This window comes from Xenorhabdus sp. SGI246 (genome assembly GCF_040838225.1).
Classification (GTDB): Bacteria; Pseudomonadota; Gammaproteobacteria; order Enterobacterales; family Enterobacteriaceae; genus Xenorhabdus; species Xenorhabdus indica.
The window spans coordinates 1-57,073 of the sequence record NZ_JBFPEZ010000041.1 but is presented as its reverse complement, the minus strand read 5'-3'; the positions used below and the strand labels follow the sequence as shown (position 1 = coordinate 57,073).

At 40.1% G+C, this 57,073-nt stretch carries 65 protein-coding genes and 3 pseudogenes (1 of these 68 cut by a window edge); 50 read left to right on the top strand and 18 right to left on the bottom strand.

Annotated elements, in window-relative coordinates:
* The 4 genes from ABLA85_RS10720 to ABLA85_RS10705 form a co-directional block, all read left to right on the top strand.
* Positions 1–293: the 3' portion of a hypothetical protein gene (locus tag ABLA85_RS10720; RefSeq protein WP_367963928.1), read on the top strand. It extends 52 nt beyond the left edge of the window; only the last 293 of its 345 coding nucleotides appear in the window; the start codon falls outside the window, past its left edge; it ends in the stop codon at positions 291–293.
* Positions 294–387: 94 nt separating this feature from the next.
* On the top strand, positions 388–636 hold the full coding sequence (locus tag ABLA85_RS10715; RefSeq protein ID WP_367963942.1) for a hypothetical protein: 249 nt from the start codon (positions 388–390) through the stop codon (positions 634–636).
* Between the two features lie 48 nt (positions 637–684).
* Complete coding sequence (locus tag ABLA85_RS10710) at positions 685–831, top strand: hypothetical protein (RefSeq protein ID WP_367963926.1); 147 nt, start codon at positions 685–687, stop codon at positions 829–831.
* Positions 832–952: 121 nt separating this feature from the next.
* Positions 953–1,366 (top strand): hypothetical protein, encoded by a 414-nt coding sequence (locus ABLA85_RS10705; protein ID WP_367963924.1) that lies wholly within the window; start codon positions 953–955, stop codon positions 1,364–1,366.
* Positions 1,367–2,047: 681 nt separating this feature from the next.
* On the opposite strand, the pseudogene ABLA85_RS10700 reads toward ABLA85_RS10705, so the two are convergent.
* Positions 2,048–2,284, bottom strand: a pseudogene (locus tag ABLA85_RS10700) (helix-turn-helix domain-containing protein); the annotation flags it as partial.
* 456 nt (positions 2,285–2,740) lie between these two features.
* Here ABLA85_RS10700 and ABLA85_RS10695 point away from each other — a divergent pair.
* From ABLA85_RS10695 to ABLA85_RS10545, 31 genes are all read left to right on the top strand, one after another.
* On the top strand, positions 2,741–3,238 hold the full coding sequence (locus ABLA85_RS10695) for a transcription termination/antitermination NusG family protein (RefSeq protein ID WP_367963922.1): 498 nt from the start codon (positions 2,741–2,743) through the stop codon (positions 3,236–3,238).
* On the top strand, positions 3,201–3,407 hold the full coding sequence (locus tag ABLA85_RS10690; protein WP_367963920.1) for a hypothetical protein: 207 nt from the start codon (positions 3,201–3,203) through the stop codon (positions 3,405–3,407). Before ABLA85_RS10695 ends, ABLA85_RS10690 begins: the two co-directional genes overlap by 38 nt.
* A 5-nt stretch (positions 3,408–3,412) precedes the next feature.
* The gene (locus tag ABLA85_RS10685; protein WP_367963918.1) at positions 3,413–4,009 is read left to right on the top strand and encodes a lytic transglycosylase domain-containing protein; all 597 of its coding nucleotides are present in this window, start codon (positions 3,413–3,415) and stop codon (positions 4,007–4,009) included.
* Positions 3,996–4,343 carry a hypothetical protein gene (locus ABLA85_RS10680; RefSeq protein ID WP_367963916.1) on the top strand — a complete coding sequence of 116 codons (348 nt, stop codon included), beginning with the start codon at positions 3,996–3,998 and terminating at the stop codon, positions 4,341–4,343. The genes ABLA85_RS10685 and ABLA85_RS10680 overlap by 14 nt, the downstream gene beginning before the upstream one ends.
* A 17-nt stretch (positions 4,344–4,360) precedes the next feature.
* On the top strand, positions 4,361–4,726 hold the full coding sequence (locus ABLA85_RS10675; protein ID WP_367963914.1) for a hypothetical protein: 366 nt from the start codon (positions 4,361–4,363) through the stop codon (positions 4,724–4,726).
* A complete protein-coding gene (locus ABLA85_RS10670) occupies positions 4,683–7,082 on the top strand; it encodes a VirB4 family type IV secretion system protein (RefSeq protein ID WP_367963911.1) in 2,400 nt (799 codons plus the stop codon). Before ABLA85_RS10675 ends, ABLA85_RS10670 begins: the two co-directional genes overlap by 44 nt.
* A gap of 8 nt (positions 7,083–7,090) precedes the next feature.
* Positions 7,091–7,768: a P-type DNA transfer protein VirB5 gene (virB5, locus tag ABLA85_RS10665; protein ID WP_367963909.1), complete on the top strand. Its 678-nt coding sequence runs from the start codon at positions 7,091–7,093 to the stop codon at positions 7,766–7,768.
* Between the two features lie 57 nt (positions 7,769–7,825).
* Complete coding sequence (locus tag ABLA85_RS10660; protein WP_367963907.1) at positions 7,826–8,170, top strand: hypothetical protein; 345 nt, start codon at positions 7,826–7,828, stop codon at positions 8,168–8,170.
* Between the two features lie 2 nt (positions 8,171–8,172).
* A complete protein-coding gene (locus ABLA85_RS10655; RefSeq protein WP_367963905.1) occupies positions 8,173–9,087 on the top strand; it encodes a type IV secretion system protein in 915 nt (304 codons plus the stop codon).
* A gap of 187 nt (positions 9,088–9,274) precedes the next feature.
* The gene (locus tag ABLA85_RS10650; protein ID WP_367963903.1) at positions 9,275–10,051 is read left to right on the top strand and encodes a virB8 family protein; all 777 of its coding nucleotides are present in this window, start codon (positions 9,275–9,277) and stop codon (positions 10,049–10,051) included.
* Between the two features lie 2 nt (positions 10,052–10,053).
* On the top strand, positions 10,054–10,854 hold the full coding sequence (locus ABLA85_RS10645) for a TrbG/VirB9 family P-type conjugative transfer protein (RefSeq protein WP_367963901.1): 801 nt from the start codon (positions 10,054–10,056) through the stop codon (positions 10,852–10,854).
* Entirely contained in the window at positions 10,838–12,055 is a 1,218-nt protein-coding gene (locus tag ABLA85_RS10640) for a TrbI/VirB10 family protein (protein WP_367963900.1), read from the top strand. Before ABLA85_RS10645 ends, ABLA85_RS10640 begins: the two co-directional genes overlap by 17 nt.
* 5 nt (positions 12,056–12,060) lie before the next feature.
* Entirely contained in the window at positions 12,061–12,201 is a 141-nt protein-coding gene (locus tag ABLA85_RS10635) for a hypothetical protein (protein WP_367963898.1), read from the top strand.
* Positions 12,191–13,204 (top strand): P-type DNA transfer ATPase VirB11, encoded by a 1,014-nt coding sequence (virB11, locus tag ABLA85_RS10630; RefSeq protein ID WP_367963897.1) that lies wholly within the window; start codon positions 12,191–12,193, stop codon positions 13,202–13,204. The genes ABLA85_RS10635 and virB11 overlap by 11 nt, the downstream gene beginning before the upstream one ends.
* A gap of 2 nt (positions 13,205–13,206) precedes the next feature.
* The gene (locus ABLA85_RS10625; protein WP_367963895.1) at positions 13,207–13,560 is read left to right on the top strand and encodes a hypothetical protein; all 354 of its coding nucleotides are present in this window, start codon (positions 13,207–13,209) and stop codon (positions 13,558–13,560) included.
* Between the two features lie 26 nt (positions 13,561–13,586).
* Entirely contained in the window at positions 13,587–15,101 is a 1,515-nt protein-coding gene (locus tag ABLA85_RS10620; protein WP_367963893.1) for a type IV secretory system conjugative DNA transfer family protein, read from the top strand.
* On the top strand, positions 15,079–16,014 hold the full coding sequence (locus ABLA85_RS10615) for a TcpQ domain-containing protein (RefSeq protein WP_367963890.1): 936 nt from the start codon (positions 15,079–15,081) through the stop codon (positions 16,012–16,014). Before ABLA85_RS10620 ends, ABLA85_RS10615 begins: the two co-directional genes overlap by 23 nt.
* Positions 16,015–16,018: 4 nt before the next feature.
* On the top strand, positions 16,019–17,707 hold the full coding sequence (locus tag ABLA85_RS10610) for a PilN family type IVB pilus formation outer membrane protein (RefSeq protein ID WP_367963888.1): 1,689 nt from the start codon (positions 16,019–16,021) through the stop codon (positions 17,705–17,707).
* On the top strand, positions 17,697–19,070 hold the full coding sequence (gene pilO2, locus ABLA85_RS10605) for a type 4b pilus protein PilO2 (RefSeq protein ID WP_367963885.1): 1,374 nt from the start codon (positions 17,697–17,699) through the stop codon (positions 19,068–19,070). The genes ABLA85_RS10610 and pilO2 overlap by 11 nt, the downstream gene beginning before the upstream one ends.
* A complete protein-coding gene (pilP, locus tag ABLA85_RS10600) occupies positions 19,057–19,485 on the top strand; it encodes a type IV pilus biogenesis protein PilP (RefSeq protein ID WP_367963883.1) in 429 nt (142 codons plus the stop codon). Before pilO2 ends, pilP begins: the two co-directional genes overlap by 14 nt.
* 10 nt (positions 19,486–19,495) lie before the next feature.
* Positions 19,496–21,040, top strand: a complete 1,545-nt coding sequence (locus tag ABLA85_RS10595) for a GspE/PulE family protein (RefSeq protein ID WP_367963881.1) — start codon at positions 19,496–19,498, stop codon at positions 21,038–21,040.
* Entirely contained in the window at positions 21,033–22,097 is a 1,065-nt protein-coding gene (locus ABLA85_RS10590; RefSeq protein WP_367963879.1) for a type II secretion system F family protein, read from the top strand. Before ABLA85_RS10595 ends, ABLA85_RS10590 begins: the two co-directional genes overlap by 8 nt.
* Before the next feature lie 266 nt (positions 22,098–22,363).
* Positions 22,364–22,858: a type 4 pilus major pilin gene (locus ABLA85_RS10585; RefSeq protein ID WP_340621928.1), complete on the top strand. Its 495-nt coding sequence runs from the start codon at positions 22,364–22,366 to the stop codon at positions 22,856–22,858.
* A gap of 53 nt (positions 22,859–22,911) precedes the next feature.
* Positions 22,912–23,850 (top strand): ATPase, T2SS/T4P/T4SS family, encoded by a 939-nt coding sequence (locus ABLA85_RS10580; protein WP_367963876.1) that lies wholly within the window; start codon positions 22,912–22,914, stop codon positions 23,848–23,850.
* Positions 23,851–23,862: 12 nt separating this feature from the next.
* Entirely contained in the window at positions 23,863–25,071 is a 1,209-nt protein-coding gene (gene pilV / locus ABLA85_RS10575) for a shufflon system plasmid conjugative transfer pilus tip adhesin PilV (RefSeq protein WP_367963874.1), read from the top strand.
* Between the two features lie 58 nt (positions 25,072–25,129).
* Positions 25,130–25,549 (top strand): type IV pilus biogenesis protein PilM, encoded by a 420-nt coding sequence (pilM, locus tag ABLA85_RS10570; protein ID WP_367963871.1) that lies wholly within the window; start codon positions 25,130–25,132, stop codon positions 25,547–25,549.
* A gap of 2 nt (positions 25,550–25,551) precedes the next feature.
* A complete protein-coding gene (locus ABLA85_RS10565) occupies positions 25,552–26,166 on the top strand; it encodes a prepilin peptidase (protein ID WP_367963869.1) in 615 nt (204 codons plus the stop codon).
* Positions 26,142–26,627: a lytic transglycosylase domain-containing protein gene (locus tag ABLA85_RS10560; protein WP_367963866.1), complete on the top strand. Its 486-nt coding sequence runs from the start codon at positions 26,142–26,144 to the stop codon at positions 26,625–26,627. Before ABLA85_RS10565 ends, ABLA85_RS10560 begins: the two co-directional genes overlap by 25 nt.
* Before the next feature lie 291 nt (positions 26,628–26,918).
* A complete protein-coding gene (locus ABLA85_RS10555; protein WP_367963864.1) occupies positions 26,919–27,227 on the top strand; it encodes a TrbM/KikA/MpfK family conjugal transfer protein in 309 nt (102 codons plus the stop codon).
* 70 nt (positions 27,228–27,297) lie between these two features.
* Complete coding sequence (locus ABLA85_RS10550) at positions 27,298–29,562, top strand: DNA topoisomerase 3 (RefSeq protein ID WP_367963862.1); 2,265 nt, start codon at positions 27,298–27,300, stop codon at positions 29,560–29,562.
* A gap of 1 nt (position 29,563) precedes the next feature.
* Complete coding sequence (locus ABLA85_RS10545) at positions 29,564–30,031, top strand: single-stranded DNA-binding protein (RefSeq protein ID WP_367963860.1); 468 nt, start codon at positions 29,564–29,566, stop codon at positions 30,029–30,031.
* Between the two features lie 433 nt (positions 30,032–30,464).
* On the opposite strand, the gene ABLA85_RS10540 is transcribed toward ABLA85_RS10545, so the two are convergent.
* From ABLA85_RS10540 to ABLA85_RS10530, 3 genes are read right to left on the bottom strand one after another with little or no spacing between them, the layout of a single operon-like run.
* Positions 30,465–31,034 (bottom strand): hypothetical protein, encoded by a 570-nt coding sequence (locus ABLA85_RS10540; RefSeq protein WP_367963858.1) that lies wholly within the window; start codon positions 31,032–31,034, stop codon positions 30,465–30,467.
* A gap of 8 nt (positions 31,035–31,042) precedes the next feature.
* On the bottom strand, positions 31,043–31,747 hold the full coding sequence (stbB, locus tag ABLA85_RS10535) for a StbB family protein (protein WP_367963856.1): 705 nt from the start codon (positions 31,745–31,747) through the stop codon (positions 31,043–31,045).
* Positions 31,728–32,102 (bottom strand): hypothetical protein, encoded by a 375-nt coding sequence (locus ABLA85_RS10530; RefSeq protein ID WP_367963854.1) that lies wholly within the window; start codon positions 32,100–32,102, stop codon positions 31,728–31,730. The genes stbB and ABLA85_RS10530 overlap by 20 nt, the downstream gene beginning before the upstream one ends.
* 298 nt (positions 32,103–32,400) lie before the next feature.
* Between ABLA85_RS10530 and ABLA85_RS10525 the strand changes: the two genes are divergently transcribed.
* The 6 genes and pseudogenes from ABLA85_RS10525 to ABLA85_RS10500 all read left to right on the top strand — a co-directional run.
* The gene (locus ABLA85_RS10525) at positions 32,401–32,742 is read left to right on the top strand and encodes a molybdopterin-guanine dinucleotide biosynthesis protein MobC (RefSeq protein ID WP_367963852.1); all 342 of its coding nucleotides are present in this window, start codon (positions 32,401–32,403) and stop codon (positions 32,740–32,742) included.
* Positions 32,732–35,491, top strand: coding sequence for an LPD7 domain-containing protein (locus tag ABLA85_RS10520; RefSeq protein ID WP_367963850.1), 2,760 nt, complete (start codon positions 32,732–32,734; stop codon positions 35,489–35,491). The genes ABLA85_RS10525 and ABLA85_RS10520 overlap by 11 nt, the downstream gene beginning before the upstream one ends.
* A gap of 153 nt (positions 35,492–35,644) precedes the next feature.
* Entirely contained in the window at positions 35,645–35,866 is a 222-nt protein-coding gene (locus tag ABLA85_RS10515) for a type II toxin-antitoxin system prevent-host-death family antitoxin (protein WP_367963847.1), read from the top strand.
* 366 nt (positions 35,867–36,232) lie between these two features.
* A complete protein-coding gene (locus ABLA85_RS10510) occupies positions 36,233–37,162 on the top strand; it encodes a RepA family replication protein (protein ID WP_367963844.1) in 930 nt (309 codons plus the stop codon).
* 581 nt (positions 37,163–37,743) lie between these two features.
* A pseudogene (locus ABLA85_RS10505) lies at positions 37,744–38,086 on the top strand (ISAs1 family transposase); the annotation flags it as partial.
* 268 nt (positions 38,087–38,354) lie between these two features.
* A pseudogene (locus ABLA85_RS10500) lies at positions 38,355–38,719 on the top strand (ISAs1 family transposase); the annotation flags it as partial.
* A gap of 156 nt (positions 38,720–38,875) precedes the next feature.
* On the opposite strand, the gene ABLA85_RS10495 reads toward ABLA85_RS10500, so the two are convergent.
* The 6 genes from ABLA85_RS10495 to ABLA85_RS10470 form a co-directional block, all read right to left on the bottom strand.
* Positions 38,876–39,469, bottom strand: coding sequence for a hypothetical protein (locus ABLA85_RS10495; protein ID WP_367963842.1), 594 nt, complete (start codon positions 39,467–39,469; stop codon positions 38,876–38,878).
* Between the two features lie 406 nt (positions 39,470–39,875).
* Positions 39,876–40,049 (bottom strand): hypothetical protein, encoded by a 174-nt coding sequence (locus ABLA85_RS10490; RefSeq protein WP_367963840.1) that lies wholly within the window; start codon positions 40,047–40,049, stop codon positions 39,876–39,878.
* Between the two features lie 124 nt (positions 40,050–40,173).
* Complete coding sequence (locus ABLA85_RS10485) at positions 40,174–40,476, bottom strand: hypothetical protein (protein WP_367963837.1); 303 nt, start codon at positions 40,474–40,476, stop codon at positions 40,174–40,176.
* Entirely contained in the window at positions 40,476–40,772 is a 297-nt protein-coding gene (locus ABLA85_RS10480) for an XRE family transcriptional regulator (RefSeq protein ID WP_367963835.1), read from the bottom strand. Before ABLA85_RS10480 ends, ABLA85_RS10485 begins: the two co-directional genes overlap by 1 nt.
* A 47-nt stretch (positions 40,773–40,819) precedes the next feature.
* Positions 40,820–41,089: a hypothetical protein gene (locus tag ABLA85_RS10475; protein WP_367963833.1), complete on the bottom strand. Its 270-nt coding sequence runs from the start codon at positions 41,087–41,089 to the stop codon at positions 40,820–40,822.
* 268 nt (positions 41,090–41,357) lie between these two features.
* The gene (locus tag ABLA85_RS10470) at positions 41,358–41,723 is read right to left on the bottom strand and encodes a helix-turn-helix transcriptional regulator (RefSeq protein ID WP_367963832.1); all 366 of its coding nucleotides are present in this window, start codon (positions 41,721–41,723) and stop codon (positions 41,358–41,360) included.
* 629 nt (positions 41,724–42,352) lie between these two features.
* On the opposite strand from ABLA85_RS10470, the gene ABLA85_RS10465 reads away from it, so the two are divergent.
* The 3 genes from ABLA85_RS10465 (at position 42,353) to ABLA85_RS10455 (ending at position 45,398) form a co-directional block, all read left to right on the top strand.
* Positions 42,353–43,870, top strand: a complete 1,518-nt coding sequence (locus ABLA85_RS10465) for a hypothetical protein (RefSeq protein WP_367963830.1) — start codon at positions 42,353–42,355, stop codon at positions 43,868–43,870.
* Positions 43,871–44,026: 156 nt separating this feature from the next.
* Positions 44,027–44,986, top strand: coding sequence for an Ig-like domain-containing protein (locus ABLA85_RS10460; RefSeq protein ID WP_367963828.1), 960 nt, complete (start codon positions 44,027–44,029; stop codon positions 44,984–44,986).
* Positions 44,987–44,999: 13 nt separating this feature from the next.
* Entirely contained in the window at positions 45,000–45,398 is a 399-nt protein-coding gene (locus ABLA85_RS10455) for a hypothetical protein (RefSeq protein WP_367963825.1), read from the top strand.
* A gap of 99 nt (positions 45,399–45,497) precedes the next feature.
* On the opposite strand, the gene ABLA85_RS10450 is transcribed toward ABLA85_RS10455, so the two are convergent.
* The 4 genes from ABLA85_RS10450 to ABLA85_RS10435 form a co-directional block, all read right to left on the bottom strand.
* Entirely contained in the window at positions 45,498–48,293 is a 2,796-nt protein-coding gene (locus ABLA85_RS10450; RefSeq protein ID WP_367963823.1) for an autotransporter outer membrane beta-barrel domain-containing protein, read from the bottom strand.
* A 594-nt stretch (positions 48,294–48,887) separates the two neighbouring features.
* Positions 48,888–49,193, bottom strand: a complete 306-nt coding sequence (locus ABLA85_RS10445) for a hypothetical protein (RefSeq protein ID WP_367963821.1) — start codon at positions 49,191–49,193, stop codon at positions 48,888–48,890.
* A 34-nt stretch (positions 49,194–49,227) separates the two neighbouring features.
* The gene (locus ABLA85_RS10440) at positions 49,228–49,887 is read right to left on the bottom strand and encodes a division plane positioning ATPase MipZ (protein ID WP_367963819.1); all 660 of its coding nucleotides are present in this window, start codon (positions 49,885–49,887) and stop codon (positions 49,228–49,230) included.
* A gap of 388 nt (positions 49,888–50,275) precedes the next feature.
* Positions 50,276–50,647: a helix-turn-helix domain-containing protein gene (locus tag ABLA85_RS10435; protein WP_367963816.1), complete on the bottom strand. Its 372-nt coding sequence runs from the start codon at positions 50,645–50,647 to the stop codon at positions 50,276–50,278.
* A 224-nt stretch (positions 50,648–50,871) separates the two neighbouring features.
* Between ABLA85_RS10435 and ABLA85_RS10430 the strand changes: the two genes are divergently transcribed.
* Positions 50,872–51,213: a hypothetical protein gene (locus tag ABLA85_RS10430; RefSeq protein WP_340621921.1), complete on the top strand. Its 342-nt coding sequence runs from the start codon at positions 50,872–50,874 to the stop codon at positions 51,211–51,213.
* Positions 51,214–51,809: 596 nt separating this feature from the next.
* On the opposite strand, the gene ABLA85_RS10425 is transcribed toward ABLA85_RS10430, so the two are convergent.
* Positions 51,810–51,908: a helix-turn-helix domain-containing protein gene (locus ABLA85_RS10425; protein ID WP_367963814.1), complete on the bottom strand. Its 99-nt coding sequence runs from the start codon at positions 51,906–51,908 to the stop codon at positions 51,810–51,812.
* Positions 51,909–51,955: 47 nt separating this feature from the next.
* Complete coding sequence (locus tag ABLA85_RS10420) at positions 51,956–52,537, bottom strand: recombinase family protein (protein WP_367963812.1); 582 nt, start codon at positions 52,535–52,537, stop codon at positions 51,956–51,958.
* A 158-nt stretch (positions 52,538–52,695) separates the two neighbouring features.
* Between ABLA85_RS10420 and ABLA85_RS10415 the strand changes: the two genes are divergently transcribed.
* From ABLA85_RS10415 to ABLA85_RS10400, 4 genes are all read left to right on the top strand, one after another.
* Positions 52,696–53,481 carry a DNA-binding protein gene (locus ABLA85_RS10415; protein ID WP_367963810.1) on the top strand — a complete coding sequence of 262 codons (786 nt, stop codon included), beginning with the start codon at positions 52,696–52,698 and terminating at the stop codon, positions 53,479–53,481.
* Positions 53,482–53,661: 180 nt separating this feature from the next.
* Entirely contained in the window at positions 53,662–53,859 is a 198-nt protein-coding gene (locus tag ABLA85_RS10410) for a hypothetical protein (RefSeq protein ID WP_367963809.1), read from the top strand.
* Positions 53,860–53,952: 93 nt separating this feature from the next.
* Positions 53,953–54,204 carry a sugar ABC transporter substrate-binding protein gene (locus ABLA85_RS10405; RefSeq protein ID WP_367963807.1) on the top strand — a complete coding sequence of 84 codons (252 nt, stop codon included), beginning with the start codon at positions 53,953–53,955 and terminating at the stop codon, positions 54,202–54,204.
* Positions 54,191–55,033, top strand: coding sequence for a hypothetical protein (locus tag ABLA85_RS10400; RefSeq protein ID WP_367963806.1), 843 nt, complete (start codon positions 54,191–54,193; stop codon positions 55,031–55,033). The genes ABLA85_RS10405 and ABLA85_RS10400 overlap by 14 nt, the downstream gene beginning before the upstream one ends.
* A gap of 345 nt (positions 55,034–55,378) precedes the next feature.
* Here ABLA85_RS10400 and nadS read toward each other — a convergent pair whose 3' ends face one another.
* Positions 55,379–55,663, bottom strand: a complete 285-nt coding sequence (nadS, locus tag ABLA85_RS10395) for a NadS family protein (RefSeq protein WP_367963804.1) — start codon at positions 55,661–55,663, stop codon at positions 55,379–55,381.
* A 1-nt stretch (position 55,664) separates the two neighbouring features.
* Positions 55,665–55,997 carry a type II toxin-antitoxin system RelE/ParE family toxin gene (locus tag ABLA85_RS10390; RefSeq protein WP_367963801.1) on the bottom strand — a complete coding sequence of 111 codons (333 nt, stop codon included), beginning with the start codon at positions 55,995–55,997 and terminating at the stop codon, positions 55,665–55,667.
* Between the two features lie 259 nt (positions 55,998–56,256).
* Between ABLA85_RS10390 and ABLA85_RS10385 the strand changes: the two genes are divergently transcribed.
* The coding region (locus ABLA85_RS10385; protein ID WP_367963799.1) for a DUF3560 domain-containing protein at positions 56,257–57,073 on the top strand (817 nt) is incomplete at its 3' end.

The following is a 57,073-nucleotide window of genomic DNA, read 5'->3' as shown; positions in this document are numbered from 1 at the left end:
CCGCCGAACTTATGTACTGGATAGACAGAGAACAGGCCGCTAAAACCGCCCCACAGGAAATTACGCTATTAGATTATATGGATGCGTTGGCGGTTTTACCTCCACAAGATTGGCAATGTGATCAAAGGAAAGGCAGCGAGTCGTTCAAGTTAGCTGAGATGTATTTTGGCAATGTGACCTATATTTACGCCAAAGTGGACGGTAAGTACTTCAAATTTCGTGATTTATGCACGTTATCACATGTTCAGATTGTGTCGCGGATTAATGCGGCCATCACACTGACAACCAAATGAGAAAAGCAGGGTTTCCCCTGCTCCCTGTGCCGATTGAACTTTTCCAGAGCAGCAATCGGCTATCATTAACCTACATGGAGAAACAACCATGAGTATGATGAGTAGTATAGTTACACCAACTCACCAGACTGTAAAGTGTAATTTTACAGAGAGTCCAGTCAGGCATCAGCGCATTAAACGCAATGATCTCGCTGTATATGAAATTGATCCCACATTAAAAGCTTTTGCGCGTCATATCCGTAAGTGTCAGCGCAAAAAGCAACCCGTTCGCATTCCTTCAATGAAGGCAAAAGCACTAGGGCAGCTTTTACGCAGTTTAGAGCTGCGTAAGGCATGGGCGTAACATTAGGTAACCCGCTCCTAACGGAGCGGTTTTAAGGGATCTTGCTGTATGTCACAGTTACATTTTGATGAGCTATTTGCGCCAGAAGTAGAGCCAGAAACAAAAACAGTAATACGTACAAAAAAAACCAGTAATATCAAAGCCGAAAATGATTTCGTTTGTAAAAATGTGCAATCACTATTCTATAAAAATTAGGTTGGAATATGAGAACTAACTTATCAGCGGCTCAAGGGGCGGAGCTACTAACCACAGTTGCCGTCAATAATGGTTTTATCAAGAGTGATAAACCTGTGTTTTTACATTAATGAGTATATATATGAAGAAAACGATTATTTGGGGGCTGGTTTTATTGGTGTTCCCGTTAGCTGCTGCTGCCAACGACATACCAACATGTGCGGTTAAAGCAGCTAATGAATTTGGTGTGCCGGAGAAAGTATGGCAAGCATTAGTGATAGACAGTGCTAGAAATAAGAATGAGTATGGCCCGATGGGATTAGGAGAGCATAGCATCACAATAATTGCAGAACATATCGGATCAACAACAGATGCTATCAGGACCGAACCTTGTGAGAACTACCGGGGCGCAGCTTGGTGGCTGATGAACCCCGCCGGGGGTAGAGAGGAGGATATTTGGGAGGCGGTAAATCGATATTTCTATGGTAATGCTCATCGAGTCAGATACCCGGTCACTGAACGGGTGAAAGCAATATATGCTAAATTAGATAAATGACAGACTACAAAAATTTAGCTTTTTTAGAATGATTGGCATTGACCAATCATTCTAAATTGAGTTACCCACCGTTTTAATTTTATTGTGGGTACGGCTTCTCTCCGCGTTCACCTACCCATCCGCTACGAACTATTCAGCTTTTGAGGGCTGAATAGTTCTACTCAATAAAATTAACCCCGTGGATAACTCAAACTGCCACGCTGCATTTGCTGGCGTTCCCCAGTGCAGCGAATGATTTTTAAACTGACGGCGACCCGTTGTATTTTCCTGATTTGAGGCCGCAAAAAAGTTCATGGTAAAGACATACACATTCTGGTAGTTCGCCATATAGAATTTGGCAATGAAAATAAAACCCGGTTTCCGGGTTTTATTACATCAAAGATCCAATTGTAAAATTTGAATTTGAAAAAAATAATGAAAACGAAATAATTAACGTATCCACTGGCAATAAGTTATAAAAAATATTCTATCGTTGATGCTAACTGTTTATAGAGTACGGGCTACATTCAAATTACCGAAAGATTTTTATGGCTTTAATGACGATGGTAAATCTTCATCAAGTGTAATCTCTATTCGTCGATTAAGTAAAGAATGAATGGTTTCAATAAGAGCTTGTAACTGAACTTCTGCTCTTTCTAACTCCGTAATTTCAGAGGGATTGAACCTAAATTTCTTATGGCGTTTGTATATCGATAGAAGATGTTGAGCCAGAATATCATCACGGCAGTACAGATAACACTCCGGTATTTCCAGGGCATCGGCAAAGCGACAAGCTTGCTGAAAATTAGGACTATGTGTGTCCGTCTCATAGTGAGAGATCCTGCTGACGGTTAGCTCATCGATTCCGGCGTACCGTGCCAGTTCAGTTTGGGTCATTTTCGCTGCTTTTCTGGCGGCTTTTAATCGCTTGCCAATCATGCCATTTCTCCAAAATTGGTCTTTATAAAGTTTAGTCATATTAATTTTATTATTTTATATAGATAAACTAATAAATTACTGATTAACTAATAAAGAATGGGGTTTTTCGACAAAAATGCATGATAGGTTTGATCGTTTAAACCGATCAATAATGCATGGATTGATCTATCAAAACGATTAGACTGAAAGGCTGTTAACCCTCAAAATTAAAAAATTAACAATCTTAAATATACTAAAAAAACAACTACTCAGGGGGCTGATGTAGTGCGCTAGCTATAGTAATTCAATATCTTATCTCATAAGGAGACTCTATCAAAACTATTAGGCTGAAATTCCGTTAACCCTCAAAATTAAAAAATTAACAATCTTAGATATACTAAAAAACGGACTACTCAGGGGGCTGATGTAGTGCGCTAGCTATAGTAATTCAATATCTTATCTCATAAGGAGATCTTTATGCAGGTATGGCGCCCTGCCTGGTATCTTCTGCGTTGCCGTGAAAATACCTGGAAGACTACTCTACAAAATCTTACTGAAGCCGGACTTAAAACATGTTGCCCTATTCTTTTAGAACGACGACGACGGAGAGATAAAAAAAATGCATACCGGCTAATTAATTCCCCAGCATTTCCTGGCTATATCTTTGTAAAGTTTAATCCTGCTCAGATTCATACAACCGCAATAAAACAGATGCCTGGCGCAATGGACTTTGTACGTTTCGGAAACCGTGTTGCAACTCTTAACCAGGACGAAATTGAAGCATTGAAAATTGTACAGCACCATCCGTCACTGGGAACAGTACGTATGGAGTCAACGCATTTATCTGATGAGTTTTTAAAACGGGCTGAAAAGATTTTTAACTCAGAAGAATCCGCTGTTCGTATCGACTTACTGTTCTCGTATTTATGGAGTAAAAATGTCAACCAAATCTACCAGGCAAGAAAAGAAAAATGAGTATTCTAATAACATTTATGTTTCGGCTGAACCGCGTAAAAAATTGGAAGAGTTAATCACAGAAATTGGATACAAAAGAGGCAAGGTTATGGCTGCTTCTGCATTTGTGCGTTATTTGATTGAGAACTACGGTAATGAGGCTAAAAAGAAAATTCTCAATAATGGGTAGAAATTATGATATCACCGGCGGCTTTTCTGGCGCTGGCGATTCAGTGTGCTCCCGATGTGGCACCCGATACATTAAGCCGCATTGTTAAAACTGAATCCGGTTTTAACCCTTGGGCTATCGGGGTTGTAGGGAAACCATTAAGTCGTCAGCCACGAACGAAAGAAGAAGCGTTAGATGCGATTAAGCAGCTTGATAAAAGAAATGCCAATTTCAGCATTGGTCTGGCACAAATTAATCGACAATATTTTGATGTAAAAGATGCTGAATCTATATTTTCACCATGTACGAACTTGAAAATGGGGTCTGATATTTTAAAAGACTGTTATTCACGAGCATTAAAGAGCGGTGATTCAGAGCAACAGGCATTGAGGAAATCATTTTCATGTTATTACAGTGGAAACTATACAAGGGGATTTAAGAAAGAAAATAACAGTACAAGTTATGTGGAAAGAGTCATTGCAGCAAATACTACAAATATAAAAGTTCCTGCATTGGGTGATACACCTGTTTATGATGCTTGGGACGTTTTACAGCAATATCCTAAATATAGTGAGCCTGCGGCTGAAAAAATTAATGAGGAAAAAACAGATGATAAAAGCTAACGCGAGAGAAAAGGCCATGAAGAAATATGTTTTACTGGCTATTTCAATGCTCGCATTTTCACCCTATGTACTTGCTGCCGGTGGCAGTACAGGCTGGCTGGATACACTTATTCAGTATGCTAAGAATATTCAGATTGGGTTATATACATTAGCAGGCGTGATTGTACTTTGCTGTGTCATTATTTCCGGTATCCGTTTAGCAATTTCTCGTATGTCAGGAAACAATGAGAAGACATTCTGGGACTATATCGGTGATCTCAGTATGGCTATCTGGATCGGTGGGGCTGTCATCTTCTTCACTGCTATGTGGCAGGTGTTTGGTACTACTTCCTGATAATTACAGGGGATAATATGGATGGTGAAGATTTATCCTTTGAAAGTTATAATGCAATGGGACGAACGGCTTCCTATCAAGGAGTTCCGCAGTTCGTACTTCTGGGAATTATCTTTCTTGGGATTATTATCACTGGTATCAGTTGTTCTCTTTTTAGCTGGTATGGTCTGATTGCTTTAATTATCCCCGTCACCTTATTTATTGTAGTTAGAATTATTTGTGAGTCTGACAGTCGTTTTCTGACACGCCTCCGTTTTATGCTGGGGCGTTACATACGAAATATGGTGTACGGGCGTGCTTTATTGATAACTCCTTGCAATCCACGATGGAATCAATTTTATGGCAGGCGAATTGCGCAAAAAAGGTTTATCTCCAGAGATTAGAGTGCCGTGGATGAATTACCATGTTCATGAAAATATGGTTACGCTTTCGGGGCAACGTTTGATTAGTGTCGTCAGGTTTAAAGGTGTTTCTTACGGAACAAAAGAAAAGCCAGAATTGAATAGAATGTTCACCAATGAAAATCGGTTTTTTCTTTCTCTTGGAAAGAAAGAAGGAAAAAATTTGATGATTCAAACATGGACAACAAAATCTTCAATATCACTTGATGCGGAATACCAAATCGAATTGCCTGTATTGCAAGATTTTGTTGATACCTACACAGCACCTTTCCGAAAAGGGAAATACCGACAAGTCGGTTATACAATGGCCTTCATTTTGAAATATAAAGAACTAGATGAGGGTATCAGCCGTATGAACGAAATTCTCATTATGGTTGAGAAGATGTTGAGTGCATTTGAACCTTCGGTTCTGGGGGTAGAGGAAAATGCAGCGGGATCGGTTTACTCACAGGTTGGTCGGTATTTTTCTCTGTTAATTAACGGTGAAGAGAGAGATGTCATGCTCTCTGATACCCGACTTGGGGATGCTATCATTGACAGTGTGACCAACTTTGCTCCCTACGATTATGTTGAAAATCGTCCCAATAGTGGTGGGGTGAGGTATGCCACTACATATGATCTGCGAGATTACCCCTCAAAGACGGTTCCGGGAATGTGGGATGAAGCTATTGAAGAGCAGTTTGATTTTTCGTTAGTACAGACCTTCATTTTTGAAGACAGAAACAAATCTAAGGTCAATTTTGCCAAACAGACGGTGGATCTGATCTCGGCAGAAGGTGAAACAAAACAAACTAAAGCATTGGAGGAAGCAACTCAGAGCATTACTCAGGGCGAGAAGATGTTCGGACGCTATCATGCGGCTCTTATCGTTTATGGCGATACCCCACAAAAAGCCATTGATAACGGCGCTACTTTGGATTCCATTTTTTCTGCGAGAGATACCCGTTTTATCCGTTCCACAGTAACGAACGACGATTCTTATTACTCTCTGTTTCCTGGTTGTACTATCGCAATGTACCCGGTTCCCAAATCAACAGAGAACTTGGCCAGCGGTTTTTCCTTACATGCTTCTCCAGTGGGGAAAGCAGAAGGGAACCCGCCTGGTGACGGTAAAGCTTGGATGCCGTTTCGTTCAGCGAATGATGCTTTGTACTTCTTTAACGCTCATAACAGCCCAGTAGGAAAGAATAATACAGGTGAGCGTCTGCCTGGCCATATTTCCGTTGTTGGTAAGACAGGAGCGGGTAAAACAACTCTTGAAGCTGAATTAATTGTCTTCGCTAGTCGTTGGGATCCTCTCTTATTTTGTCTGGATTACAACCATTCGTTTGAAAACCTATTGCGAGCATTATCGACAGAGTATTATGTGATAAAGCCAGGGGTATCGACAGGCATTAATCTGTTTCAGTTGGAAGACACCCCAGAGCTGCGCAGCCAATTGTTCGATATGGTTCAGACAATGGCTGGTGACTGTAATGATGCCGAAGAGAACCAAATTAAACAGTCTATTGAGGCCGTACTTTCACACTCTGTGGTTGAGAACCGAGGAATGTCGCTGCTTCTGCAAAACATTGCCCAGACAGAGGATGAGAATTGTCTTCATGTACGCTTGCGGAAATGGTGCCGTGTCTGCCCTGATAGTTCGGAAGGACGCTATGCATGGGTTTGTGATGCACCAGTGAACCTTTTTGACCCTAAAAAATTCCGCAGACTTGCTTTTGATTGTACCCGTATCATGCAGAAAACATTTTTCACGAAAAATCTCGAAATGGTGGAGATATTTCTGAACACAATGTTTTTCCTAAAACGACTTATGCATCAATATCAATCGGCAAATATGCTCCTAAATATTATTGCTGAGTGCTGGATTCCTCTCTCGTTTGACAGTACAGCGGATGCAATCAAGGAAATATTAAAAGCAGGTCGAACCAGAGGAGAAATACTGACTATGGATACTCAGCAACCTGATGATCTCAGTAAATCAACTCATGGTGCATCTGTAATTCAGCAGGTAGTCACTCAAATATGGTTAGCAAATGACCAGGCGGACGCGAAAGAATATGAAAAGTTTAATATAAAGGGTAAGGAATTTGACATAGTGTCTAGGCTGAACCCGTTAGCGCGTGAATTTCTTATCAAACAAGGTCAGCAATCTACTGTGCTGTCATTTGATATGACAGATGATTTGAAATATTGGCTTCCTCTTCTATCAACAACAATAGGAAAGGAAGGTAACGTCCATATTGCTTCCAGTATTAGGGAAAAATTGGGAACGAATGACCCTAAAATATGGGTTGGTGAGTTTCTGGACGAAATGCAGCGTATTAATAATAAATAAGGATGAAAATGGAAAAAAGTCTAATAGCAATAGCGATCGCATTGGGAATAGGCTTAACACCAGTTATCACTACGGCATCGGGTATACCAACTATCGATGTGGCGAATATCGCTCAATTGGTGGTAAATGCTAAACAACAGGCAGATGAAGCTCTAGTACAGTTGAATAAAACGAAGGAGGCGATTCAGCAGGCTAAAAATCAGTATGATCATTACAAAGGTCTGGTAACGGGTAACGACCAGTTGGGTAACTTCTTGAATGATCCGCTGCTTAACAAAGTATTACCGCTTAATGATTGGAACAATATATACACCAATGCAAAGAAGTTGACTGATTTGCGCAATCGTTATGGCCTAACGTCCAGTGACCCCAACGTACAGAAATCGTTTGATCACTTGTTATCCCAAGCTGGAGCGTTTGAAGATATGTATAATGCGGCCTCACAGCGTATAAAAAACGCTGAACAGCTCCGTCAGAAACTCAACACAGTACAGACGCCACAACAACGTGGAGAACTAGCGTTGCGGCTACAACAGGAGCAGTTGGAGTTGCAGAACCAACAAATGCAACTCCAAAACATGCAATTGCTGATCCATCAGCAAGAAAAACTCGCTGATAAGAAGAGAGCACAGGATTTATGGGATTACGCCGTAGGGAAGACCAAAAAATTACCTACTGGCAATTGACACCATGAGCCGATTTGTGATCCCCTATACTTTATATACATGACTCAGGAAAAAAAGATGAAAAAAGTATTTCTTTTATCTGGACTGTTGTTAGGGACACTGGCGCTCTCCGGTTGTAACGATAGCGGTGAACAATTTATTGGCAACTGGAAAGCGGTGAGTACCTCAGAAGGAAAGCCATTGTTGAAGTGGATGGACGAACGAATGACCATCACTTGTAAAGATAGTACCTGCCATGTTGTTAGTAAGTTTTTGAACAACGGTACTTGGTTTACTCAGGAATCCGATTGGAAAATTGATAATGCTTCGACTATTTCTACGGCAAACGGTATTGAGACCATGTACTTAGAAAAAAACAAAATTCATAAATCTAATAGGATCTATGAAAAACAAGTGGAGTAGATATGGCGATAGAGTTGCACATTGCAGAAACTCTATACCAGACAGTCGATAACTCTCTATCAGGAACTATATCAACCGGCACCACATTATTAATGATTGGTGTCGGTTCCCTTTTTGGGGCGTTCTGGGCGATAGATCGAACGCTTAATGTGCTGTCATGGTATTTCAAAGGGTTTAATAGTGTTCTTCAAGACGAAATATTTAACGCTATAAAATCAGCCTTTATTATATTTAGTGCCTTTAATGTTGATTGGTACATGAATGTAGTAGTCCCGTTTGTTAATGGAATGCCAACTTGGGCTATACAACAATTATCAAACGGAGTAGTAGGCAATAATCAAGTGGATACTTTAATAAATAGTTTCTTAAATGGAGTTATTAATTATGTAAATGTCACTGATTTTTCTATAACCAATTTTAAGACTACGGCTGTTGCAGTAATAACGATATTAGTTATGCTAATTGGTGGTATCCCCTTTTTAGCACTTTGCGTTGCAACTTTAATGACATTGAAAGTATCTACATCTCTTTTTCTTATTATTGGTCCGTTATTTATAGCATTTGGTCTTTTTGATCAAACAAGACAGTATTTTTGGGGATGGGTATCTTTACTTGGTGGTTTTATGTTGACGCAGTTGATATTTGGCGTGGCTATTACACTTGAGATCAACTTCCTGAATAGTTTTGTTATAACGAATGGAGAAGTAGATAGTTCTCTTGGTGGTGCATTTGCACTCTTATTTTACTTTGGTACGTTTAGTGCTATAGCATCGGAAATACCAAACTATGCAGCAACTGTAATGGGTGGCTCTCCGAGTGGCGTTCATGGACTCAAGAAATTGCTAATGAAAGGTACTGGATTAGGAGCTGCAACCCGAATGTCTAGAGCGTTTAGAAATCGTATCCGTCCCGCCTAATATCAACAGTTATTCTGTATCTTAATCTGAATAGTGAATTTTATTATGACCAATAGACTTTGTTTATGGTTGTTAGCATCTTTATTCATTATATCTGGCTGTAGTTCGCATATGGATAAAAACATACATGCTGATGAATGGATTAATGTTAATAAGTTCACGGCTAATAACCATTCTGGAGATTGATATGTTTGGAAATAGAAAAAAGGAAGTAATAAAAGAAGCCTATGATATTGAAAAAGGAAAAGACAATCTCTCACCCGAACAAGGCAGAAATATAGGAGAGGCTAGTCGTGCCTACGCGCAAGCCGCACTATGGTTTGAGAAGCATGTGGCAGAAGAGGAAAAGAAAAAAACTAAAAATGCTAAACGATTAAGTATCTTTTTTGGTGTTATTACTTTCATGTCAATTGGTGCCGTTCTTGGTTTGACTCCATTAAAAACAGTAGAACCATATCTTCTTCGTGTCGATAACAACTCAGGTTATACCGATATTGTTAAATACGGAGGAGATAATGATGCTAATGAACGTGATGATTCATTCTGGACTACAACTTATGTGCGGCAGCGAGAGAGTTATAATTTTTCTACGCAAGACTCTCGTTACCATATTGTCGATTTAATGTCTTATCCGGGAACATTTACCGAGTATAAAAACTTCCAGTTATCCAAAAAAGGATATATGGAACAGTTGGGTGATAAACGGCAAATCAGAGTCGATATAAACAACATCATTTTTTCTCAAAGAGATAAAGACAAGCATAACGGAACAGTTCAAATACGATTTACGAAAACCATTCTCGATGATGCTGGCGTTCCTGTTCAGGAAATACCTGCAACAAAATGGCTTGCTACGCTCTCATTTGATTACGGCAAACCGCCAAAAGTGCAAAAAGATGATTGGCTTAACCCTAGGGGCTTTGCTGTGCGCTCGTATGAGTTAAGCCAGGAGGTAGGATATTAACGATGAAAATACACTTTTTGGCGTTCTGTATCCTCACGGCTTATGCATCTGTGATTCATGCTGAAACTGTTGGGAAGGGATCTCAGTTGGATAAACGCATTCAGACGGCGACCTACTCGCCAGATAACGTCTTTCGGGTGAATGCTTCGGTTGGTCGGGCAACGATAGTGCAACTTGAACCCGGAGAAACCATCAGACGTGATACGGGGATGATGGCGATGGGAGATCCTGACGCATGGGAGGTCGGTCCGAATAAATCAGGTGATAGAGTGACGATAAAGCCCAAGACTGACCAGGACCCTAATACAAACTTCATTATTAATACTGACAGACGTACTTATATTCTGGAATTAAAGTTAGTGAAGGATGTGGCACAAACAACTTACTTATTACGCTTTAATTATCCGAAACCCCCGAAAGTGGGTGAAAGCCCATTTATTGATCGTCAATTAAATCAGAATCCATGTTCTGGTAGAGAAAACCGCCGTTATGAGAAGAAAGGCGACCTCATTATTTCCCCTTCTGAGGTCTGGGATAATGGTACTTTCACGTGTATGAGGTTCCCGACAAATGCACCTCGTCCCGTTGTTTATGAAGTCCTTCCTGATGGAACTGAAACGCTTGTTAATTTCCATAACGTAAATGACATTTTGGTTATTCACAGCGTGAGTGCAATGTATAAATTGCGATTGAATAAATTGGTGCTCGCTGTAAGGACTAATGTTAACAATACTGGCTTTTATAATTATAACGGCACGACTACCGGTGAAGTTAGGGAGACGATAAATGTCAGAAAACAATAATGCTGACGAATCCACAAAAAATACACCTCGTGGCGATTTTAATCTTTTGGGAGTAAAAAAAGACCGAAAACCTAAAGCTAAAGTTTTGCTCGTTATTAGTGGAGGGGTACTTTTCCTTTTTATGGCGCTTGGCGTTATTTTCTATTCTGCATTTCAGGCTATGAAAGCAAATAATCCTAATAAAGTTGATGAATCAAAAGTTAAAGCTGATGCTGCATTGGCGGCAAAGCCTATCACCGATGATGATATTCAAAAGAAAAGAGCGCAGATCCTCAAAAGGCGACAGCAAGAGGAACAGAAAAAGCAGGAAGACTCAGCCCTCAATCCCCCGCAAATCGGTAAGACAAATGCAATAGCAGATCCAGAACAACCAAGCCCAGCATATTTACGAAAACTCAGTGGGGGTATTGTTGTTCAGGAAACTGGCGGTGGTGAAAACAGCCAGTCACAATCAACCAGTAGTGATGCTGACGAGCAGCGTATTCGTTCTTATGCTCAGGCCGAACCGATGATGCCTGATGTGGATGGATCTGCAAACATGGGTGTTCCAAAAGATAATACCAGAGGCGATATCTCTGATCTTAACGGTTCCCGTTATACCCCGACTGGCGCGTATCTCTCGCCAGAGCGTAAATTTCTTCTGAAACGTAAATCAAACCTGCGCTGTGCGCTGTATACCGCGGTAAAAACGGATCACCCTGGATTTGTTAAATGCATACTCACACAACCGCTTTACTCGTCAGACGGTAGCGTGATCATTGCTGAAGCTGGGGCTGAATTGGATGGTGAACAGAAGGTTCAGATAAGGCCAGGACAAACCCACGTATTTACAACCTGGACAGACCTCGAAACAACCGCAGGGGTTCGCGCTAGCCTTAATGCTCTTGGTACTGGTGCTATGGGGGAAAGTGGCACAGAAGCCTATGTCGATAATCATTATGGGAAACGTTTTGGTGGTGCGGTGATGTTGTCCTTTATCCAGGATGCTTTTGCGAGTGCCGCCAATGCCACTAAACGCAACGACTCTACCTACTCTTTTGATAATAGCGAGCGCAATGCTGAAAACATGGCAACCAAAGCGCTGGAAAATAGCATTAATATTCCGCCGACGGGTTATGTACTTCCTGGAACCGTTATTAATGTGATCGTTGCGCAGGATGTGAATTTCTCATCAGTATTCAAGACAAGATCGGTAAGGTGATTTAAATGGCACAATACAACGCAAGAAAATTTATGTTTGAAAATGTTATCGAAACTTGGATTTTTATGAAGTGCCTGATTGCAGGACATTCCGACACGATAATATCAGCTAATACTAATGCAGAGATGGTAATTCATGAGTTTTGATCATGCCGCATTGGCACGAGATTTCCTTAATCAAAGCGGTGTGCATGAGTGTTTGAATCGGCCGGGTATTAGGGATGTGGCAATTAATAGACCAGGGGAAATATGGCTTGAAGATGAAACTGGATGGGTAAGGGAAGATAAACCTAATCTTGATTATATCCTTTGTATGAAGTTGGCAAATTCTCTAGCTGCTTATAATAACCAAAGCCTTACAACTAAATCGCCAATCAAAACTATTGAATTACCGGATAACGAACGTGGCTTGATTGTCATTCCTCCTGCATGTGAGAAAGGAACAATATCTATGACATTCCGTAAACCTTCACTGGATAGGTTTACTTTGCAGGGGTATGTAGATAGTGGGCGATTTGAGAATGCTCGTGCGATTGAGAATAAAGGGCAGGAATTAGAAGAATGGCAAATAATATTGAAGAGTTACCATCAAAAGAAAGATTGGGTAAATTTCTTTATTCTGGCGATTGAAAGGAAACTGAATATTATTATTTTTGGCGGAACGGGTTCTGGTAAGACAACGTTTGCTAAAGCATTAGTTGATTTATTCCCTATTCATCGTCGAATGCTGACTATTGAAGCGGTAAATGAATTAAAACTACCACTTCATCCAAATCATGTTCATTTAATCTACGGCGATATTATTACCCCAAAAGAGCTTGTTTCGTGTTCACTACGCATGAAGCCGGATCATATCTTTCTGTCCGAGCTGACAGGTGATGAAGCCTGGGATTTTATGGAACTGTTGAATACAGGGCATCCCGGCACTATAACAACGGCTCATGCCAACGACACGCTTTCTGGCTATGGTCGTGTTTGCGGGATGATCAAGCAGTCTCCGGTCGGGATGGGGCTTGATTATGACTATATAGAGCGGCGAGTCAGAACGTCATTTGATATCGTCCTTTATATGGAACATACAAGGATATTAGAAGTTCATTATGAACCTGAAATTAAGAACCGACTTTTAAATGGTGTCTCTGGGCGGTAATTATGAAAACATTCTTCTTTGGTATAACTATATGGATATTGGCAGTTGTCGTTTGTGTTGTGATTGGTAACTATTCCGGTGGGGCACTACATCTTTATTTGTCCGATGTGCCAGTCAGTCAAGTGACATGGTGGTCATTATATAATGGTGTACATTTACCTTTTAAACATCCAGATTTCGCTAGTGCTGTATGGGGCAGTGTGCTGGCTGCATGGATAGTGTTCTTACCTGTGTTTGTGGCAATTATTTTTCTTTGGTTGTACTTCATGCCAAAAAAAAATTCACTTTATGGTAATGCCCGATTTGCCAATAACCGAGAGCTTGAACCTCTTCACTATAAAGGCGATTACAACTAAATTTTACCGGATTAAAGGATTCCGCTATGAGTAAAGGTAAAAAGAAAAAATATCCAAGTATCATAATTGGTAAACATCCCACTAAAAACATTTTTCTTACATCATACGGTCAGACCTTTATTCTTCTGGCTGCCCCACCGGGGAGTGGTAAAGGGGTGAGTTTTGTTATTCCTAATCTGTTGTCATTTCCTGATTCAGTTGCGGTGAATGACCCTAAATTCGAAAACTGGAACATTACATCGGGTTTTCGTGCTGCCTGTGGCCATGAGTGTTATCGTTTTTCTCCTGAACTACTGGAAACTCATCGCTGGAACCCGTTGTTTTATCTCTCTAGTGATGAGCTGGAACGTTTCGCCGATATCAAAACCATAGCCACTACACTTTTTGTCTCACCAAACCCTGAGAACCAGGCTTTCTACAATAACGCCGGTAAGATCTTCTCAGCTCTGGTGCTGTACCTGATGGAAACACCTGAATTGCCACTCACGCTTCCACAGGTGTACGAAATAACCAGCTTGGGTGAAGATTTGCCTCAATGGGTAGAAGATACCATTGAGGCAAGGGATAACGAAGATCGGGCGCTGTCTTCTGAATGCATTCGGGAAATGATGAATATCATATCCATATCTTCAAACCCGAAATCGTGGTCTATCTATATGGATATCCTCTCCGAAGTTTTGGGGATGTTTGGTGAGAAGAAAGTGGCATGGGCTGTTTCAGGAAACGATATCGATTTTTCTAAAATGCGTGAAAGAAAAATGAGCGTTTATTTTTCCGTCACTAATGATGCAGTAGATAAATTTGGTACTCTCATGAATTTGTTTTTCACTCAATTAATGGGGGCTAATTCAAAGGTTTTACCAGAGGATGGCGGCTTTGATGAAAATGGTGAACCTCGTCTTAAATACCAGATAGGTATGTTTATGGATGAAACAAAAGTCATGGGACGAATTAAAGCATTTGAAAATGCGCCTGCACTTTTACGCGGTTATGGATTTAGATTTAACTTTATATTCCAGAATAAAGCACAATTACGGGCCAGGAATATGTATGGTAGGGAAACCGCAGATGCAATGATGAATGCCTTTCATGTTGAAATTGTTTACGCGCCGGCAAAACAAGATTTTCCAGCCGCAGAAGAATACAGTAAAGCGCTGGGAACAACTACAGTTCCTGTAACAACGTACTCTGATAATGTCGGTGGAAAACAAAAAAGTCGAAGTCGTAACCGAACCGTACAACCCAGACCCTTAATGTTGCCACAAGAAATACTCGATATGCCGTATGATGAGGAAATTGTCTTTATCCAAGGTAATAAAGACACTAAGCCTTTAAATATAAAAGCAAGGAAAATCTTTTGGTATAAAGAAGATGTTTTTAAATTAAGGGCAAATATGCCTCGGCCTAATATACCTTTGGCGAGTCGGGAACAATTGGACGGAATCGTTATCCCTATGCGCAAAAAGGAACAACATCTCAATGCTGAGTTTAACGAAAGTTTTTCAGCCGTCATTGACGATGAAATTAAAAAAAGGCTTTGATATGCGAACAAAAAAAATAATCTTGGTTGGCTTAATTACTAATGCATTATCGGCGTGTAGTTCACCACCTAAACTCTCTGAACCAGAGGGAGACTGGGTAAGTTTTGAACCTGTCGTATCTCAAATACCTTCTAGTCAAATTCATCAAAGTAGTGCGGTAGACATTATGTCGCAGCCGATGCCAGCAACAATATTAACAACAAGACAAGGGAACTACAGTAAAACGTCTTTCGTTACCGATGATGGGAAACACATTCCTTTATACACAGCCGTGCGTAAGATTGTACCTGTATCATGGGGTGTAAAACTCTCGCCTGATGTTTCTCAGAATTTCCGGAGCAATGTTTCATGGACTGGCAATGATCAATGGCCTCATGTGCTCCGAAAAATGCTTACCAGTTATGGTCTTGTAGCTGATATTAGCGAAACCAAAAAAGCAGTTTTTGTTAAGTATAGTACACAAACGGCAGCGCCAGTCACGACGGCAACAGGAAAACTTTTATCTGATAAACCAGTGATATTAGCAACAATCGGTAAAGATGGGAAAACAAGACTTCCACCTGTAACACCTGCTGTTACTCAATCGACCAAGCAGATTACGCCGGAAATACCTAAACCCATTATCAAATCGGCACCTGAAATTAAGGTCTGGAAAATTGATAAGGGAACTTCTTTGAAAAAAGGATTTGAATCGTGGGTATCAAAAGAAAAATGTCCGACAGGAAATGGAAAGTGGAACGTTAGGTGGGATACGGATACCGATTACGCAATTGATTATCTGCTTTCATTTAGTAGTGCATCTTTTGAAGATGCGACCCGCCAACTCTTTAATCTCTATCGTAAAGCACAAGCCCCGCTTTATGTCAGCGGGTATCGCCATCAATGCCTCATCGTAATCAGTGATAGAAAGTGAAAATATGAAAACAACACTGTCAATTATTATTGCAGCTTTAATGCTTTCTGGCTGCGCGATGCAACGAATGAATGAAGTTAAGAAAGATGCCGAAGAAACAGAAAACAAAGCCTCTTCGTTGATACAAAAAATGGAAGATAATTATCCGATAGTTCAGTTCCAGAACGGTCAGTATATCAACCCAACCCCACTGCCAAAGCCTAAATATGATGCTCCCCGACCGGTGGTTAATTGCCAGGTTATTTATAAGGCAGTCAGGCCACAGGATATTTTTCAGTTTAGCCAGGATATCAGTGAACAATGTCGTCTTCGTATCCGCGTCACTCCTGATGCTGCTTCATACCTCAACACTGGCGCTGAAAAGGGTTCAAAAACTCAACGTTTGTCCTCTGTGCCGTCGCCTGTCATTAACAGCAACGAAATGAAGCCTCTGGCTATGTTTGGCGCTGAAGCTAACGGAAATGACACCGTTTCAATTGCTGCCATTGCACGTACTATTACTGATGTTAGTTATTCAGGGACGCTGGGTGGCCTTCTTGATCTCGTTTCGGGTCGGCTAGGTATTTCATGGAAATACGACAACGGAAATGTAGTGTTCTATTACCTTGAAACGAAACGGTTTGATATACAGCCAGCCGATGCTAAATATGCACTTAAAGGTGCGGTAATAAGCGGTCTGTCCAATGCTACCGGCACTGATAGTAGCGGTAGTGGTGGTAGCTCCAGCACCGGAGTATCAGGCTCAGGCGGTTCTACCATGTCATCAACGGTGGAAATGGAGAACGCTCTTTATAAGGACCTGAAAGAAACCGTACAGAGCATGTTAACGCCTGGAGTTGGTCGTCTCAGTCTTAATGCAACAACCGGCACTTTGATGGTGACGGATGTACCGGATGTTGTCAGCCGTATCGGGGAATACCTTGAAGACGAAAATAATGCTCTAAGCCGCCAGGTAATCCTTAAAGTGGTTACCTACACAGTGAATACGGATGTAAGTGATATGGTCGGCATAGACTGGAGTCTGGTCTGGAAGTCTTTGAATGGGAAATACGGTATCTCACTGGCGAATACGAATAGCGGGATGTCCAGTGACGCTATTTCAGGGGGAGTTAATGTGCTCGATACGGCAACAGGTTACGCTGCTCAGTTTGCAGGTTCATCGTTCCTGCTTGATGCACTCTCTAAACAGGCACAAGTATCTGATGTGAAGACCAGCACGATCATGACGACTAATATGGCGGCTGCACCTGTATTAGTTGGACAACAAACGACTTATCTTAAAGATGTGACTACAACGGCTTACGCGAAAGGTGATGCGACGGTTCCTTCTCAATCACTGATGCCTGGCAGTGTTACTACCGGCACAAATATCACGATCTTACCAAAGATACTGAAAGGCTCTGATCGCCTGATGCTTAATATGTTTATGGATATCTCCAGCCTTAAACAAATTCGCACAATAACGTCAGATACTCAAAAGATTGAAGCCCCGGATATTGATACCCGCTCACTACAACAGCGTGTATGGCTTAAACCAGGCCAAACATTAATCATGTCTGGCTTTGAGCAAAATATAAACAACTCAAACAGGCAAGGTATAGGTTCACCCCACAATATTTTATTGGGTGGGGCATTGTCCGGAGCGAAATCTAAACAAATTTTTGTAATTACGGTGACGCCATATGTACGCTAGACAGAAAATAAAAAGGAAAAACATCGACAGCGCTATAAAGGAAACCCCAATTCGTATTTTGACTATTAATCATTATCGTTTTGTTGTTGGTCTTGAATGGGAAACGATCAAGGCTCAACGAAATTTCATGAAAGAAGTGAAGAAAATAGGAAAAGCGCGTAATCTCGATGTTGTTGCTATTCGTAACGTTGACGCATCGCCACAGGCTGGTTTTGCCCCCAAAACCCGACAAAAATTGCGTGGTCATTACTCACTCATTGTTGCCTTAGCCTCCTTGCTAAAAGGTTGCTGTATTGCCGTAATCCCGTTAGGTCAAAATAAGAACAATGAGAAAGAATATACCCTGGTTGGTCGTACTGAGAAAGGCTCAATTCACCCTATTTCAGATACGATCCATACCGGAAAGGATATCAAGCAAGTTGTACTGGATTTGAAGCAGGAGCTTCGTGGAAATCAGCAAGATATTAGTATCCCTGTTTATGGTGATCCGGCGCTGTTTACTTGGATTACTGAGTCTCTGGATTTTAAAGCGCTATTAAAACCTCCTAATATGAGCAAGGATTTTCGGCTTAAGCCCCTGAACTGGGGAATGACTAAAGGCCAGTTAATCGGTTTTACTGCTGCGTTGGTGATGTCGGGTGTGACTGTATTTTTTATTCTTCATTATTTTGATGAGCAGGACAGGATAAAAAGAGCCGCTATTCAATCTATGCTATTGAAACAGGAGGAAATAAATAAAAAAGCAAGATATAAGGCTGCCTTGGATAAGATGAAGCATCCCTGGATAACATCTTCTTCAATACCTGTGTTTTTGCAAGGTTGCGAAAAGGGATTAAGAAAACTACCTATCTCCATCGCAGGTTGGACGCTTGCAATGGTGAAATGTAGCCAAGAAGGAATGAGCGCTAATTTCAACAGGCCGGATAATTCTGCTGTGACGTCAGAAGAATTCGTTAAAGCTGTAAGAAAAATCTATGGTACAGAACCCGATTTTAATGTTACGCAAACCTCAATGTCGGCGTTGAGTATTGCGCATAAATTACATCCGAACGGTGATGATCCCATGCAAAACATGGGGCAGCAATTGCTAAAGGTTATCTCATTATTTCAGTCTGTGAATATATCGGCTTCTCTGACTGAGGTTTCGATTAAGGACATAACGAAAAATGAAGAAGGAGAGGATTTACCACTACAGGACTGGAAAGAATACACCTTCCATGTTGAAACCCATGTGCCACCTCAGCTTGTATTTAAAGGTGAGGATTACACTGGGATCAGGATTAACAGCATCATCTATGAAATCGGACAAGATCAGGGTTCAGTCATCTATAAAATATCGGGGTCAGTGTATGGCATACGTTAATAAGATTCTTGCTACTTTGTTGCTTATGACATTTGGTGCATGTGCAGAAACCGGGACGGTCTGGGATTTAGATAATCTTCAAAAACAGAGAGTTTTGTACGAAGCAAAAGCCGCACTCAATAGAGCTAAAGCTGATGCTGAAGGGCATGATTATGATTCAGGAATGTCCATGACTCCCGGTAACCCGTACTCAACATCCAATGGCGGGGGCATACAGACGTCAACCGCTGCCCTGTTTCCACAGTTGGTAAAAATTAACGGAAAGAAGGCTGTTATCAGCCTGTCTGAGGGTAACACAACGACTGTCAGTCCCGGTTACATGCTGCCGGGAGGAACCTGGCAGGTATTAAGCATAGGCTTAAGTGGCGTAAAGATAAAAAATATTTCCACACAACGCACACAGGTACTCAATTAAGGAGTGGCAAATGCAATACTCTGAACAAACCCATAGCTTAGTTAATATTTATCACGTTTTAGAGGGAATAAACCTGTCAGAAGAAGTTAAGAATAGTGTCAGACTTTTAAAAAATAATGAAGAAGATTCCTATCAGTTATTTGTGCTGGATAAACTGACGGGAAACCCTCTGTTTTTCGACTTAACAAAAAACTTGCGGAAAAAAAATTTCAGGCCAGCGATTAATTGGGTGACACGTGAAGAAATAGCAAAATTATCTGATGCATTTGATACAACCAGTACACCTTCACAGAAGAATGAGAGTGAAGCACAAAATACGGTTATCAGTATCATAAAGAAAGCTGTTGAACTGCGAGCGTCGGATATACATTTTCGTATCGACTCTTCTTACTTTCAGGTGGCGTTCAGAATTGACGGAATAAAACGAAATATCCCGCAATTTGAAGAGTCTGCGGAAAATGGAAAAAAGATTGTGCAGACGCTGTTCAATACGATGAGTACAGAACAGAGTATGGGGACTTTGAGCTATAACGAACCCTGTGATGCCCGAATAAAAGAAGAATTCGTGTCCGACTTCGGTTTGAGTACCGGCCGTTTTGCAAGCCGTCCGGGTAGTGCTGGAACGCTCTTGGCTGTTGTACGGCTGATTACGAAGCGTAAACAGCAATTAGAATTAGAGTCTTTAGGTCTGACCGTAAAGCAGTCCTCAGCTATCCGCAGGGTATTGTCGAAACCTTCTGGGGTGATTTTTTCGAGTGGGCCGACGGGACACGGAAAATCTACGCTTTCGCAGTGTATGGCCGAGAGTGTTACCCGCGATAATTCAGGTATAAACCTTGTCACTGTCGAAGATCCTATTGAGTCACCTATTCGTGGCGCGGTACAGACTCCCCTAATCATTGCTGATCGTAGTGATCGGCAGTTAATGGGGAAAGCATGGGGGCGAGCTATTTCAAACCTGATGCGTCTTGACCCGGATTTTATTTATATCGGTGAAGTGCGCGACAGCACTTCCGCAACCGGTGTGATTGAAGCGGCACAAACAGGTCATAACGTGATTACCACGATACACACCAGTCATCCAATAGATATTATTCAGCGCCTGCGCCGCTTTGGTGTAGAGCAGGATCTACTCACGGATGCAACATTAATAACCTGCTTGATTGGTTTACGTCTAACCCCGTTGTTATGTCCGGCCTGTAAAAAGCCCTACTCAGAATATAAAGCAGAAATTGAGACAGAGTTGCAGGCGTTGATAGAGGAACATACCTATCAGGAAGCTATCTATCTTCGGAATGATAATGGCTGTGGCGAATGTGAGCACACGGGTATTAAAGGTCGTACTGGGGTATTTGAGGTCATAGAAACCGATTACAGATTTATGTCTCTGTATGAAAAGGAAGGAAAGTTTTCAGCATGGAAATACTGGCGTGAAAACGGGGGTGAGACATTATGTGAGAATATAACCAACCTGATTAATCAAGGTATGGTAGATCCCGTGATGGCGCATAAGAAAATTTGTAACCTAGATCGGGATGTCAAATTTAATGAATAATTTTGAGCGTTATATTTATCTTAAAACGTTCAGTGCCTCCGACCGAATAGAGATATATGATAACTTTAGGCAGTATCTACTGGATGGTGTGAGTGCGCAAGACACGTTTAATAAACTTATCGATAACTACACAAGGCGAGGAAAAAACCCTGGTAGTCCAATCGGAAAAATTCTCACAGAATGTAGTCAAAATTTAAAGGCCGGATTCTCTCTTTCCGAGTCATTGAAAGAGTGGATACCAGAACAGGAATTAAGCATCATCGAATCGTGTGATGTGGCAGGCAGAGTTGCAGACGGATTTTTAAATGCGATGTTCATTGCGGAAGGTTCAGACAAAATACTGCGCTCAATCAAATCATCATTAATGATAATGACATATATGTTTGCATTGTCTTTCAGTATTGTCATCATGTTCTGTGTGTTGCTTGTCCCTGTTCTTAAACAAAATATTCCGCTCGAAAAGTGGAATGTTCTTCAGTTGGGGGTCTGGTATTTTTACGTGGTAGTGACGGAGTACTGGTATGTGATACTTGGCTTCATCATATTGCTTATTTTCTCAGTATATAAATCACTGTCGTTATGGACGGGGAACCTGCGCTTCTTCTTTGACAGACTTCCTCCTTATTCAATTTACCGACGTCTTCACGGAGCCACATTTATCCTTAATGTTAATGCCATGCTTTCCGCGGGCATACCGATGGAAACGGCAATCAACAACATGGTGGAAACGTGTAAATCGCCTTGGTTGTTGGAACGACTGGAATCCACGTTGAGGGCTATCGAATCAGGTGAGAAAAATTTGGGTACAGCGCTGGATGCTACCGGTTACGAATTTCCCGGTGAAGATGCCATTATCAAAATGCAGAGTCTTTTTGAAACTGCTAATGAAGAAGGCTCTCTTAAACGCTTTGCCGGTAAATGGCTGGATAAGACGGTTAGTTCTGTAGAGCGAGCAGGGGACTTACTTAGAATATTAGGCTATTTTGGTTGTGCAGGTTCAATTACATTACTCATCTTAATTATGTCTGATTTAATTCAACAAGCATTTTTCCACTAAAAGTATTCAATGGATAACGGAGATAAAGAATACAGATATTAAAATTATGAATATGACGAAATCTCATTTTAATTATATTTTATTTAATTCAACAAGTCTTTTTCCACTAAAAATACTCAATGAATAACGGAGATAAAGAATACAGATATTAAAATTATGAATATGACGAAATTCCAAAATAACCCCTAGCCGTTTGGATTATTCTTGTACTCTATGCTCTTTGTAAAAATTTAAACTCATTTTTTTAAGGATATATTTTGAAGAACATGAAACGTGGTATAGCTAATATTACTGATTCTGTTGTATCAATCGGCATTACTCTGGTTATTATTGCGGTGGTAATGGCGCTGTCTTATGTGGGATACACTAAATTTTATGCTGCAAATGAAGTGACATTAATCAGCAACCTGATCAACGAAACTAAAAATATGCGGGCAAGCAGTGGTTATGGAACATCCGATTATAACCAGGCTTTAATTAATGCCGGTGCATTACCCAGCAGCGTTTCATTTTCGGGAAACACTATCAACAATCGTTCAGGTGGAGAGATTATTGTAAAAGGTGCAGGTGTCGGCTTTTCTATTACTGATACCATGTTATCCAATAAGGATTGTATCAATCTGGCACAGAAGTTAGGGACTTCTGAAATGGCATCAACAAAAATTAACTCTCAGTCTTTCACGGGTGAAGTCACCGCTGTAATGGCTACTTCCGCCTGTACGACTGATAGCAATAGCGTCACATTTACAACCAAATCATAACGTAAACATAATAATTCATGCCCGGATAACAGGGCATGAATTCAGGTTGAAAAATGAATACATTAAGAGAGCTTAGTTTTATTGATTTATATATTGGTGATGGGTTTGCCGAGGTTAAAGGGCTGCAAGGAGTTGCCGCATTTTTGGTAGATTTACCTGACGTCTACCGGAAAGATGCCGATTCACTTAAAAATAAATGCAACGAAATTTATATCAGCACTCATAAGACCGAATTTTCCATACAATATGACACCCGACTTTATCGGATTACTGTTATTTGCAATATATTTGATGGCGTAAGTTTTGTTATTCGTCAAACTCCCGCAAGTAACGTCCAATTCAGTGATATTCCCTTTACCACGCATCTAAGACGTTCTGTAGCATATTCTGGGGCAACCGGCCTTTGCTTGATCGCTGGCGAAATGTGCTGTGGGAAAACGACGACTGCTGCCTCAGTTCTTCGCCATAGAATTGAAACCACAGCGAGTTTTGGCGTTTCTATAGAAGATCCCATAGAAACGTTACTGAATGGGAGACATGGGGAGGGGCGTTGTATGCAACTTGAAGTAGGGCAGGATGAAACCTACTCATCAGCAACCAAAAAAGCGTGGCGAACGGGCGCTTCATGTTTACTGCTAGGTGAGATACGTGACGGTCAAACGGCACACGAAGTTTTAAAGGCTTCTCTCACGATGTTTGTTGTATCGACCATACACGCCTCGTCGGTGTTTGAGGCCATAGAACGCTATGTGATGTTCTGTGAAGAGGTCAACCCAAACGCGGGACAACATATTGCAAATACTCTCTATATTATCGCACATCAGAAAATGACGCCGATATTAAGAGAAGGAGTTATCATTGGGCGTGATATTGATATCAACGCCTATAACTTGGTTAATTGCGCTCAAAATCAGGCGATAAAATCAAAAATAATGCAAGGAAATTATAAAGCGCTTGCAGATGAATTTAATGCTATTGCCTATACCCTTTAAGGAAATATGACCATGAAAAAAGGTGTCGCACAGATCAGCGATGCAGTGATTGCTGTTGGACTTTTTCTTATTGTACTGGCAGTAATTATCATTCCACTGAGTAGCTGGATGATTGATCAGACTAGAGCCACTGTGGCAGCAACCCATGCTAAGCGAGTACAGCAAGCCGTAAATATTTATATTAAAGACAACCATGATACGATTGCTGCCACAGCTACAGCTACGACACCTTATATTTTTGGTGTACCGGAGTTGATTTCTGCCGGTTACTTGCCATCGGGATTTTCTGCACAAAATGGGTTTTCTGCGACATACCAGACGCGCGTATTTGAACCGATAACCCATAAATTAAACTCTATGACTTTTCTTAATGGGGGCGTAAAGCTATCAAAAAATTTAGCCAGAAAAATCGCCATTGGCATCGGTGCTGATGGTGGGATCATTGATGGCAACGTGGCACAAGGGGCGTTAGGAAGCTGGACTATGAACTTATCCTCTTTTGGCGGGTATAACCCCGGTGATGGGAGCGTAGTTATCGCTGGATTTTACGAGAATGGCGTCAACATTAGTGATTATCTTTACCGTAAAGCAGTTCCTGGCCATCCAGAACTGAATACTATGAGTACATCGCTCAATATGGGCGGTAATAACATCACAAATATCGCAACAACAACTACGACCACGCTTAATTCCACTAATACGAACGCAACGACTGTCACCGCAACGACTGTTAATTCTGAGACTACCCGTACTACGGGAGAAACTGTTACTGGAGGATGGTTTAGAACAACGGGTGATACGGGTTGGTATAGTGAGAAATGGGGAGGTGGGTTGTACATGAGTGACAACACTTGGATACGTGCCTATCAGGATAAGTCAATATACACAGGCGGTCAGGTTCAGGCGGGGACAATCCAATCCAATGGGCGTATGACGGCAAATGAATTTTTGCAAATAAATGGTATAGCTACCGCTGGGGCGGCTTGCTCACCAAACGGATTGCTGGGGCGTGATGCAGCCGGAGCAACACTTTTCTGCCAGTCTGGGAGATGGACAAAAACAGAAGCAACCCTAAGACAAAACCGATGTACGAAAATGGGGAACTGGGGCGGGCGTGATTTTAATGAATATCGTTGTCCTGTTGGTTGGTATGCTGCGGGTCTTCAGTTTGTAGGTCATCAGGGAAGGGAATCTGCTTATGTCATCACTTGTTGTCGTTGATATAAGTATCAATATATTGTCTTGTGACAATCATCTATAAAAGACTAAGGATGCCTAAATGAAATCATGGTTAATTGTGATTCTTTGTATGTTGTTTATTGTTTTCTACCAAAATTTATTTGGAGGAAGAGAGGAATACAATGAAACCTTAAAGCTAAATAAGGCTTCGTTGTTCCTTAGTTATACTTCTGCGTTTGACGCCTATTATTTAGCAAATGGGGGGGCTAATGGCGATGTGACAAACTCTGTCTCGTTACCTTCATGGCTGCCTGTTGATAGTTCAATAAGAATGTACATTAGCTCAGGAACCGGTTATATCTTTATGCCATCAGCAAGCGGTGTATTGTCCGAAATAATGAGAAGAACTGATTATAGTGCATGGGTGGGGTTCTCTGACGATACATCAATTACAACATTATCCGGGAAACTAAATAAGCCATCATTTATTCCTACAAACTATATTGTTTATGTGAGATAAATATGATTTTATACATGGCACTTATGTGTGTGTTTTCGTATATAATTTCACTCATTTTTCCTATTATCTATCTGAGGATAAAGAAAAACACACTGCAACAATATAAAGAATTGAAAGAAGAAAATGACAATGTTGGAATTTTTCCACTTATTTCTATGTTGATGTTTCTATTGCCAGTATTAATTTATTTTCTGTCAAATGACATACTGCTTTCGGTGTATTGCTTTCTGCTTGCCATTGTTGGGTACTCAGATCTCAGTAGCAGATGGATACCAGATATCTTTATATATCTATTATTGGGGATTTCTGTTTATTCATTACACTTGGAAGATGTGTCTTCTTCACTATACGCCTCCGTGTTATTTGTTGCCCCTGCATTATTTCTAAGTGCTTATGGTTATATTATTAAGAGAGAAAAGTGGATCGCCTCTGGCGATTACTATTTATTCCCATCAATTGGTATGATGATATTACCAGAGTATGCAACGGGAATGATGCTGTTAGTATTATTGTTTACCTTGCTTTTAACTCGTTGGCTTCAAAAAGTTCCTCTTATAACGGTTGTGTACTTCATCTTTTCAGGATATCAAATATGCAATTTATCCGAATTGTTGTAGTTTCTTTTTTTTTAATACCACTTTTCAGTTTTGCAACGCCAAAATCCTCATTCAACAATTATAAAAGTTGTTTTAATTTGGCCGCTGAAAAATTCCTAATTGACCACCGCCTGCTTATTGCTATCGCTGAGGTGGAGAGTAATATGAATCCGGGGGATATTGGATACAATAAAGAAAATGATAAAATAATCAGCGAGGATGTCGGGTTAATGCAAATTAATTCCTCATGGTTTCCTAAGCTAGAGAGTATGGGGATTACCCGTAGAATGTTACTGGAAAATCCTTGTCAAAATATACATGTAGGAGCGTGGATACTTGCCAGTAATATTTCGGCAAACGGGATTAATTGGGAATCAGTCGGCGCATATAACTCTGGATTCAAAAATGCTAATGCTCCACTTCGAATGAAATATGCTAAAAAAGTTTATGCGCGATATTTGATTTTGACTGGCAGCCATTAGGTATTCAAAGTGTGTTATAAAATAATAGAGAATAAATTATATTCTTGGCGTAGGGATTTAATAAAACCATTGTTCTTAATCAAAAAAAATAAATATCATTGATATTTAAGAAACAAAAGATAAAAATAAAAAACTCCCATATTGAAATATTAATTTCATACATCTAAATAACATATATAAACTATAATTTTATTATTCTCTGTGTTCTTGGTTTTTATGGCATAAGAACCCTATTAATTTTAATTAATTAAATATAGCCTGTGCCTATCTGCAATCAAAAGGATAAAAGTGATGAAAAGAAAAACAATTTACGCAGTATGCCTATTATTCTGTTCTTTATATACAACGACAGCTTTAGCCGACGACCCATGCAAAGTGACTTTATGCCTGTGGGGAAAGATGAAGGGTTCATCGAGTAATGAGTGCAGTAAGCCGGAAAGAGACTTTTTTAATATCGTGAAGAAAAAACGTGGCTCATTTCTTCCTAACCATACTTTTGATGCTAGGAAAAATTTTTTACATAAGGAATGCCCCGATGCCTACGATGTAAGTCAGTACATTGAAAAGGTTTTGAGAAAATATGGCAGGGTGAAATTGTGATTATAAAAGTTCCTGACGCGCCTTATGGATTGTTCAAGCTTTCACACATAAATTAAAAGGGAAATATAAAATGCGTTTATTTATCGCAGAAAAACCAAATTTGGCACAGGTCATTGCTCAGGCTTTGGGTAATCATGAACACAAAGAGGGCTATATTAAGTGTGGTGATGATGTTGTCTCTTATTGTGTCGGACATTTACTTAAAATAGCTCCACCGGAAGAATATAACTCAGCCTATAAAGAATGGCGGCGGGAAACATTGCCAATGAAGCTGCGCCCGGTGAAACAAGTTATTCATGACAAAACGGCTGATCAGTTTGCGGTACTTGCTCGGTTAATTTCTCAGGCTGATGAAATTGTCCATGCTGGAGATCCGGATGAAGAAGGGCAGCTTATTGTCGATGAAGTATTGCAGTATTGCTGCAATACCTCGCCAGTTAAGCGGCTGCTCATCAATGACCTGAATCTGGAAACGGCACGTAAGGCACTGCGTAATATGCGTGATAACGCCGATTTTACTGGACTTTATAAAAGGGCTTACGCACGGAATGTAGCTGATTATTTGTACGGCATCCAGGTTACACGCGCTTATACGATTGCAGGAAGAGAAAAGGGGCATAACGAGATTATTTCTGTTGGCCGGGTACAGACCCCTATTCTGGGGATGATTGTCCGGCGATATATAGCCAATCAGAATCACAAAGAATCTTGGTACTGGCAAGTTCAGGCGACAATCACCGGTACAAACATGACTATTCCGGCACCTTTGGTCGTACCGGAGGATGCCCCCGTGGACGATAAAGGGCGTATTATTCAGGAAGGTTACGCGCAGGAATTAGTAGAATTGTGCCGAGGCAAAAATGCCAATGTTATCAGCACGAAAGTGGAAGATAAGACCAAAGCAGCTCCGTTGCCATTTGCACTTCTTGATCTCCAGGCAAAAATGAGCCGTCTGTATGACTTTAGCCCTGAAAAAACGCTGAAAATCACTCAGGATTTACGCGAAAAGTACAAAGCAATCACATACAACCGCTCTGATTGCCGCTATTTGTCTACAGAGCAATTCGTAGAAGCTCCCCAAACGCTCAGTGCAATATCTGGTACGTTCCCGGAGTTATCAAAATTCTTTGAACAGACTGACAGTGCGAAGAAAGGTCGTGCCTTTAATGACAGCAAAATAACAGCACATACGGCCATTATCCCGACAGCCAAACAGATCGATGTTAATTCTTTAACTGGTGATGAGCAAAAGGTCTACAGGGCGATTGTCGAGCAGTATCTTGCTCAGTTCCTGCCTGAAAAGGGCTTTAAATCGGCGCTGGCTGAATTTGACATTGCAGGGAATCAATTCAGAAAGAGAGCCATTCGTAACACTGTGCCTGGCTGGTCAGCACTTCTCACTGATAAAGATGAAAGCGAAGAACAGGACAACGGAGGTGTTTTTGATGAGCTAGCTAAACTCAACGAGGGTGATGTTCTTGAATGTGCCGGTGTCGATAGTAAGCGAGAGAAAACAACCCCTCCGCCTCTTTATACCATCGCTTCTCTGCTCGAAGATCTACGGCGCGTAGCTCGATATGTTGAAGACCCGCGGATTAAGCAGCTCCTGTTAGACAGGGATGAAGGAAAGGACGATCAGGAACAAGGTGGCATAGGAACACCGGCTACACGGGGAGCTATCTTAACTCTCTTACAGGAGCGAGGCTTTTTTTTCATTGATAAAAAGAAGGTGATACCGAGTCCATTGGGCTTGTCATTTATTCAGGCTTTGCCGCCAATCATGACCACGCCGGACATGACAGCTCTGTGGCACGAACAGCAAAAAATGATAGAAATAGGTGAACTCGAAGTGGACAACTTCTTGGATGAACTGGAAAAGTTCGTAGCTTTCCAGGTAGAAAATGTAGACGTCTCCGGCCTGAAAGTAACGGTGTACCCTTGTGATTGTAGTGGACGTTATGTACGCCGCAAAAGCGAGAACGGTGCTTTCTGGGGATGCAATAACTATCCTGAATGTCGCAATGCTGTACCAGATCGCAATGGCCAACCAGATTTTACCGCTCAGAATTTTGAGGCCAATTGCCCTAAATGTAGCTCAAAAATGAAATTAAACTCGAAAGCCTGCAACTGTAGCAATGAAAACTGCAAATACGTTGTATGGGGAACTCAATTTAATAAAGCACTCACTGTTACTCAAATTTCTGACCTTTTGAACAAAGGAAAAACGAGAGAAATAAAAGGGTTTAAGACTAAGGCGGGTAAGAAATTTGACGCTACTTTACAGCTTGGAAAAGATGGTTCAATCACCCCTGTATTCAATAATAAGAGGAAATAAAATGGCGTCTCGCGGTATAAATAAAGTCATTCTTATTGGTAAATTAGGAGCAGATCCAGAAGTTAAATATATGCCTAATGGGGGGGCGGTTGCTAACATCACGCTGGCTACTTCGGAGTCTTGGCGTGATAAGCAAACAGGTGAAACAAAAGAGAAAACGGAATGGCACCGGGTTGTGCTCTTCGGGAAGCTGGCAGAAATTGCGGGAGAGTACCTCCGTAAAGGTTCGCAGATCTATATTGAAGGGGCTTTGCAGACGCGGAAATGGCAAGACCAGCAAAGCGGAGTGGATCGCTATACAACGGAAATAGTGGTAAATGTCGGTGGGACGATGCAAATGCTTGGTGTCCGTCAGGGGGGAGATTCAAGTGCTTCGGCTGGAGGGAAGGGGGCGCAGTCACAACAGAGTGCACCGGCTCCGTCTAACAATGAACCACCGATGGATTTATCAGATGATATACCGTTCTAGAGTTCACCTTAGACATCTTTTGCCACCCACCAGAACGTCAAATGTTGTAGATGGTCGATTCTATGTCCTGAATTTGGTTAAATGTTTATAAAAGATACTACGGTAATATTTAGAAATCACTGGTTTTTATGCGCGCAGCGCATGGAAGGCGGCTCACAGAAGCAACCGAGGACACTGGAGTTGAACCGCCGATACAAAGAGGGGACTTTCCAGGGAGCAGTGACAACAGCCCGCCAGGGTGTTTAGGCGGGCGTTACCCTACACCCTGCTAAGCCGTGAGCGAAGCGAACCAATCGCACGGATATTATAGCGGCTCAGGAGTTTGACGGTCGGAGACAAGAATAATATGTTGTTATCGTTGGTAGGTAATTGGTATGAGGAAATGAAGAAGAAAAAAATTAGCAGGTTTTTTTTACCTGCTAATTTTGGGGGATCAATTGGATGGCGTACTTTGTGTTGCTGATTTATATTGTTCTTTTGCTTGTGGTGATAGAGCTGAAAGCCCTCTTCTCTCCTTTTTTTCTTGAGCAGAAATAATTCGATTAAGTTCATCTATTCTATAATTTGCTCCGGTATATACACCGTATATAGCAACTCCTGAGAAGATGGTTATCAAAACTATTGTCGTAGCAAGAATAAATGATAAGCGGCGTCCTTTAGGGTCGGTTAAATCAAAGCTATTAATTTTATGCTGTAAAGATTTGACCTTTTCATCCATATCAGAAAAGGTTTTAGCAGCATGTTTATCGAGGCAGTTTTTAACTGCTGTGTCAATATCTTTAATTACTGATTCTTTTTTTGTATCGATACCTTTTGCCAGCAAAGATGCGGTATTCTCCGCATCTTCTACGGCTTTTGCTACAAGATTAAGTGACCCACTTATAGCTTTATCGATATCTTCTGGTAAATTTTTTATCTTGTCGTGGACAATACCTAGATCACCCAGAAGTTCAATTATTAATGCGTCACGAGCTGTTCTGGGGATTCTTTCTTCATCTTGCATATAGTTCCTCAGAATAGATTAGTGTAAACATCATCAAGATTACGCTTCACTCCTTTAGCTAGTGATTTTAATCCAAACATATCAGCCCAAGTGTTACGTTCTTTAGTGCTTGCATCCTTATTATTTTTCAACAGAGATTTATAGTCAGTTGTATCAGAAAGCAAAGCGTCAACTGTTAAACCTTTAATTGATAGCGCATCAAATAATTCATTTTCGAAAATTGCACACTCTTTATTTAGTGTAAAGCTTTTTTCTTTTTTATGACGGGCTAAAATGAACGGAAATTCTTCATCAACATCACAATCAACTCTATTGAAAACTATTTTTATTTTTTCTTGCGGAATGCCGATACTTGCGAGTGTATCCAACATTAATATTGTCTCTTTTTGCTCTTTAGTACCAGATGTGACAGGAATGATAAAAAAATCGAACTCTTTATGAGAATCATCGAACTTGATCATGTTATTCATGAAGTCTTCGATGTTTGATGCACCAACATCAACGATAGCATAATCTTCAAGCAATATTTTTTTGAACAGATCACGGAATTTATTTCCGTTCATCTTTTCAACGTCAACTCCTAACCCTTCTGCTGTTTCATTGATTGATTCAATGGCAAAGATTGGCGCATTATTCATTCTTGGTGACAGTAAATGTGCGGCAAGGGTAGTTTTACCAACAGTCCCTGGATAGTTAAGAATCGCTACTTTCATTTTTATCTCCTAGTGAGTCTTTGAGTTCTTCTAAGTCAATGTATTGGTTTCTCAGCCTTTTTAAATCAGCAGGATTTTTTACTGACTTTCGCACTGCTTCTACTGGTGGTACTACCATCGATTCGACTTTGTTAACTGATTTCTTGGATCTTGTTTTATGAGTCACCAATTTACTTTCATCTACGCAGTATTTCTTTATATAACGTGTGAACTGTGGATAGCTCATTTTAAGTTCAGGGTATGATTCAAAAATCATCTTAATAGTTTCACCGAGAGTTAGACGCTTTTTTATTTCGTCCAGTAACGGCAAAAATTGACTTCTCCCCTGTCTAGGATTTGTACGCCAGTCTGACATGATTTACCCCATGTGTTGAGAATGGCTCCATTGTAGATGGTTACTGCTCTATAATGCAACTTAATGAAAAATAGTGCAATATTCATCCTTAGAAATGCAATATAATGCAATTTAGTGCAATCGTCAAGCGTGGTTGTGAAATTTAATGCAACTTAATGCAATATGCGAAGCCCAACAGAGGCACGTTACCGACTGTATACAAATGCCTGCGGCCTTTGCATACGTCGCGTGCCAAAGGGGAAACCCCTTTGAAACCCCACATAGCGGGAACATCATTACCAGTACTGGAAGGTACTTTATGGCTGCTAAACAGAATAAAGAGATCGTAATTTCACTGCGTATTACTCCCGATGAGTTTTCCTTATTTGAAAAAAAGATAAATGAATCCAAACTCAGTCGTTCAGCATTTTTTAGAAAATTGGTGTTGGATAAAAAAGATTTTATTAATATAGAAATAAAAGATACCCGACAACTATTATATCTTTTTAATAAGTCCAGCAATAATATAAACCAGTTGGCTTTTAAAGTTAACGTTGCTCATAAAAATGGGACAATATCAGATAAAAAATATACGTTGTTTCTTAATGCCCTTCTCAATATCGAATCACTGATGAAAAAGGCGGTGGAAGATGCTGATTAGGTGCCGGGGCTATAATTCCGGCGTAAAAGAATATTTAGAAGAAGGTCAAAAGGCTGGACGTGAATTTTCTCGTGATGAACTGGATGAACGTGTCATATTAGATGGCAATCTTGATTTAACTGAAATGGTTTATAAAAGCATTCCAGATAAAGGCCAAGATCGCTATCTTACCTTTACGCTATCCTTCAAGGAAGACTTGGTTGATGAGGAAATGCTCTCTTCTATTACACAAGAATTTAAATCATTTTTGATGAAGGCGTACTCTCCTGATGAATTTAATTTCTACGCAGAAGCTCATCTTCCAAAGATAAAAACGATGAAAGACCGTAAGACGGGGGAAATAGTAGACCGGAAACCTCATATTCATATCGTTATCCCCAGAAAAAACTTGTTGTCTGGAAATGAAATGAATCCTGTAGGAAACTACAAGCAGAATGAGAAATACTTAGAGGCTTTCCAAGAATACATCAATCAAAAATATGGACTGGAATCACCTAGGGATAATATGCGAGCTACACCAACCAGTTATGCTGATATGCTTTCCCGCTATAAAGGGGATGATTTCATGCCGAAAAATAAAGACTTTAAAAAACAAATATTACAACGGGTTTATAATGAAGATATCAAGTCTAGGCAATTGTTTTATGATCTCGTTTCTCAATATGGGGAAATTAAAATTAGAAACGCCGGTAAGATTAATGAGTATATTGCGGTAAAATTAGACGGTGATAAAAAATTTACTAATTTAAAAGAAAGTATTTTCAGTGATGATTTCATTGTTCATCGAAGGATAACAAAACCTCCGCTTGAACAGAATGTAATTAAAAGTCGATTCTCTGAATGGGAACGACGTTCAGCAGAAATTAAGTATATAGATAAAATTGCATCGCCTCGATTCAGGGATAAATATTATGAATCCGGTGATGATATGAAATCCAAGTTGCTGAACTCAAGCATCAATGAATTTTATAACGCATATCGAGGTTCCAATGGCATACGAAATAAACGACAGACAAATAACCAGCGAAGTGTTGTTGAAACTCAAAGAGGAATTACTTCCCCATCTTCCGATAGCTTGCAAAGCCTGTCCGATGGCAATGTGGCAAGTTCACGCAGCCGGCAAGGAGATCAAGTGCTATTGCCGGGTGATGCACGCTTTCTCATGGGAAACAAGCAGACCGTCAGAAATTCTGGATTGCGACGCGCTTTATCAGACGGAAGAGGAAGAATTTCCAGCTCAGGTTATGCTTATGCCGAGCCAGGAAGAACAGGATATCAGCAACGATATGTGGCCGGGAGTCGCAAGCGATCAGGAAAATTACAGCTAACCCCCTACCCTGTAATTCCACGATTCAAAAACAAGATACCAACACTTGCTGATGTAAATAAGAGAGCGGATTTTCTTTTTTCGGCGGGGATAATTACGACTAATAAACCAAAGTGTGTTTTTTCTAAACCCATTAATGCAGACGTTAATTCATCTTCATTGTCAGCTTGGTTAATTCGGAGAATTAAAGACAACTCTCCGCGTCAAGGCATTAATAAATTGCTGAAGACAATTGACCAAGATTTTTATGATATCAAACGGGAGGTACTATCCGATAAACGATTTAGCCATGAAGAAAAGAACCAACTTATTTCAGTCATTCATTTTGAGCGACTGAAAAGGAAGAATGCGGCTTTGAATAAGAATGAGGGTTATATTATGGGTAGTAAAGAAATTCGGGAATTGATGAGCAGTAATAATAAAAAAATGTCAGGGTTTACTATCAGCGCCCCTGAGCCAGAAAAAAATCAAGGGGCTAAAAATCGTTTTGCACGTGTAATGGAGAAAATCAGGAATCCTGTCGAATATTCTAAAGCTGCTGATGAGTCAAGGAAGTCAGTAGAAAAGCAACTCGATGCCAGCAATATCTACACCAAAAGAACCCGTAAGGGTCATGTTCACTATCTTGATAAGACGAGTGATAAAACCCTGTTCGTCGATACTGGCAAGCTGATAACGATGCGTAAAAACGGCTTAAGAACCGATAGTGTTGCCATTGCGCTGGAGCTTGCTCAAGGACGGTTTGGCAGCACCCTTAACATTAAGGGATCAAAAGCATTTAAAGAAATGGTTGTTAATGTCGTCGCGGAGAAAGGTCTGGACATTCACTTTACTGATAAAAAGATGAATGAGGCCCTTGAACTACGGCGTGAAGAGTTATTGAAGGCTAAGGAACGCCAATCCAGCAATGCTGATAGAGAGACGGCATTTACCATTGAGGGGGCTGAAACTGCCATCAATAGGGCTTCTCACGATGCCGATATGCCGGTCAACGATAAATCGTATAGTGATGGGACAGAAAATAAGTCAACAGTGAACGACGAACCTTTATACCGTTCGATCGCTCAACTTGAAGGTAAGATCGTTAAACATGGTACAGCCCCGTATCTTCACAAGGAAGGAAACAGCGACAGTTACTATGTTGTTCTGAAAGGAAAAGATGGAAAAGAAACTACACAGTGGGGTGTTGGCCTGAAAGAAGTGTTGAAAGGTTTCCGGAGGGGACAGGAAGTGGCGTTGGATTTGAAAGAGTCTAAGCCGGTGCAAGTTCGAACAAGGGACGAAAATGGTAATGTCTCTATTCGTGATGCCGTTCGTAACGTATGGGAAGCAACCAAGCTGTCTACCATCCCAAGTAGCAAGAGTAAGACGAACAAGAAACCGGTTTTGGACAACAACACAAATGAGCCGGAACTAGCGTAAAAGTTACCCATTTCAACTTATTTCAAGGCCGGGTATCTACCATCTACCTAGCCTTTTTTGTTTTTTGACGAAGCACCGATCTTTGATCTTGAAATAACATTCTTTAGTGGTCTATACTCAGCATCATTAAGACTGTAGCAATGGGGAAAATTGATGGCATATGTGATTCATAGTAGGAGGGTGGCGACTATTACCGAGCTAAAACGTAACCCAATGGGTACAGTTGAAGCCGGTCAGGGAGAAGTCATTACCATAATGAACCGTAATCAGCCTGTTTTCTATTGCGTACCGGTAAAAGTGTATGAGGATCTTATGCGACGTGTTGAAGTTGCTGAAACTGAGGTGTTGAAGTTGCCGAAACTGGCGCAAAAATAAGATTTATGAATAGTAATTCTTATGAAAAATGAGAATTAGTGTGTTAAAACAACTTGTTAGCACTGCCAGAAAAGAATTGTATGAATTGATCCTTTTAACCGCGCGTGATAAATTATGTTGGTTTACAAATTCATACGGGGGGGACGTTCCCGGTAATAGCGTCCAGGAATGGGGTAGAGAGTGAAAGCCGAACCCCAGAATGCAAAACCCCCTGAAATCCTGACGAACTTGGCGGAACGAAGGATATTCAGGGGGCCATAAAGCAGGCTACGTTCGATATTCGATAAATGCGACGTGCTTGTGAGGGATTATAGCAAATGTATTTTCTAACACAACCCTTTTACACCGCCTTAAGTGTCGGTGTATATGATTGAAAAACAAAATCATCAATATAAAAAAGCAAAAGTCCATCGCCACTTTACACCTAAGTATTCAGGGGGATTACCTAATATAGTTCCTGTTCGCCGTCTGGCGGGAGCTTTAAAAGTGCACGATTGGAATCGTAATTCCTTCTTGCGTAAATTACGTTATAACCGTAATCAGCGTGTTTCTATACGTTCTGAACGTCGAGAAACCTTTTCGGAGTTAGCTTTAGCAATGGTTGCGTATGCTGACTACAATTCAAATCATAAATATCTCTTTGAGGTCATGTGTTCAGTTGAAAAGCTGGCTGAACTTTGCGGCCAACTTTACCGTTATGATAGTGGACGTAAGAGCTATGATCCAATATTACACGCCCTGAATGATTGGGAAAAAGCTGAGTTAATTGTCATAGATCGTGATTTTGATCATGAAAGTAGACAGCATAAAGCCATGCGTATATGGATTCGACCTGAATTTTTTATGGGGCTTGGATTTTCTCTATCTGAAATGAAGGAAATTCTCAAACGCTTTAAGCGATGGATGGAGAAAAAAGGGCTACGAAAGTCTTATGATCAGCTCTATGCTCAACATGTTTTACGTCTAGCTCGTTCTAATGTGGCATCGCTTGATAATAAACACTCTCTAAAGAAGCTACTTCAAAAACTAAAACGATTAGTGATAGGAAATGATGAAGAGTTAGAGAATGAACGTCAACATACTATAAAAGCAGCAGAACAACGAAAGGAACTGATTGAAGCGACAGAGCCTGTTCCTGATGAAAAAAGAATTTATTGGCAGAAATACCAAAATTGGGCGCAACAACAGCCATTAGCTCAAAGATTATCTTTTGAAAATAATATTAAAAGCAAATATCCTGAACTTTCAAATGACGAACTATATCAGGTATATGTAGAGCACCTTCCTGATAGGTAAATTCTCTTATTCTTGAATTACCGCCTTGACTGGCGGTTTTCGTGTTATTAAAACTAAATATCTGGTCGTTTTTTAGACTTAATGAACTAAGTTCAGAGAGAATAATTTCTATATTGAGAGTATCTTTCATCGACTTGATGTTCAAATATACAATTAAATTCGGGCTGTATAAATAGTATTCTTTTAACTTCGATTTAATTTGCTTGAAATATATTAAATTCGAAGTTTATTTCTGAACTAAACGACCCTATAAATAGGGAGTTAGCAGGGGAATTAATTCCCCCTGCTACTCCAAAAATAAAAAAAAAATGACTTCGCTTGCAAGCGGTTTTACCGCTGCCGCTCAGACTAGTGATAAGTCTAGTAAATACAGTTTCGCCCGTAGCTCGCTTACGCTCACACTCGCAGTACATCCGACATTCATAGCTAACGCTATTCTGTCGGCTAACTGCGTTCTTTGAAGGCTCAAATCAACCACTCTTAACACACTGAATTAAAGCGGCTTTGCAGGAAGAGGGGGGGTTCTATTATCCTAATTCAGTTCCCTCTTTTTTTCGGCGGATTGACAGGCGGTTATCCCAATTATTTTAGTGATCCGCCTCCCATGCCCTAAAGGGCATAAACACAACAATCGCCAATACGATCTGGATTGATGTTATTTTTCTGGTCATCAGTGCCATTATGGCCGAGGCTGAAGACTGGCAATATATTGAAACTTATGGCCGAGCCAAAATTAAATGGCTGAGAAAATACCGCGCTTTTTTCTGTGGGATCCCGCGTCGGCACACGATTGCTAGGATTGTCCGCGCGATTGAGCTTGATTTGCTACTGGACACTTTACTTCATTGGGTTAATGAGCAACGTGAACAGGGCGGAAAATCGGTGATTGCCTTTGATGGTAAAGTGCTGCGACATGCCTATCGGGGTTTGAGGAGCAACGGAACCATAATGATGGTTAAGAGGTTAAATAGAGTAGCCAATACCATTAAAAACAGACCATTATGCGTATTATATGTATATCTCATTGGAATCTTGGTCAAAATGGGTAGGTGATTTGGCTCTCATAGAGGGGCTGGCTAAAAATGACAATTTACGATGTAAATTGGCTACCTAATTTTTAGCTATTTAAATTGACCGCTTAAAGGTGTTTACTGTTCCATTGCTCCCGAAACCCCCCTATCGGAATGAAAAGAAAAATGCGGTTCAATTAGTGACCGTCTATGACACTGAGCGGGGATTAGTGTTGAGTCAAAAAGCGACGGCCACGAAAAATGGAGAAATCCGTATCGTCCAACAGATGTTGGCACTCCTTAATCTGAAAGGCAGTATCGTGACACTGGATGCCTTGCATTGTCAGCGCCAAACGCTGGAAAAGCTCAGTGAAAAAAAAGCGCATGTGGTTGTTCACAGCCTCATCTGTGGGAGGCCGTCCAGTCCCAATTTCAGGCCGTGTTTGATGCGGGTAAAGAAAAAATTATCACGGAAATCAAGCAAGAAGCGCATGGCCGACGTGAAGAACGCTATGTCTTTCAGTTAAAAGCAAAACTGTCCCCACAAGTGGTTAAACTATTTTATCCAGCTTTCATCGAATCCATGCCCCACATTTTTTTACGCTCTCCTTTCACAAAGTTTACAGATCTGGGGGTTGTTCCACTGAACCCGTATAGATTGCCTGCACTTTAATAAATTAGGTATTATGGCTTTTCTTAAATATCATTCGTCTTTTATTAGACCTAATGCCATAGACGCAGACACTATCGCATGAAGCTGATGTGGGGCATTATTAGCATAACTCAAGAAACAAGGCTTTTTAACATTACTATCAATAAAACTTTTTTTATATCCTATCCAATCTTGATTAACCCTAACTCCCATCAATAAAGGTGTTGTACCTTTTTTAAAGTAAGCTTGGCAATCATCACTTGAAAATGATTTTAAAATACAATGTAAATATCGACATACCAATGAAAACAATCTAACATTTTCTTTTTCAATTTCACTTTCTTTCTCATTAAAAAAGAATATTTGGCTATTTTTTATTTTAAACTTACCCGAAGTCATAATAAAACATCTTTTTTCTTTTGTGGGAAATGTCCACGTCGCATAAAAACTAAAATATCCCCGATGCTTTTCAATCCATGCCTCAGCGACAAAATAATTTTCATGAGATTTTTTTATTTTTTCTCGATACTGCCCCATAAACAACGTATCACCTAATTTCATTTCTTTGATTTTAGATTGATACCAATAAGGATATTTGCAATATAACATAAAATCACTAATGGTTTTAATGTTTTCTATTTTCATTTTCGTTTTCCACATCATTTAAAGGTCTAGGGTAATTATCTCTAAAACACCAAAGCAAATACTATTTTGACAAATAAACCTATCGACTACTACCACTTTCTCTATCTGAACGATAGCGATCAGCTTTAAAGGTTTTATTTAGTGTTTCTTCTAATGGTTTACCCCATCGTTCTTCTTCATGAACATAAACCCCAGAACCATCATAAAAAGTTGTCGTATAAATTTCAGTGGTAGTGCAAATGGCTTCAATACCGTTATAACGGTTATCATTCCAATAGATAATCCCATCAGTCGGACAATTTCGTCCATTGGATTCACGAATTTTCCCTTTTCCGTAATTAGTATAGGTTTTATATTTTCGTTTATAGCTATAAGGTTCAAGTTCGCTTCCTGCTACACAACTTCCTCAACTTGGCAATGGAAATTTTCCTTTTCTTAAACGCTTTTTAAACGCAATATGCGCCCCGCCACACCCCTCACCAAAACCCGCAGGCAAGAATAACCAAATGGCGCATTCGTCTTGACTAGCCGCTTGTGCTTCGTTTTCAGGCAATACCCCCAAATAACCCACTAATGTCATTAAAATAATTGCCACTGTTTTTTTCAAAACCGGTTTTTTACTGGAAAAGGCGAGGGAATAAGACAAAGAAAGCTATAAATGGGAACGGGCTTCATACTCCATTAACCGCCTAAATATCCCACAATTAAGGCCAGAATGGATCTAACATCCATAGTGTAATCAAACGACGTTGAGGTAAATCTAATACGGAGGCTGCTTCAACGATATCAAATTCATAGTTTTTACGGTTATCACCAAACCATACTGTCATAAAAAATTTAGCCATTATCGACTCACCATGACTTAAAACCGACAGGGAATCTATTAACGCTTCTTTATCGCATTCTTTCTTTTCTACATCCCAAAATTTAAACAATAATGGATAATCGGCAAGCATGAGAAAAAAACGATCATGTGGAGTCATTTCTGGAATGGTCATTTTATTCATTATTTTTTCCTCTTCAAATAATTAAACTTATGACTTTCAAATTCAGCACCCAACTTTATCATTTCATTTAAAATACAGGATAAAGTTTTATCATCAAGTGTCAACTGAGCCGCTATGAAGAATAGTATATGTTGATTTAGTTCTCTGGGTTTTTCACCACCTGTATATTTTCGCCATTGGTTACCATTAGACACTCCTGCCAGTTCAGCCATTTGTTGACCAGTTGAATTTAATCTGAATTTCAAGTCTGCTAAATCGTTTGTTGACGGAGGAATATAATTTTCAATTAGCCGCATAAATGTATACCATTTAGAAAAATGGGGCAATTTGCCCCAAGTGTGTATCAACCTACAAAAATATACTTTATCGCTGCGATAACAACGGCAACCCCAACAGCAAAAATCAATTTTTTCAACCAATCCAGATCATTTTTGATAGACACAAGCTCAGTTTTTAGAGTATGTTCAGTTTGTTTTAAATCCTCTTTTGTCGCTGCGCTCACATTTTGTAAATCAGCAATAATTTCTACAATTTTCTCTGCTTGAACTTCATTCATGCCTGATTCTTTTAGAGATTTAATTGCATTGTGTGTATTCATAGTGATGGTTGACATTTCTCATCCTCTTGGGGTTGATGGCTGCTGACTATTCAGCTACCTGATAGGTATTATCATAACACCAAAAGGGCTAAATGGCAATATTTTTGCACAGCATTAGAGAAGTGGTCATGCCGCTGAAAATATAGCATTAATGAATTACGTCAGTATAATTTAGACCCACTTGTCTTGGTCTGACTATGCTGTTCAGCGTTAATAAATGACAAGAAGTTTGTTCCTTAATGATTTATAATATTTTTACGTTACGTATTGATAGTTGATTAATTTATTCTGAAATTATCTTTTTAAATGCGGCCATAGCCTGTTCATATTTTGAAAGTTTATTTTTTGCATCATTTAATTCTTTTGCTAAAAAATCTTCTATATTAGAGGTATTATCTTTTTTATGTAGGTTTAAGATTTTTTCAGCGAAAATATCATCATACGTGTATAAATAGCATTCTGGGATATCTAAAAATTTAGCTATCCTACAAGCCATCTCATAAGTTGGAACATGAACCCCTCTCTCATAGCTAGAGATCTTGATACGAACTGTTCCTATGTCTTCTGTCTCCAGTGCGAGCAATTTTGCTAATTCGACTTGGGATAGCCCCTTGTTTTTTCTCGCAAATATTAATCTTTTAGGCAACATAATTTCTATACATTTTTACTCTTGACTCTTTTTTACCATTGTTTCAGAATGTGCTGTAAGAAAGACTTACTTACATGAAAGATTTGCTTTCATTTAGTGAGTGTACTAATAACAAAATAAATTATTCCAAAATCAAATTAATTTAATAGTAGCTATTGAATAGTTGTTTTTTTACCAGGGAATCTTATTGATCATAAATATAATAAGCGAACCGAATTAATATGCTGACGAAAGTTTTCTTGAAAAGACAGTTGCAAATATTATTCTTAATTTACTGTGGGAATCATATGAGCGTGATGAATTAAAAGATAAAGTGTTATAAGTTATTTATTTATATGGCGTTAATTTAAAATGAACTGTAATTATCTCTAAGAAAGATATTTTCTCATAGGTAGTATTAAAGGAGGTTAAATATAATAATATTTTTTATATAATGTATATTGACATTTATTTATTTGAATGTAATCTGGCTTGAAAAGCTCAGTAAAAACAGCCTTCTCATAAAGCGGTATTAAATATAAATACTGTAATTTTTGTTTCTTTCGAAAAGTAGTTAAAACCTATTGTTGAATACCACTCATAGAAATGGTTATTCAGTTAAGAATAAACTTTATAGAAAGGATAATATAATGGCTGGACAAATCACGACAGTTCCTAATGATAAGAAAAATATTATCAAAGGACAACCATTCAGTGTAGTTTTTACGATAACTGGTGAACCAAATATTACGGATGCGGTGAAGGTCAGTATTGTTTCTTCACCGGGTCTGAAACTAATAAAGACATTCCCTGGCTCAGTTAATAAGAGAGTATTTTCCCAGCAATTGATATTCCTGGCCGATGAAAGCAGCAAGGATCATCAAATCAACTTTACCACAAATTCTCCGAGTAAACTAAAAGGGGAGGTGACCTATCACTCTATCGACAATCCAGAGATGATACGAGACACTTGTGTACTGAGAGGAGCCTCGGCTTATTTGTACGATCCAAGTCCCGTTGCGTTTACTGGTCCAGCTCCAACAACCAACCCATTCATTTCAGCGTCAATCAATCCGATGATGAAAAAGGGAGGGGCAATTTCAAACTATGATATTCCTCTTCGTGCAACAGCGCCCCTGAGAATATTCACTGAGGAGGATATGAAGGAAATTCCTGCTTATGAGGTTGATCTGGAAAAACAATATTATTACTATCTGGTTAATAAACCATCAACCAGTGCTGTTAATCTAAAAATATACGCAACTCAAAGTATCAGTCGGTTCGTCGGGATTGAGACGGTCTTCAGCCAGATAGAATACAGTCAAAAAGAAACCATATTTATTAACACTATTAAGCTTAATACATCTGATAGCTTTGAACCGCCTGTTATTGAGGAAACATACTCATCTTCTAATTTAACAAGGCCGGATCAAACGGATAATTTCCATTTCATGGTTCCAAATTACCCAGGCGCGAAATCCGGTGATTTCATCATCGGGTTTGTGACCGACGATGATAAAGACATTTATAAGAAACAGCTATGTTTTGGACAGTTAGAGCGTGAACAGAGCGGATATTATAAATTGTCAGCCGATTACGACAATCTATACGCGGGTGATAATTTTATCAGCTATGTTGGGCTTGATGAAAAAGGCAACACTGTAGGATCTAAGCTTAATTACATAAGCTACGATAGTGGCGGTAATAACACCCCAGATCCCAATGATACAAACCGAACTCTGGTTGCCCCAGAAGTATATGATCAGTTCGGAGTATTTATTGGTATATATCAGGCAGTCAATATCAACAGTATTGGCCAAAAAGGGCTTGAGGTGCGACTGTTATCCGATTCGACGAAACCGGATACAACAATAGCCGCAGGTGACATGATCACGATTAAAGCTTATATCTCACACAGCATCGATACTCTCTCACCAGCCCGTCCTTTACCGATAGTAGTTATTGAAAGTCACCATGTGAAACCGAATGAAATAATAGATGGTTATTATAAGGTTATCATCAAACCTGAATTGCTGATGGGGTATGGCTCATCAGGTGGTGATGACGATAGCACTATAGCGATAGACTACAGACGTGTTGCTCAGAATCAGAAATCGAAACTTTATATCAGGAGTTTTGATACAAGCTTTGGTACAGCAGAACCTTAACTAACCAAAATAAGTGGCAGCTAATAGCTGTCACTTATTATTAATCCGGCGGCAGTTTATATCGTCATAGGAATAAAGATTTCATGTAGTTTACAGCCACATAAACTCCGTTCGGTAATATCAAAATAATTAAATTAATTGGCCAGAGGTGATTGTATGCCTATAAAAAACAGTCTGACGGCTCCTTTTTTACCACAAAGTAGCAATGGTATTATTGATGAATCAGAACTAAGTCAACCCGTATTGGTGGTAGTAGTAAACCAATATGAACACGCCCATATTGGCGATTATATCATTGTTCATTTGAATGGAGATGTAAATATATCGTCAAAACCATTTTATATTATAGAGGAAAATATTCATCTTCCTAACTATAAAATAATAATACCATTTTCTGATATTCCTCTCGGCAGCTATGAGGTTTTCTATACCATTATCGACTGGACAGGAAATCCGGTGTCATCTGCAACTAGCCATGTCACAATTAAAAAGTCAGATTATCCACAGCCTGCGGTAATCGCTTCTTTAGAGGCAAAGATTTTGGCAAATGGTATGCCAGCCAATAATTACACTCCGAATTCTGTACTCATTATAGCTTTAGATGAAAAAAAGAAGATAGTACCCGGCGCATCAATACACATTGTCACCCATGACAATACGCATATTACGCCGTCTTCTGGTGTTACAAACCAGGATGGGCAGGTGGTTTTTTGTGCAACTTCTGATACTTGCGGTCTTTCTTCAATACAAGTTGTATCAGGAAATATCAAGGATAAAATTGAACTGTATTTTTCTCCGGTTAATGAAGCAATAGTAATAATAACTGGAAGTGAAAAAATTGGTGAAGAATACGAAACAATTACCATCCAAGTTTTCGATAAAAATACAACGGAACCAATTAAAAACTCTATTGTTCATTATAAAATAGACCAGGCTATAAGCATGAGTAACATATTAGAAATTTCTTTAAATCCCAAGACAATCCGGCCAATGATTACAGATGAAATAGGGCAATTCCAAATAAACCTGAAAGGTAAGTCAGGAGGAAATTGTATTATAAGGGTTACTGCCAACAATTATGTCGGAAGCATAAACTATACCATGGGAAAACAGTAAGGAGATATTAACGATGGCAACGAAAACACTTTATTTTACAGGTGTAGAAAATAATTGGCATGTATCGTATTACTTTCTGACGCAAGCTAGTTATGATTATACAGTGACATTATTAGATAAGGATACTGGACAGGTTTACGAGACTTGGAGCAAACCAGATGACCCATCTGGCGACCCTCACAGCACGGCAGGTATCATTCTCTTCACAGGCGCACCTGGAAAACTTATATGTACAGTTGATTGTCCCGAAAGCTCCAGGCTTGACGTTGACATGAGTAACAGTGATATAACTGCAAATGCGGGACAAATAACGCTAGGAAAGACCTATACCGCCGCCTTTGAGGATAACGGTGGCTCAATCGATTTTAATGACTTGTTTATCTCTATCGCAGGGTGGAAATACTACGAATAAGCTCAAGCAGTTATTTTGTCATCAGAGAAGATCTCTGGGATTCTCATCGTGGGGTATTATCCCCACGATTTCCTGTTAATTCCTGTGGTCCTTACTTAATCACCACGTCATCCTTAGACCAATTTTTGCACTCAGTTCATAGCTGTCTGCAAAATTATTCAGACTGGTGTTAACTGAAGTCTGGCCATAGACGAGAGAATTACCCTTATTCCAACTGTAGGAACCCCCGATGCCTGTTTCACCCCAAGTGCGATCATTCCCACCGTGGAAGGTTACATTAGCCACATCAACCGCGTCATTACTCCCTTGAAGTTCCTGACGAATGTTGAAAAGGCCGTAAAGATTAGCGGCTTTTTCATCCTTGCTCTGATCATTGCGCCACTTTTGGCTGTAGTCTAGTGTTGCGCCCAGGCGTAATTTCATGTTCCTGCTTTGATCAAAGCGGACTTTGGCACCAAATATGTCATGGAAGTTATTCATGTCGATGGAGGAGAACACGAGCTGCGCCTGCGGGGTCAGTGACCATTCTGGACTCAGGTCAAATTGTTGTCCTGCTTCCAGGCTCACCGCATATCCCAGAGCGGACTTATTATTCCCCAGTTGCCGGCTGGCAGTTTTTGAATTCAGGTCATTGCCAAAGTAGGTAATCTGAGCTAACCCGTCCAAATAAAACTGATTATTGCTGTACCATGTGCTTGTTGTGCCTATTGTGTAACCCTGCGCACGAATGTTACCTTCACCATGCACAGAGCCTGCATCAGCATTAATATTCGAATATTGCAGGAAAATACCGCCTGCCACTGAGCCTTGGTCATTTTCATAAAAGCGTCTGTCTATGCCGAGTTGAGCACGAGTCATGTTATAAGTGATAGCGCCAGCACCTGATGTAGAGACACGTGGCGATAATTTACCGTAAGAAGTGGTAATCCGTCCCCATACTCCATTGGGTATCTGGCTTGTACTCTCGTTGGTGTTGTACTCATTAGCAGCATTTCTGAAATCATCCATGTCAATCGGCTTGCTCTTGCGTCTGCCGATCCGGTCACGCAAGGACGCTGGCGTATTCAGCGTCTGTAAAACTCGTCCGTAAGCCTCGTAAACACTCACACCAGCCTGATAAAGCTGTGTCGGTTTAGCGTTGGGTTTTGAACTGATCAATAATGAGCGCAGATACCAGTTTCCATCCGCATTGTTAGTACCATTCTTATAAAGACGGTAGGCATAGGCACCAGCTACAACGGCAGGATCTCCTCTATAATTATAGTCGCCAACCAGATTGAAAATACCATTTGATGCCCCCTGGACATCAATAACCTTGATACCGTCAGTCGTCTGTGCCCCCGCTCCCCCGACGTTTTTGATCACAAGATGAGTTGAACCCGATGTGCTGCCTTTCACTACAAGTTTGTCAGTCTTTGAGTGATCCCCGCCCAACGCGGTTGATAAAGTCACTGTGCCGTTATTGCCCTTGTAATCACTTGCGATAGTCAGTGTACGCCCGACATGTTTGTTATCTCCGCCAACGAACACTCTGCCACTGTTATTCAAAGCGGAAATTGTTGTGTCATGGTTGAAATAAAGATTACCCGCATTATCAATATTACTGGTGATACTTCCCATTTTATTTCTGTCACCCAGACGTAACGCACTGCCGGATAATATCTTGACAGTACCGACATTCATGTCGTGGGTATAAGTAAGATCCAGATTTTCCGTTGCAGCCCCTTTTCCCCCTATGGTGACGACTGAATTTTGCAACCCGGACACATTGCCCTTCAGGATTGCATTTGGGCCAGACATATAAAGACTGGCGTTGCCAAGTTCCACATCGCCATCAATTTCGCCCGAATTGTGAATACCCTTAGTAATCGTTCCTTTATTACTAATAGCAAATTTGTTTCCCCGTATTATGCCTCCAACCGAATTCGTGATGGTATCGACAACGCTTTTATCGTCGATAGAAATTCCATTTCGCTTTCCATATAGTAAGGAAGCATTGGTAATCTGTTTTATCCTGGACGGTCTCATGCTGGAATCATCCAGTAGCGCCTCGCCTTGCCCGGCGACCTGAATTGCATCCTGCTCAGCCGTGATCCCTTTACTTCCGGACTGATTATAGAGATTTTCTAGGTATCCTCCATTTTGAATTAGAACACTGTGATTGGGTCCGGTCACTGTTCCATAATTATGGAAGGTGCCGGCATTAGAGCCTGAGTCGATAACAAGTGTTGCGAAAGTAGAGCCGATATTATTCTTCAGAGATTTCAGTATCCCACGATTATCAAGAGTCTTAAGTGTTGAAGATGTAACAGTTATCCCGTCAATCGATCCTTCTTTCCTATTTAGGAGGGTATTTACGCGCCCATATTGACTATTATTATTTGCTTGACTCGCCTGCTGGATCATTATTGAATTAAAGGATTCAGGTTCATCACTGGCTTTGATTATGCCAGAATTATCTAGCGTGTTTATTTGACCAGAAACCCATACGGCTCCGTTGACGCCACTTATGGTTCCGTAATTAAGTAGCTTTCCAACAGAACCACTGTAAGTTACTGTGACTCCACTACTTCCCTGTAAAACTCCATTATTCTCAATGCGTTCAACGGGAATTACTTGTGCCAGATTATTGTTAATGCCGACACTGACAGCACTGTATTTCAACCCGTAGCTATCTGAACCACTTGGTAGTCCTTTGGGAACATCAATTGATGCGTTCTTCTTGATAGTAAGATTTTCGCCATTTGAGAGATTACATGGTTCTGTCTCATTTCCAGAAATGGTGGTTTGCATATTCGAAGAACCGCATGATGAGACCGCTATTGCATCAACACTTATCACCAGTAAAGTCACCCTAAGAGCGATTGTAAATACAGCATGTCTGTATATCTTCATAAGAGGAACCCCTACCCCCTAAATAGCCTGATTTTCATTTAAATAATTAAGTGGAGCCTACTAGAATATTATTACTGTAGAATAAATTTAGGGGGTTGGTGAGCAACGGAACCATAATGGCGATTAAAGGATTAAATAGAGTAGCCAATATCATTAATCTCGCTGATATTCTTGTTTGCGATATTTTTGAGCAAATTTTGTAGCACTTTGATGAGAAAAAATCTTTACGTATCAGGATAATTATGGACGTCTTTGTAAACTTTCTCCGGTTATATTCTATTGTAAGAAGGCTACTTGCAAGCATCACAGCCATGACACAATACTTCTATTATTGACCTTGATGTACTCGTGGCGGGTCTGAATTTAGGAGGACAGAATTTTCAGGGATTCTAAGCCAGAACCCCTGTTATACGCTAAGACGATTTTTTCAGTACGGCCCAACCCTTCGCACCTCCATAATCATTCCCCCCCTTAAGCAATGAATACGTTGTCAGATACATCTGTGTTCTGCGTTTTGTTGACGCCATAACCTCGCTATTTCAATAGTATTCGTCAAGCTCTATTTATCTGTTTTTTAGTGTGTAATAATACTTATTATTTATTTATTGGAGGTCTACCAGCCTTTGGGCTATTTTTACGTATCTCTTCAAACAGCTCTAGGCGTTTACTTTCAGGTAAACGTTCCAGCGCTTCCAGTGCTGATCGGATAACTTCTGCTCGTGAAATACTTCCTTCATGCTGAAAACGGAGTGATTTTTCTAGGTCTTCTTCGGTTAATGTCAGATTAACACGAGTTACCGCAGAGGCTGAACCAGGTTTATGAGCGGCAGTACTAATGAACTGCCGCAATGTGGTTTCCTTATTCTCTGGAGTAATAATTTTTTTTGGTAGCTTAGCCATTATATATTCACTTTTTAGTGTGTAATATTACACATTATATTATTTCTAATTCATTTAACAGTATCTCTATCTCTCCGCGAGCTTTATTTCCGCCTTTGTCATTAAACTCATGCACTCCTTGCCCTGTGTTATAGGCGACTTTGTAAGCCTTTCGTGAATATATACGCTGGCGAGGAACGGGTAACCAGTCCGGATCATCATTAAGCATTTTTCGTAATTCTCCTGCGTCTCGGTCACGTGGATCTGTGACGCAGCGGTTAAGTACAATCCAGGGTTTCATTGTGGGATTGAGCGATGCTTGTGCTGTTTTCACATCCTCAACCATCCGTGAAAGGGTATTGATCTCTATCTGTGCCCCCGGCTCAATGAATGATAGCAGCACGTCAGCACAGGTTAGCGCTTTACGAAACTCCGCAGATTTTTTCCCTGGAGTATCCAACAGAACATAATCAAATTTTATAGCTAGCTTTTTGGCTCGTTCAGCTATGTCGGTGTAGCTCTCGAAATAGTTCACTTCTGGAGTGATACCAGCTTCCTGTCTTTCAGATACCCAGTCTTTAATGCTCTGTTGATCGTCGCATTCTAAGACCGCACATTTTTTTCCTATTTTGAGTAGGTAGGTCAGAATTGATACTAGGATAGTTGATTTTCCAACCCCTCCTTTGTGACTACCAAACACAATGATTTTTCCCATAATTCCTCCACTTATTAATAGTGTGTATCATTACACATTATTAATGAATTATATCAATTTCTATGGGATAATCAATGTTAATAGTGTGTATTATTACTTACTATTTTTATGAGCGGGAGCATTTGGGCAAGCGCGATGTTTATGATAATGTTCCATTTAACGCAATGAGTTTTACTAGATGGTGACTACAAAAATTAGTCGTTACATAAGGTCAGTAGGAAGTTATGGATATAATGCCTTCAACTGATTATCGGAAACTGATCCTTACTGGCTCTGATACACAACGCTTAAAATCTGATATGTTCAACATATCTATAGATATAAACTCTTTAATCATTACTATTGATCTGCCAGCAAATATCAAAAAACATAAGTAACAAAAAGGGGCTTACGCTCCTTTTTTTAGCTGTAACATTACGTTTTCCGTTGTTTTTAATACTGTTTCTAAAGCTCTTTCATATTGCAATATTCTTTTTTTAGCTAACATCAATTCTTCTTCTAATGGCGTATTGTCTTTTCTGTGCAACTTTAGAACTTCTTCAGCAAAAATATCATCATCTATGTAAAAGTAGCATGGAGGAACGTTTAGAATGGCTGCCATTTGACAAGCAGTATTGTAAGCCGGGGCAGTAATCCCACGCTCATATCTAGATATAGTTGCTTTAGCTACATCCTCATCTTCAAAGCCTAATTTTTCACCTAATTCTCGTTGAGAAAGTCCCTGTGCTATTCTGGACTCTGATAGTCGTTTTTTATTCATTGCATAAATCTTATGTTTAACTTGACTATTGTCTATCACTGTTACAGAATGAACACCAGAAACACAATTTGTTTACGTAAACTATAAGTGTTTCCTGTGTAGAGCTTTGGATAGAACCTGTATCTATGTTTGTAACATCAGGGAATAATACATACTGAATAATAACAAAAGAACGCTATCGCTACCTACACCCCTTCTATAAGGGGTTTTTTTTAAGGCTTATCATGAGTGAAATAAATTTTCATATTGATGATGTAATTAAAGAAAGAATAATGTCTCTATCATGGAAAGAAGACCAAATACCTACACTATATAAAAAAATCATAGATATTACTCATTCGTTTAACGAGTGTAGTAATGATATCTGCATAATATGTATACATATATTATATTCATCTATAAAGAGTGGAGTATTAGACGAAGAAAAAGAAACATGGGAAATGCTAAATGATGATGTGGCATATAAATTTGAAGTGATTGCATCTTATCTCATGCTGGATGCAAAAAATCGTGTTGAAGTAATAATGTTTAATAAATTCAATTTTATCGAATCAAAACTAAATTAAATTTTCTTTTTTCATAATTCGCTGCCTACGTTTAATAGGTAGCAGATTATATCTTATCATATATCTTCCTCTGCTAATACAAGGCAATATAAAAAATGATTTAAAATCAATTTATTACACCCTTTACGCACTTATGGCAAGATCTTTGGTGCTCCGATAAGGATTTAACCGAATGCCATTGCTAAGCCAGAACCGTCCAAAATGTTGCTACATTTATCATCAACTGATTCAAATCGTGTTATTATATTGAAGTTTCTCTATTTTCACTTCGCCTATCTTTATTATGACCATAAAGCATAGAATTAATAAGGGTAACAATATGACCATTTATATTAAAGGACTTACTACTAATAGATACCAGTTTGCTCGCGGCCCTATAACCCAAGAAATCAAAGAAAAATTAATTGGTATGATCAAGAATTCATAGGAAAAACATGAGTTACTTGCTGAGGATATAATAGAAATTATATCAGTTGCTCGATACGATCCTGACGGCTTTCGGGCGGTGAATAAATCTCTAGATAGCCTTAAAGGTGCCTACGATTTAACGGATTAGTGTATTTATGGGTGAACATAACCTAAAACTTAGCCATTGATTAATTACTTCTTTTACTCACTCGCGTGACTGTTTGGTCAGAAACACCAACAAGACGGGCTGTTTCGCTGATAGACTTACCTTGAAGCCGAGTGTGCACCAAAGTGTGCAATTTGCAGTAGTCGACTGCACGGAATATCAGGAGCACTACTCAGCATTTGCAGCCCTTACTCTCAGGATCGTTTGTCTTGTCGTATTAAATTCACGAGCGACTGCACTAACACTATTTCCTGTTCTCAAACGCTCGATCACTACTTTTTGTTGTTCCTTATTCAGTATAGGGGGACGACCAAATCGTTTTCCTGCTGCTTTAGCCCGCATGATACCTGAATGAGTGCGCTCAATGAGCAGATCACGTTCAAATTCAGCCACCGCCGCAATAACCTGCATCGTCATTTTTCCTGCCGAACTGGTCAGATCCACACCGCCAAGTGCCAGACAGTGAACCCGGATTTCTCTGTTTTCCAAATCTTCGACTGTTCTCCTGATATCCATTGCATTGCGTCCTAACCGATCAAGTCGTGTCACAACCAAAATATCGCCGGCTTCCATCCTATCCAGCAATCGATTAAAACCGGGCCGTTCATAAGCTGTTACCGAACCACTGATACTTTCTTCCATTACACGATGTTCCTGGATATTAAATCCCGCCATTTTGATCTCCCGGCGTTGGTTTTCCGTTGATTGTTCCAAAGTAGAAACACGACAGTAGGCAAAAACCCGCGACATTATATATTTTCCTGTCCGAAAAGGATGTACGAATTATAGCAGGTGTACGATAAAAAATTAACTAACTTTCGGACATGTGGCAGCAAGCATGTCCGAAAATGAACAGTTTCGGACAAATAATATCCGTGCAATCGCCTTCTGAAAATGAATATATACATATGAATATGTTCGCGTTGTCACTTGTCGGGGGTGGTAATCCTGGGAGATTGAAACAGATATGGGATGAATATCTTTCAGCTCAGATGGAAGTTACGGCAGAACCAATAGCTGAACTGCCACTTGAAGTAGCTGAAGAAGTTAAAACAGTATCGTCAGCGTTGGCTGAACGTATCAATCAGCTTGCTACAAAGCTGAATGACAAGGCCGTAAAAGCAGCAGAACGGCGGGTTTCCGAAGTTACTCGCGCAGCAGATGAACAGACTGCGCAGGCTGAACGGGAGTTGGCCGATGCCGCACAGACCGTGGATGCTCTAGAAGAACAGCTAGATGTATTGCGTAAGAAATATAATATCACTCTGGCCGCGTTAGATAACAGCAAGGAAAAAGAACAGACTCAAGCTGTAGAGTTAGCTCAATTACATGAACGTCTGGCCGCTATAGAGAAACAACTTACGGAATCCGAAAAAGTAAATAAAGAAGCAATAGAGCAACACCGACAACAGTTGGTTGATATGCAAAAAAGGCTTGATGCCGCCGACAAGGCAGTTATCAGTGCAGCAGAAAAAGCAGAAAACACGGTTATGGCCATAACTGAAAAACACAGCGGGGAGTTGAAAACTCGACAAAACGCATTGGATAAAGCTCTTAGGGATGTCGCAGATGTACGTGAAGCAAAAGCTGCGCTAGCTGGAGAAGTTAAGGCATTGAAAGAACAAAACAGCAAACTAGCTACTTTGTTGACTAGGGGAGCTGAACAGGTTGTACAGGAGAAAAAGAAAAAATAATGTTATCCGAGTAATAATACGAAAAAGCGTCGATAAAAAGTCATGTTGATAGTATAAATATCGATATTTATACTATCAACATAATTCTACCAATCAGTGAATTCTCATTTATCCACTTTTTCGAATTAGATTAATTGAAAATGAAAAATTTACCTCTAATATCTGGATGAGAAAACAACAATGGGGGATATCCAGCGCATTATCAAAAGCGTGCTGCCGGAAGAATTTACACCAGAATTCGACCAAAACGCCCTGATTGATGCTATAAGTCAATTGGCAAAGGGAACAAAGGAAACTTTCGCGCGTGTTTCTCCGGTTGCAGATCAGGGGGATAAACCCCCCTGTACGTCATTCATTAGCGGAAGAGAAGGGCGATAAAAATGAAGAAATCACGCGAAAAAACAGTAATAACATGTTCCCGGAATAACGGGAGCTGAGCATGAAAGAGATTAAGGTGTGGAAAAATTGCCAATGAAGCAGATTTATTACGATGAAGGTTTTAGTGGTAACAATAAGTATACGTTTGAAGTCTATCAGCGTGAGGATGGTACATATTTGGCTCTGTCACGCCGTTGGAACCGAAAACTTAATCTGGTTCAGGACGAAACTCAGTTTGAAGCCACAACACGGGAAGCCTTGCGCGAGCAAAATTACCCGCGTACCCGTCAGGTTAAAATCTTCCTGAATTCTGATTTCTGGAGCCAGCAAAATGAACAGAGTTAAAATTGTCTCCGAAGTCCCTAACCCAAAAACAATCGAGCTGTTGCGAAAAAAAATGAGCCTCACTCAGACTGAATTGGGCGAAATTATGGGGCTGACATTACGGGCATGGCAGAAGAAAGAGGCCGCAGGTGAAAATGTACATCACATGAATGCTACTAAATTGGTGCCCGGTGAGTACAATTTTTTGCTATTAATGGCTGACTTGCATCCCTATTATCAGTTAACAGAGCCTTTTGATGCCCAAAAAATGGTAATGGGATCATCTACAGCAGAAGAAGTGAAATATTTTCGGACGGTATTAGGGCTGACAACCTCTGAGATGGCTAAGTTGATGGGATATTCTCTATCAACCTGGCTTGGCAAGGAATATCCTAAAAAAGATCTCAAAAAATTAAAACGGGCCGAGTACAATTTCTTGTTGCTACTTACCGAAGAACATCCCAACATGAAAATGATAAGAGGCGTTGGGAAAGATTTAAAGCAATACCATTCTAAGACGTTAACAGCGGCTGAATACCATTTGCTGTTATTAATCTCCGACCTGCATCCTTATTATCGGTTAGAAGAACCGTTTGAAATAACGAATCTGATTAAAGATATGCCAGAAGAACTGCCTATTGAAGCGCTCAGAAATACCTTGCAGTTAACACAGAGTGATATAGCGAATCTCACGGAATATACTGTGGCGACTTGGCAGGCAAAAGAAAAAGAGCAGGCAACCATTGCGGATATCAAATTAAGGACAGAAGAATATAATTACCTGCTACTGCTTGCCGGAAAGCATCCGAATATGAAGATGTTACACATGGCACCGAAAATTGCTTCTTAATGGAGCATGGCGCACCAAAGGCATTTTCCCCAAAAAAGCCGGGCAAAATGTCGCCTGGACTACGCTAATCGCCCAAAATGCCGGGCGATAAGCTCCGCAGAGCCACTGTGTGTCTCTGTCCTGCCGGATACCAAGCGATGCGTAAAACCGAATAATCAGAGTTAGCTTCTGTAATTGCCTATATGGTCTTTAAAAAATAGAACCAGTCGGGTAAGTGGTTGCGCCCACTACGTGTTCACAACCACGTTGATCAAGTGTTTTTTATCGGTGAGTTGTCAATCACTAAATCGGAACCCTAAAGGGTGCCCCCGATTTAGCGTTTGACAAGGCTGGCTAAGGTGATTTTTAGTGCGTTGCCAGAGCCTTATAGAAATTCGGATCATTTTGAATAATCGCTAAAACTTTTGCAGCCAGACCGGTCGGATTTCGCCGTTTCTGTTCCCAGCTTTTAATTGTATCAATGCTAGTACCTAGCGCCTCGGCCATTTCTGCCTGAGAAATGTTAAGCTGGGTGCGTATAGCTTTAACGTCGGCAACTTCGTAGCGAGTCACACGCGCAGCCTCTTTATGGCCTTTTTTAATTTCAACGGCTTCCTCTAGGGAAGCTTTTAACTCGTTAAAAAAGCTCATTTTACACCTCATCTTTCAGTAATTTTGCCAGTTTTTTTAATTCTGCTTTTTCTGCATCGGTTAAGCTATCTTTTTTGCTTTTGGGATAAGCCATCACTAGATAAATAAAATCTTCTGTTGCTAGAAAATAGATAACTCTGGTACTTCCACTTTTTCCTTGTGAACCTGTAGCCATTCTGATCTTACGCAATCCTCCCGTGCCCGATATAATATCGCCTTTGTCCGGGGATTCGATCAACTCTCGTTGTAGTTTTTGCAGCTCGTCATCAGTAGCAAGCTCTTTTATCTGCCGGGTAAACAGACTGGTTTCAATAAATTCTATCGCATGAGCCACAGGCAAATCTCCTTTTTGTTAGAGTACATTGTACTCTTTTTGGACGAAAATTACCAGCCTGAGAGAGAAATTTATTTATATTAATGTTGATGATGTGTTCATTTTTACTTTAAAAAATGGAATTTATTCAATCGGCTATAAACATAAATTTTATTTTAATTGTATTGATAGTTTATCTATTTGGTCGTATAATGTGTTTATTGAAACGGCAATCGGCCTGTTTCGCGGTAACGCCCCGTTTGGCGTAGGAGTAAACAAAATGAATGATTCTCAAAAATGGCAAGAAACCGAATTCGCCGCTTTAATGACAAGCACAGGCTTTAAACTCCAACATATCGAGGGCAATAATGTTTGTTGTTCTGAGCATGTGTATATTGTGGGGGAAAAGGGCGGTCTGTTTAAAGATGGTATATGTCAGATTAAGTTAGGCAAAGTAGCGTCTGCATTAGTTCAGGTTACGGAAAAATTACGGATTGGATGGCTCAATAAAATGGCAAAGGGTGATGAATCTAATGCTTATGAACTCTATCAGCAAGCGCGAAAAGAGCGTTATTCAGAGCTTGCTGATAAAGCCAGAAATCAGGGACGGGCAGCACTGAAACAAGCCAGAGATATTATGAGCTTTATTCCCCCAGGACAACCTATTTTAGTTGGTCATCACAGTGAGCGCCGCCACCGTCGAGATCTCGAAAAAATTGAACGCCTTGAAAGAAAAGCGTATTCTGAATGTGAGGGCAAGGCGAGCTATTATGAAACAAAGGCCGAAAATGTCGGCAATGGTGGCGTTTCAGGTGATGATCCTGATGCTGTCTGGAAATTGACACAAGAACTTAAAGAGTTAATTGCAAATCAGGAATTGATGAAATCATGCAATAAAGTGATAAAGAAATACAGTGATGAAGAAAAAAGAAAAAATGAATTGAAAATATTAGGGCTGACAGATAAAAAAATTCATCATTTGCTTTATCAGGGATTAGGGGGTTGGGTTGGCTTTGAACCTTTTAAATTAACCAATAATAACGCCAGAATAAAAAGAGTAATTAGACGTATTAATGAAATTAAAACCATAAAAGAGC

Coding starts and splice junctions, on each gene's coding strand:
- ABLA85_RS10550 (WP_367963862.1), top strand. CDS start 27,298: ATGCGTTTATTTATCGCAGAAAAACCAAATTTGGCACAGGTCATTGCT.
- ABLA85_RS10495 (WP_367963842.1), bottom strand. CDS start 39,469: ATGAAAATAGAAAACATTAAAACCATTAGTGATTTTATGTTATATTGC.
- ABLA85_RS10410 (WP_367963809.1), top strand. CDS start 53,662: ATGGGGGATATCCAGCGCATTATCAAAAGCGTGCTGCCGGAAGAATTT.
- ABLA85_RS10650 (WP_367963903.1), top strand. CDS start 9,275: ATGTTTGGAAATAGAAAAAAGGAAGTAATAAAAGAAGCCTATGATATT.
- ABLA85_RS10435 (WP_367963816.1), bottom strand. CDS start 50,647: ATGAATAAAAAACGACTATCAGAGTCCAGAATAGCACAGGGACTTTCT.
- ABLA85_RS10515 (WP_367963847.1), top strand. CDS start 35,645: ATGGCATATGTGATTCATAGTAGGAGGGTGGCGACTATTACCGAGCTA.
- ABLA85_RS10510 (WP_367963844.1), top strand. CDS start 36,233: ATGATTGAAAAACAAAATCATCAATATAAAAAAGCAAAAGTCCATCGC.
- stbB (WP_367963856.1), bottom strand. CDS start 31,747: ATGAAAGTAGCGATTCTTAACTATCCAGGGACTGTTGGTAAAACTACC.
- ABLA85_RS10450 (WP_367963823.1), bottom strand. CDS start 48,293: ATGAAGATATACAGACATGCTGTATTTACAATCGCTCTTAGGGTGACT.
- nadS (WP_367963804.1), bottom strand. CDS start 55,663: ATGAGCTTTTTTAACGAGTTAAAAGCTTCCCTAGAGGAAGCCGTTGAA.
- pilM (WP_367963871.1), top strand. CDS start 25,130: ATGAAATCATGGTTAATTGTGATTCTTTGTATGTTGTTTATTGTTTTC.
- ABLA85_RS10415 (WP_367963810.1), top strand. CDS start 52,696: ATGAATATGTTCGCGTTGTCACTTGTCGGGGGTGGTAATCCTGGGAGA.
- ABLA85_RS10565 (WP_367963869.1), top strand. CDS start 25,552: ATGATTTTATACATGGCACTTATGTGTGTGTTTTCGTATATAATTTCA.
- ABLA85_RS10690 (WP_367963920.1), top strand. CDS start 3,201: ATGTCAACCAAATCTACCAGGCAAGAAAAGAAAAATGAGTATTCTAAT.
- ABLA85_RS10695 (WP_367963922.1), top strand. CDS start 2,741: ATGCAGGTATGGCGCCCTGCCTGGTATCTTCTGCGTTGCCGTGAAAAT.
- ABLA85_RS10540 (WP_367963858.1), bottom strand. CDS start 31,034: ATGCAAGATGAAGAAAGAATCCCCAGAACAGCTCGTGACGCATTAATA.
- ABLA85_RS10455 (WP_367963825.1), top strand. CDS start 45,000: ATGGCAACGAAAACACTTTATTTTACAGGTGTAGAAAATAATTGGCAT.
- ABLA85_RS10400 (WP_367963806.1), top strand. CDS start 54,191: ATGAACAGAGTTAAAATTGTCTCCGAAGTCCCTAACCCAAAAACAATC.
- pilO2 (WP_367963885.1), top strand. CDS start 17,697: ATGTACGCTAGACAGAAAATAAAAAGGAAAAACATCGACAGCGCTATA.
- ABLA85_RS10660 (WP_367963907.1), top strand. CDS start 7,826: ATGAAAAAAGTATTTCTTTTATCTGGACTGTTGTTAGGGACACTGGCG.
- ABLA85_RS10715 (WP_367963942.1), top strand. CDS start 388: ATGATGAGTAGTATAGTTACACCAACTCACCAGACTGTAAAGTGTAAT.
- ABLA85_RS10705 (WP_367963924.1), top strand. CDS start 953: ATGAAGAAAACGATTATTTGGGGGCTGGTTTTATTGGTGTTCCCGTTA.
- ABLA85_RS10645 (WP_367963901.1), top strand. CDS start 10,054: ATGAAAATACACTTTTTGGCGTTCTGTATCCTCACGGCTTATGCATCT.
- ABLA85_RS10440 (WP_367963819.1), bottom strand. CDS start 49,887: ATGGGAAAAATCATTGTGTTTGGTAGTCACAAAGGAGGGGTTGGAAAA.
- ABLA85_RS10465 (WP_367963830.1), top strand. CDS start 42,353: ATGGCTGGACAAATCACGACAGTTCCTAATGATAAGAAAAATATTATC.
- ABLA85_RS10555 (WP_367963864.1), top strand. CDS start 26,919: ATGAAAAGAAAAACAATTTACGCAGTATGCCTATTATTCTGTTCTTTA.
- ABLA85_RS10480 (WP_367963835.1), bottom strand. CDS start 40,772: ATGCGGCTAATTGAAAATTATATTCCTCCGTCAACAAACGATTTAGCA.
- pilP (WP_367963883.1), top strand. CDS start 19,057: ATGGCATACGTTAATAAGATTCTTGCTACTTTGTTGCTTATGACATTT.
- ABLA85_RS10520 (WP_367963850.1), top strand. CDS start 32,732: ATGCTGATTAGGTGCCGGGGCTATAATTCCGGCGTAAAAGAATATTTA.
- ABLA85_RS10560 (WP_367963866.1), top strand. CDS start 26,142: ATGCAATTTATCCGAATTGTTGTAGTTTCTTTTTTTTTAATACCACTT.
- ABLA85_RS10445 (WP_367963821.1), bottom strand. CDS start 49,193: ATGGCTAAGCTACCAAAAAAAATTATTACTCCAGAGAATAAGGAAACC.
- ABLA85_RS10595 (WP_367963881.1), top strand. CDS start 19,496: ATGCAATACTCTGAACAAACCCATAGCTTAGTTAATATTTATCACGTT.
- ABLA85_RS10685 (WP_367963918.1), top strand. CDS start 3,413: ATGATATCACCGGCGGCTTTTCTGGCGCTGGCGATTCAGTGTGCTCCC.
- virB5 (WP_367963909.1), top strand. CDS start 7,091: ATGGAAAAAAGTCTAATAGCAATAGCGATCGCATTGGGAATAGGCTTA.
- ABLA85_RS10610 (WP_367963888.1), top strand. CDS start 16,019: ATGAAAACAACACTGTCAATTATTATTGCAGCTTTAATGCTTTCTGGC.
- ABLA85_RS10420 (WP_367963812.1), bottom strand. CDS start 52,537: ATGTCGCGGGTTTTTGCCTACTGTCGTGTTTCTACTTTGGAACAATCA.
- ABLA85_RS10585 (WP_340621928.1), top strand. CDS start 22,364: ATGAAACGTGGTATAGCTAATATTACTGATTCTGTTGTATCAATCGGC.
- ABLA85_RS10710 (WP_367963926.1), top strand. CDS start 685: ATGTCACAGTTACATTTTGATGAGCTATTTGCGCCAGAAGTAGAGCCA.
- ABLA85_RS10635 (WP_367963898.1), top strand. CDS start 12,061: ATGGCACAATACAACGCAAGAAAATTTATGTTTGAAAATGTTATCGAA.
- virB11 (WP_367963897.1), top strand. CDS start 12,191: ATGAGTTTTGATCATGCCGCATTGGCACGAGATTTCCTTAATCAAAGC.
- ABLA85_RS10545 (WP_367963860.1), top strand. CDS start 29,564: ATGGCGTCTCGCGGTATAAATAAAGTCATTCTTATTGGTAAATTAGGA.
- ABLA85_RS10615 (WP_367963890.1), top strand. CDS start 15,079: ATGAAATTAAAAAAAGGCTTTGATATGCGAACAAAAAAAATAATCTTG.
- ABLA85_RS10485 (WP_367963837.1), bottom strand. CDS start 40,476: ATGAATAAAATGACCATTCCAGAAATGACTCCACATGATCGTTTTTTT.
- ABLA85_RS10640 (WP_367963900.1), top strand. CDS start 10,838: ATGTCAGAAAACAATAATGCTGACGAATCCACAAAAAATACACCTCGT.
- ABLA85_RS10460 (WP_367963828.1), top strand. CDS start 44,027: ATGCCTATAAAAAACAGTCTGACGGCTCCTTTTTTACCACAAAGTAGC.
- ABLA85_RS10405 (WP_367963807.1), top strand. CDS start 53,953: ATGAAGCAGATTTATTACGATGAAGGTTTTAGTGGTAACAATAAGTAT.
- ABLA85_RS10620 (WP_367963893.1), top strand. CDS start 13,587: ATGAGTAAAGGTAAAAAGAAAAAATATCCAAGTATCATAATTGGTAAA.
- ABLA85_RS10530 (WP_367963854.1), bottom strand. CDS start 32,102: ATGTCAGACTGGCGTACAAATCCTAGACAGGGGAGAAGTCAATTTTTG.
- ABLA85_RS10580 (WP_367963876.1), top strand. CDS start 22,912: ATGAATACATTAAGAGAGCTTAGTTTTATTGATTTATATATTGGTGAT.
- ABLA85_RS10430 (WP_340621921.1), top strand. CDS start 50,872: ATGAGTGAAATAAATTTTCATATTGATGATGTAATTAAAGAAAGAATA.
- ABLA85_RS10680 (WP_367963916.1), top strand. CDS start 3,996: ATGATAAAAGCTAACGCGAGAGAAAAGGCCATGAAGAAATATGTTTTA.
- ABLA85_RS10490 (WP_367963840.1), bottom strand. CDS start 40,049: ATGACATTAGTGGGTTATTTGGGGGTATTGCCTGAAAACGAAGCACAA.
- ABLA85_RS10470 (WP_367963832.1), bottom strand. CDS start 41,723: ATGTTGCCTAAAAGATTAATATTTGCGAGAAAAAACAAGGGGCTATCC.
- ABLA85_RS10590 (WP_367963879.1), top strand. CDS start 21,033: ATGAATAATTTTGAGCGTTATATTTATCTTAAAACGTTCAGTGCCTCC.
- ABLA85_RS10525 (WP_367963852.1), top strand. CDS start 32,401: ATGGCTGCTAAACAGAATAAAGAGATCGTAATTTCACTGCGTATTACT.
- ABLA85_RS10670 (WP_367963911.1), top strand. CDS start 4,683: ATGGCAGGCGAATTGCGCAAAAAAGGTTTATCTCCAGAGATTAGAGTG.
- ABLA85_RS10625 (WP_367963895.1), top strand. CDS start 13,207: ATGAAAACATTCTTCTTTGGTATAACTATATGGATATTGGCAGTTGTC.
- ABLA85_RS10655 (WP_367963905.1), top strand. CDS start 8,173: ATGGCGATAGAGTTGCACATTGCAGAAACTCTATACCAGACAGTCGAT.
- ABLA85_RS10675 (WP_367963914.1), top strand. CDS start 4,361: ATGGATGGTGAAGATTTATCCTTTGAAAGTTATAATGCAATGGGACGA.
- pilV (WP_367963874.1), top strand. CDS start 23,863: ATGAAAAAAGGTGTCGCACAGATCAGCGATGCAGTGATTGCTGTTGGA.
- ABLA85_RS10475 (WP_367963833.1), bottom strand. CDS start 41,089: ATGTCAACCATCACTATGAATACACACAATGCAATTAAATCTCTAAAA.